Origin of the sequence: Orrella sp. 11846 (genome assembly GCF_048820935.1) — a bacterium.
Lineage (GTDB): Bacteria > Pseudomonadota > Gammaproteobacteria > Burkholderiales > Burkholderiaceae_B > Algicoccus.
This window is the reverse complement of record NZ_JBMERD010000016.1, coordinates 1-54,740: the sequence shown is the minus strand read 5'-3', so window position 1 is coordinate 54,740 and position 54,740 is coordinate 1. Positions and strand designations below refer to the sequence as shown.

Annotated in this window: 35 protein-coding genes and 1 tRNA gene; 9 read left to right on the top strand and 27 right to left on the bottom strand. The window is 49.2% G+C overall.

Annotated features, from left to right (window positions below):
* Positions 1–348 (top strand): purine/pyrimidine permease (locus ACOI06_RS12275; RefSeq protein WP_420662882.1); only part of this gene is annotated, 348 nt, incomplete at its 5' end.
* Positions 349–410: 62 nt separating this feature from the next.
* Here ACOI06_RS12275 and ACOI06_RS12270 read toward each other — a convergent pair.
* The 20 genes from ACOI06_RS12270 to ACOI06_RS12175 all read right to left on the bottom strand — a co-directional run bounded on the left by ACOI06_RS12270 (position 411) and on the right by ACOI06_RS12175 (position 22,093).
* On the bottom strand, positions 411–884 hold the full coding sequence (locus ACOI06_RS12270; RefSeq protein WP_420662881.1) for a hypothetical protein: 474 nt from the start codon (positions 882–884) through the stop codon (positions 411–413).
* A gap of 98 nt (positions 885–982) precedes the next feature.
* On the bottom strand, positions 983–1,195 hold the full coding sequence (locus tag ACOI06_RS12265; RefSeq protein ID WP_420662880.1) for a hypothetical protein: 213 nt from the start codon (positions 1,193–1,195) through the stop codon (positions 983–985).
* 183 nt (positions 1,196–1,378) lie between these two features.
* Complete coding sequence (locus ACOI06_RS12260) at positions 1,379–3,358, bottom strand: LapD/MoxY N-terminal periplasmic domain-containing protein (protein ID WP_420662879.1); 1,980 nt, start codon at positions 3,356–3,358, stop codon at positions 1,379–1,381.
* A 29-nt stretch (positions 3,359–3,387) separates the two neighbouring features.
* A complete protein-coding gene (locus ACOI06_RS12255; RefSeq protein WP_420662878.1) occupies positions 3,388–4,209 on the bottom strand; it encodes a transglutaminase-like cysteine peptidase in 822 nt (273 codons plus the stop codon).
* A gap of 29 nt (positions 4,210–4,238) precedes the next feature.
* Positions 4,239–4,865, bottom strand: a complete 627-nt coding sequence (locus ACOI06_RS12250) for a LuxR C-terminal-related transcriptional regulator (RefSeq protein ID WP_420662877.1) — start codon at positions 4,863–4,865, stop codon at positions 4,239–4,241.
* A gap of 18 nt (positions 4,866–4,883) precedes the next feature.
* A complete protein-coding gene (locus ACOI06_RS12245) occupies positions 4,884–6,245 on the bottom strand; it encodes an HlyD family type I secretion periplasmic adaptor subunit (RefSeq protein WP_420662876.1) in 1,362 nt (453 codons plus the stop codon).
* On the bottom strand, positions 6,245–8,410 hold the full coding sequence (locus ACOI06_RS12240) for a type I secretion system permease/ATPase (RefSeq protein WP_420662875.1): 2,166 nt from the start codon (positions 8,408–8,410) through the stop codon (positions 6,245–6,247). Before ACOI06_RS12240 ends, ACOI06_RS12245 begins: the two co-directional genes overlap by 1 nt.
* Entirely contained in the window at positions 8,407–8,634 is a 228-nt protein-coding gene (locus ACOI06_RS12235; protein ID WP_420662874.1) for a hypothetical protein, read from the bottom strand. The genes ACOI06_RS12240 and ACOI06_RS12235 overlap by 4 nt, the downstream gene beginning before the upstream one ends.
* Positions 8,635–8,664: 30 nt before the next feature.
* Positions 8,665–10,131 carry a TolC family outer membrane protein gene (locus ACOI06_RS12230; protein ID WP_420662873.1) on the bottom strand — a complete coding sequence of 489 codons (1,467 nt, stop codon included), beginning with the start codon at positions 10,129–10,131 and terminating at the stop codon, positions 8,665–8,667.
* Positions 10,132–10,950: 819 nt separating this feature from the next.
* Positions 10,951–11,027 (bottom strand) — tRNA-Val (locus tag ACOI06_RS12225).
* 70 nt (positions 11,028–11,097) lie between these two features.
* On the bottom strand, positions 11,098–11,781 hold the full coding sequence (locus ACOI06_RS12220; RefSeq protein ID WP_420662872.1) for a phosphoribosylanthranilate isomerase: 684 nt from the start codon (positions 11,779–11,781) through the stop codon (positions 11,098–11,100).
* Between the two features lie 35 nt (positions 11,782–11,816).
* A complete protein-coding gene (gene truA, locus ACOI06_RS12215) occupies positions 11,817–12,617 on the bottom strand; it encodes a tRNA pseudouridine(38-40) synthase TruA (protein WP_420662871.1) in 801 nt (266 codons plus the stop codon).
* Between the two features lie 23 nt (positions 12,618–12,640).
* Positions 12,641–14,434: a FimV family protein gene (locus ACOI06_RS12210; protein ID WP_420662870.1), complete on the bottom strand. Its 1,794-nt coding sequence runs from the start codon at positions 14,432–14,434 to the stop codon at positions 12,641–12,643.
* Between the two features lie 132 nt (positions 14,435–14,566).
* The gene (gene asd, locus ACOI06_RS12205; RefSeq protein ID WP_420662869.1) at positions 14,567–15,691 is read right to left on the bottom strand and encodes an aspartate-semialdehyde dehydrogenase; all 1,125 of its coding nucleotides are present in this window, start codon (positions 15,689–15,691) and stop codon (positions 14,567–14,569) included.
* 67 nt (positions 15,692–15,758) lie between these two features.
* Positions 15,759–16,832, bottom strand: a complete 1,074-nt coding sequence (gene leuB, locus ACOI06_RS12200) for a 3-isopropylmalate dehydrogenase (RefSeq protein WP_420662868.1) — start codon at positions 16,830–16,832, stop codon at positions 15,759–15,761.
* A complete protein-coding gene (gene leuD / locus ACOI06_RS12195) occupies positions 16,829–17,488 on the bottom strand; it encodes a 3-isopropylmalate dehydratase small subunit (RefSeq protein ID WP_420662867.1) in 660 nt (219 codons plus the stop codon). Before leuD ends, leuB begins: the two co-directional genes overlap by 4 nt.
* Positions 17,489–17,496: 8 nt before the next feature.
* On the bottom strand, positions 17,497–18,900 hold the full coding sequence (gene leuC, locus ACOI06_RS12190; protein WP_420662866.1) for a 3-isopropylmalate dehydratase large subunit: 1,404 nt from the start codon (positions 18,898–18,900) through the stop codon (positions 17,497–17,499).
* A gap of 634 nt (positions 18,901–19,534) precedes the next feature.
* A complete protein-coding gene (locus ACOI06_RS12185; RefSeq protein ID WP_420662865.1) occupies positions 19,535–19,774 on the bottom strand; it encodes a transposase in 240 nt (79 codons plus the stop codon).
* A 229-nt stretch (positions 19,775–20,003) separates the two neighbouring features.
* Positions 20,004–20,819, bottom strand: a complete 816-nt coding sequence (locus tag ACOI06_RS12180; protein WP_420662864.1) for an Abi family protein — start codon at positions 20,817–20,819, stop codon at positions 20,004–20,006.
* A 467-nt stretch (positions 20,820–21,286) separates the two neighbouring features.
* Entirely contained in the window at positions 21,287–22,093 is an 807-nt protein-coding gene (locus tag ACOI06_RS12175; protein WP_420662863.1) for a TOBE domain-containing protein, read from the bottom strand.
* Between the two features lie 143 nt (positions 22,094–22,236).
* Here ACOI06_RS12175 and modA point away from each other — a divergent pair, with 143 nt between their 5' ends.
* The 3 genes from modA (at position 22,237) to modC (ending at position 24,912) form a co-directional block, all read left to right on the top strand.
* Positions 22,237–23,007: a molybdate ABC transporter substrate-binding protein gene (gene modA / locus ACOI06_RS12170; protein WP_420662862.1), complete on the top strand. Its 771-nt coding sequence runs from the start codon at positions 22,237–22,239 to the stop codon at positions 23,005–23,007.
* A complete protein-coding gene (gene modB, locus ACOI06_RS12165) occupies positions 23,004–23,687 on the top strand; it encodes a molybdate ABC transporter permease subunit (RefSeq protein WP_420662861.1) in 684 nt (227 codons plus the stop codon). Before modA ends, modB begins: the two co-directional genes overlap by 4 nt.
* 106 nt (positions 23,688–23,793) lie before the next feature.
* Positions 23,794–24,912, top strand: a complete 1,119-nt coding sequence (modC, locus tag ACOI06_RS12160; protein ID WP_420662860.1) for a molybdenum ABC transporter ATP-binding protein — start codon at positions 23,794–23,796, stop codon at positions 24,910–24,912.
* A gap of 22 nt (positions 24,913–24,934) precedes the next feature.
* On the opposite strand, the gene aroC is transcribed toward modC, so the two are convergent.
* Positions 24,935–26,020, bottom strand: a complete 1,086-nt coding sequence (aroC, locus tag ACOI06_RS12155) for a chorismate synthase (protein WP_420662859.1) — start codon at positions 26,018–26,020, stop codon at positions 24,935–24,937.
* A gap of 184 nt (positions 26,021–26,204) precedes the next feature.
* Between aroC and ACOI06_RS12150 the strand changes: the two genes are divergently transcribed.
* The 3 genes from ACOI06_RS12150 to arsC all read left to right on the top strand — a co-directional run bounded on the left by ACOI06_RS12150 (position 26,205) and on the right by arsC (position 28,676).
* Positions 26,205–27,707 (top strand): MFS transporter, encoded by a 1,503-nt coding sequence (locus ACOI06_RS12150; protein ID WP_420662858.1) that lies wholly within the window; start codon positions 26,205–26,207, stop codon positions 27,705–27,707.
* Between the two features lie 21 nt (positions 27,708–27,728).
* The gene (locus tag ACOI06_RS12145) at positions 27,729–28,172 is read left to right on the top strand and encodes a type II toxin-antitoxin system HicB family antitoxin (protein ID WP_420662857.1); all 444 of its coding nucleotides are present in this window, start codon (positions 27,729–27,731) and stop codon (positions 28,170–28,172) included.
* Positions 28,173–28,313: 141 nt separating this feature from the next.
* Entirely contained in the window at positions 28,314–28,676 is a 363-nt protein-coding gene (gene arsC, locus ACOI06_RS12140; protein WP_420662856.1) for an arsenate reductase (glutaredoxin), read from the top strand.
* Positions 28,677–28,807: 131 nt separating this feature from the next.
* On the opposite strand, the gene ACOI06_RS12135 is transcribed toward arsC, so the two are convergent.
* Positions 28,808–29,707: a LysR family transcriptional regulator gene (locus ACOI06_RS12135; RefSeq protein ID WP_420662855.1), complete on the bottom strand. Its 900-nt coding sequence runs from the start codon at positions 29,705–29,707 to the stop codon at positions 28,808–28,810.
* A 135-nt stretch (positions 29,708–29,842) separates the two neighbouring features.
* Here ACOI06_RS12135 and metE point away from each other — a divergent pair, with 135 nt between their 5' ends.
* A complete protein-coding gene (gene metE / locus ACOI06_RS12130) occupies positions 29,843–32,143 on the top strand; it encodes a 5-methyltetrahydropteroyltriglutamate--homocysteine S-methyltransferase (protein WP_420662883.1) in 2,301 nt (766 codons plus the stop codon).
* Positions 32,144–32,177: 34 nt separating this feature from the next.
* Here the strand turns inward: metE and ACOI06_RS12125 are convergent, their stop codons facing one another.
* From ACOI06_RS12125 to recC, 4 genes are all read right to left on the bottom strand, one after another.
* Positions 32,178–32,981 carry a class I SAM-dependent methyltransferase gene (locus ACOI06_RS12125; RefSeq protein ID WP_420662854.1) on the bottom strand — a complete coding sequence of 268 codons (804 nt, stop codon included), beginning with the start codon at positions 32,979–32,981 and terminating at the stop codon, positions 32,178–32,180.
* Between the two features lie 222 nt (positions 32,982–33,203).
* Positions 33,204–35,267 (bottom strand): exodeoxyribonuclease V subunit alpha, encoded by a 2,064-nt coding sequence (recD, locus tag ACOI06_RS12120; RefSeq protein WP_420662853.1) that lies wholly within the window; start codon positions 35,265–35,267, stop codon positions 33,204–33,206.
* Entirely contained in the window at positions 35,260–38,724 is a 3,465-nt protein-coding gene (gene recB / locus ACOI06_RS12115; RefSeq protein WP_420662852.1) for an exodeoxyribonuclease V subunit beta, read from the bottom strand. Before recB ends, recD begins: the two co-directional genes overlap by 8 nt.
* On the bottom strand, positions 38,721–42,353 hold the full coding sequence (gene recC / locus ACOI06_RS12110; protein WP_420662851.1) for an exodeoxyribonuclease V subunit gamma: 3,633 nt from the start codon (positions 42,351–42,353) through the stop codon (positions 38,721–38,723). Before recC ends, recB begins: the two co-directional genes overlap by 4 nt.
* A gap of 219 nt (positions 42,354–42,572) precedes the next feature.
* Here recC and ACOI06_RS12105 point away from each other — a divergent pair, with 219 nt between their 5' ends.
* Positions 42,573–43,052 carry a ferritin-like domain-containing protein gene (locus ACOI06_RS12105; protein ID WP_420662850.1) on the top strand — a complete coding sequence of 160 codons (480 nt, stop codon included), beginning with the start codon at positions 42,573–42,575 and terminating at the stop codon, positions 43,050–43,052.
* A 262-nt stretch (positions 43,053–43,314) separates the two neighbouring features.
* On the opposite strand, the gene ACOI06_RS12100 is transcribed toward ACOI06_RS12105, so the two are convergent.
* Positions 43,315–54,570 carry a retention module-containing protein gene (locus ACOI06_RS12100; RefSeq protein WP_420662849.1) on the bottom strand — a complete coding sequence of 3,752 codons (11,256 nt, stop codon included), beginning with the start codon at positions 54,568–54,570 and terminating at the stop codon, positions 43,315–43,317.
* Positions 54,571–54,740 lie beyond the last annotated feature (170 nt).

The window sequence follows — 54,740 nt, the reverse complement described above, 5'->3', positions numbered from 1 at the left end:
CTAGGTGGTATTTTGTTTGTGTTCATGGGGCTGATCACCCCCATCGGGCACTTCTTTTCACTGCTGCCACTAAGCATCGGCTCGGCTGTGTTGTTTGCCCCTTATTTGCTGCTACTGAATTCTGCGTTGCGTTTTTTCCGGCAAATTAAGCTAGAGACATTGAATATCTATCGGGTGGCGATTCCATTGTTTGTTGGCATTGTGATCATGACACTGCCCGCCGAAGCCTTTCTGTCTATTCCAGATGTCATTCGTCCACTGGCCTCAAGTGGGTTACTCGTGGGGATCTTACTGGCTTTGCTTTTAGAAAATCTGATCGACTGGGATCGTTACGCAGAGCGCGCGTAATCAAAAAACCGTGACAAAGGGCGCGGTTTCTTCGCAATCAACCATGGTTTGAACCATTTTGATTATTTTGATTGGGCCTGCAGCATGGTTTCTAGAAGCGAACGTGCCACGCGGGCTTCATCAAAATATTGCTCATATTCCATGAGGCCTTCTTCCACCTCTGGATTCATCATGAGCTGTGCCGCAGCAGCGCCACCCAGCGATTCAAACGCGATTTCAACGGCGGCTTCACTCTCGTGCTCGACAACGGCTAATAACTCATGCGGACACGATTCTGTGGCCAGTCGCTCCATCATTTTTGCCATTTTTTGGCTGATGCGCGCACGATCTGCAGCGGTAAACGTTGAATAGGCGGCAATGGCTGGGTTTCGAGACAAACTCGCGTACATCCAGACCATCATGTCACGCTTGTCCCTTTCTGAAGTCGATTCGATGAGGCATTCGCTCAGCTTATCGGTGTACACACCAGACTGTGCCACACTAGACAGACTCAACGCACACAGTCCTAAAGCCGCAACCACTATACGTTTACGCATCATTGCCTCCGACCCAAAAGACAAGGCTGGGGCTTATTCTCACCACAGCCTATATTTGATGACTGAATGGTGATTCTGATGAATCAGAACCACACAATTTACTCTTCTTTATCCGCCAACGTCACGATGGCCTGTGCCCAGAGTACATATTTCAACTTTGCAAAATCACGAACCGTCTTGACGTTAAAAGCTGTTTTTAAATGCTCGGCATCATCTTCAGACAAGCCTTGTAATGCCCAGACAGGTGCATCGGCAATTTCTTTCAGAGTTTTATCTTCGAAAGCTTTAACAACAGCGTGGTTAATATTCATAAAACGTTCTCCTAAACAGTTTTGAAATAAAAATCACAATCATGTTGAAATAACCGCACAAAACTCTGATCACAACGCAACCAGAAAACCATTGCACAGTTACCACCAGACTATGATTAATTTATCATGCCAGTTGAGTAAAACGTCTAAAAAAACGCTGTTTACAAAAAAATGCTTAAAACATCACTCTCTCAGATAAACGCCACCCTGCTCTAACAAATTAAGCAGTGCAGTCGAAGGGACTGGTTCAGACAACACACGCACCTGAATACTTTGTGCCGTTTTAAGTAAAGCCGACAACAATTCGAGTCCACCCTGCGTGACTTGCGGCTCGCTCATAAAGCCACCCGCCACTTTCAGATAAGCCAACGGCAAGCCTTCCAAGTGCGCAATCACGTCCATATGCTGATTCACAGAACGTAAACCGATTCGCACACCTGCTTCGCGCAAGATGTCACTCATCAGGCCCACTTCAGATGGATAGGCCGATAACGCCCAGGCATCGAGTTCGACCACCAATCGTGACCATTCGGTTTGTGGATGCTCTGATAAAAACCCTCGAACCTTGTCCGCAAAATCATCTTCCAGCAGGGAAGGCACAGAGAAACGAATCACCAGCTGCCCTTGCTGATGACCCAGCCACTCACAGGCCAATTTGAGTGCTTTGAGGTCAAACGCCCCTGATAAACCCATGCGAACAGCCACGGGAAAAAACACAAACCCTGACAAAGGCGCTGCATCCGGATCATGCGGATTCAATAAGGTCAGGCTGGCATCATGTGTCTCAATAGGATCGCCCTGTATAGACACATAGGTTGTCAGCTGACACGACAGCTGAACAGAGTGATTGGAAAGCGCCTCCTCAAGACGTTGGCGCCATTTTGCGCCTGCCATCACCTGATCGTCATCATCAGCCGCTGCACTTTCAAGCAACAAGGTTTCGATTTCCCCATGGCCTGCACTTTCTGACTTCATAAGTGCATTATCCAGACGGGCAAACACTTCCGGCAACTCATTGCCCCGTTCATAATCGGTCATGGCAAACGCCCAGCGTGCCTGCAACCGTGGTGCCAGTTTGGCACTACGCGTCATCAACGCACGTCGCAATTCTTGCGCAAGCAACATCACATCCGGTCCGGATCCACCATTCATGAGTACGGCAAAGTCTGAGCCGTTCAAGCGACCAATCTCAACATTCAAGTCTTTAAAGCTATTGGCGACCTCTATCAGTAACTGGCCTGTTTCATACAACCATTGATCCACTTCTTGATGGGAAAGTGCCGCCGCAATCTGTCCCAAATCGCGCTGACGCGCCAAAAGAACAAAGCCCATATTTTGGTGTACGTCGGTGGTGTTTTTCTGATGATCCGCATCCGTACTTAAAGATCGGCGCAATTCGTTAATAAAGTAACGACGGTTGGGCAATTGCGTGACCGGATCTTGGTTAACTTCTATGGTCAAACTTTGGATACGAGCGGTGGCTTCCTGACGGCTTGCATACACACGCTCTCGGGCTTTCACGAGCACTTGTTCACGTGGTAGTAGATCAGCAATCACCGTCGAAGTCACAGGCGTGATTTCAGTACGACCTTCCACAATGGCATCGACTTGACGCGTAATTTCATGTCGCAAAGCGGTACGCATCCAGTGCACGGTGAACCACACAAAAATCGCCCATAAAACGCCTGTCAACAATCCCCACAACACAATACGCAATGTGGTTTGCCAGAGCGCTTCCCGGGCTTCGCTGTCGTCTGCAATCACAATCACCTTGCCAACCTGCATCCAGCCTGTCGAGACAGCGCGTTGAGCCAAAGGGGTTTCGAGTGGCAGCAATTGAGAGAACCAAGCAGGTGGACCGTCTTCACTCACAGCATGGCTTTCTCTGGAAACCAGAACCTGGCCCTTGGTATCGACCATTTCCACTTTTTTGAAACGACCTGAGTCAAACAGTGAGGCCACAAAGAGCGTATAGGTCTGAACATCCTGATCATCTGCACCTGCAATTGAAAGCGCCAGCGTAGTCGCAGCGTTTTCACTATCAGCGTGCAGCTGTTCATTCAGATATCCACGCACACCATAGGTGCTAAAGGCGACAGCAAATGTCAGAATTAACAGAATTGCAACGGTGACACTCGCCAAAAGTTGACGCAATAGAGTCATGGTTCAAATCCTCACAATGGGGGTGCTTATCACGGTTCAAATCCCTCTAGACGCATGCGACGCAGAAGGTCTCGCCAATGACCGATCCGGTTGACTGATTCTGAACCCGCAGAACCAGGCACATAAAGACCACCAGCGTTAAAACTAAACACTGGTTTTAAATCTTTACGTTTGCTTGCAGGCAAAATTCGTTTATTTAAATTATCTAAAATCAAGGGTTCTGCATCAGGTTCAGCGTAATAGCCCAACACCATATGCGCAATCCCTTTGGGCGTACTGCCCGGCAGCTGCGCACGAACATAAATAAATCTGAGTTTTTCTGGGTCAACGCCGAGATGAAGCAAAGAAAAATACTTGCCAATCACAAAATCTTCACAATCGCCTGCTGCTTTTGAGAGTGTTTCGATCGGTGTGGCCCAATAATCGACATCACCCCAAATATCGATATCTTCCGCACCCCGAACATGCTGATTCCAAAAACCATTGACCTCGCGCAGCTGATCAGCTTCTTTTTTATTCTGATGATTCGTGAGTGCGGTTAACCAGTTCTGCACCCGACGGGCTGCGTCTTGACCATATTCGGTCTGCGTGTATTGAACGATCGCAGGCGCTTCAAACTGCAGGGCCGCGACGTCAAGCGTCAGACTCAGAGCGCACAAAGCGATCAGAATCAATTTGACACAAAGACGTGCGAGATAGCGCGGTCGATTCATATTCGCTTTTAATCTGCCCAGCAACCCTGAAGGTTGATCATCAAGCCATGGCAGAACGTCGCTTGCAGACTGATGATCAATCCACAGAGTATGCCACCATATCCATGGTGACGGACGAACTCTGTTAGAAACCATCATGATCACGCTCGAGCAAAAAAGTGCGTCTTTTAACGAATACCGTGGACTCTCAAAGCGAGTGCCAAACGATCAGACACATTCAGCTTGGTAAAAACCGACGACAAATGCGCACGTACAGTCCGTTCCGTAATATGCAAAGCATCGGCAATGGCTTGATTGCTATGCCCCATTGCAGCACGTTCGGCCACAATTTTTTCTCTCGGACTCAATATCTCAGCCCAAGCACCTGCATCATCTTTGGGCACATGCGTGTCAATGCCTCGCAACAAACGAGCCAACAACGTCGGCCCCATCCAAACACTACCCTGCTGGACCGTCTGCAGGACCGTGCGCAATGCAATCGCTGGACTATACGCATGCACATAACCACGCGCCCCCGCACTGAGCACGGCTTTAGCCTGTTCATCTGTAGTCTGTGTTGTGGCGACAATGACTTTGAGTGGCTGAAACATTGTCGCAACTGCTGGGTCATCCCAAGCAGGCAAATCGGGTAAATCTGCATCGACCAACACCAGCGCATGTTCCTGCGCTTCCCATGCTTTTAAATCCTCGAAAGATTGACCACGAACTGCATGCCAATTTTTATTGTCAATCTTTTGCCAATGACGCCACAATGCATCATCGCGGGTCAACATCAGCACATCTGCCTTCAACATCCACAGAACTCCACTCAATTAACGCTCAGTAAAGGCGTTGGATTTAGCTCGCAACACCGGCTTGAGCAAATACTGCATCACCGTTCTTTTACCCGTCATAATGTGCGTTTCAGCAACCATACCAGGCAGAATAGGCAAACTATCATCGCGAACAAACGCATTGTCGGTACGCACTCTCACGAGATAAAAGGAATTTCCCTGTTCATCCGTAATGGTGTCTGCACCAATTTGTTCAACCACACCTTCGAGGCCGCCATAAATCGCAAAATCGTAAGCTGTAAATTTCACTTCAGCTTTCTGGCCGGGTCGTAAAAAACCAATGTCACGTGGGTGAATTTTGACTTCCAATAACAAAGTGTCATCTAACGGCACAATCTCAATAATGTCCTTACCCGGCTGAATCACGCCACCTAAGGTATTGGCCATGAGCGACTTCACGGTGCCATTGACCGGCGAACGAATCTCGGCCAAACGCACGCGGTCTGCCAAGCCAACATGCTCTTCACGCAAAGCCGACAAGCGCGATTTCACATCGGACAATTCAACGCGTGCCTGATTTCGCATGCTTAGACTCGATTCAACTAACTTGCTCTCAGCTTCAGCAATTGATGCGCGAATTCGCTCAAGCTGCGCGGCTGTTGATTTGGCTTCACCACACATACGCACTTTCTCACGACGCAAGCGAATCAAATCCACTTCAGACACCGCACCACTGCGCAGCAACGGCTCTGTCAGAGACAACTCTTGAGTTGTGAGCTCGCAGCTTTCAACCGCTTGTTCATGGGTCGCCTGTACTTCCAGCAATTCATTACGACGCTGTAACAACTGATCGGAAGCCTGATTAATCGTGGCCTGCATCTCTTCAGTTTTGGTTTCCCAAACGCGACGCTCTTGCGCAATCAACTCTGGGTTTTCTGCCAAAACTTCTTGCGGATCTTCAAACGCTTCATTGTTGGCCAGTGCTTTCAAACGCGCCGCTTTGGCTAGCAGTGCAAGACGCTCTGCTTTGTTTTCTCCAAGGGTTGAGAAAAACCGAGTGGGATCTACGCGCAAGAGAACTTGCCCTTTTTCGACGCGCTCACCCTCACGCACGAGAATCTCTTCCACAATCCCACCGTCCAGACTCTGAATGATCTGAACCTGACGTGACGGCACGACTTTGCCTTCACCTCGAACAACCTCATCAATGTACGCATAGGTCGCCCAAGCCACCAAAGCCACAATGGCGAACAAACTAATCCACAATAAAGAACGTGCCCCACGGGCCTGTTGCTCATCCAGTGTTTTATAGAGTTCATCCTTGTCGGCTTGTGTTTGACTGGATGTTTCACCAAACGACAGTGGATTTAAGCACCAAAAAGAACGCTGCCATTGAAACATTAGCCAGCCCTCCTTGCTCGTCCAATCCGACCTTCACGCAAGGCTTCGACCACTTGTGCTTTAGGTCCATCAGCCACAATACGACCACTGTCCATCACAATCAGACGGTCAACCAAATCAAGCAACGCGGTTCGGTGTGTGACCAGCACCATCGTTTTGTCTTTAGCTGCCTCTTTCAAACGGCGTTTTAAAGCTGCTTCGTTCTGGTTATCCATATTGCTACTGGGTTCATCCAGTAGAAAGATCGGTGGATTATTAATCAATGCACGCGCCACAGCCACTGTCTGGCGTTGTCCGCCTGACAACGAATCACCGCGTTCACCAATCAGCATGTCGAACCCGTCGGGATGGGTGGCCGCAAATTGATCAATACCAGCCGTACGGGCTGCTTGCAGCATTTGCTCATCGGTGGCAAACGGTGCGGCCATCAAAATATTCTGCTTTAACGTGCCATAAAACAAAACTGGATCTTGAGGCACATGTCCGATGGAGCGACGCAAATCTGCAGGGTCAATCTGCTGAATATCGATCCCATCGATCAACACAGCCCCTTTGGTTGGCGCATACAACCCTAAAATCAATTTTTCTAGAGTCGTTTTACCGGAACCGATACGTCCGATAATGCCGACCTTTTCACCGGCCTTAATGGTTAAGTTGACATCCGACAGGGAAGCTTGCTCCACATTGGGATAAGTAAAACTCACATCACGCAGTTCAATCGCCCCCTCAAAACGCGGACGTTGCACAAAGTTGCGCTCACGCGGTCTTTCAATGGGCATGTTCATATAGCCATCGATCGACTCGAGTGACGTTTGGGCGTGCTGAAGTTGCATCATCAGACCCGCAACCTGCCCCAATGGGGCCAAGCAACGCCCGGCAATCATGGATGAGGCAATAATCCCCCCCATCGACAACATGGCATCTTGAACCAAAAACGTCCCGATAATAATCACCCCAACCGTCACCAGTTGTTGAGCAGATTGCACAAACGACACAGTACTCGAGGATAGGAGCTTTGTTTTAGAGCCAATTTGCGCTAAAAATTCTGTCGACGACTCCCATTTACGCTGAATTGAGCTTTGCGCATTCAGTGTTTTAATGGTCTCTAATCCAGACAAAGCTTCAACCAAAGTGGCATTGCGCTGCGCACTGGCCTGAAACGTTTCGGCAATCAGTTTTTTCATGCGCGCTTGTGTCACAAACGACACCACCAAGATTGCCACAATCGCAACCAAAGGCGGAATTACCAGATACGGTGAAATCCAGCCCAACACGGCTAAAAACAACACTACAAACGGCAAGTCAACCAAAGTCGTCATGCTCGCTGAGGCAATAAAGTCACGCACCGATTCGAATGAACGCAGATTGGAGGCAAACGACCCAACCGAGACTGGGCGGCTTTCCATGCGCAAATCCAACACGCGCTCCATAATGCGTGCGGATAGCTTGATATCAATTTTTTTGCTCGCCATATCGACCACATAAGAGCGTACAGTCGTCAGGACAAGATTAAAAATAATGACAATGGCTATCCCCGTTGAGAGGACCCACAGGGTTTCAATCGCGTTATTTGGAACCACACGATCGTAGACGTTCATGGTGTAGAGCGGAATCACCAACGCGAACACGTTAATCAGCAAAGCGGCGATCAACGCATCTCGGTAAAGTCGTTTATTCTCAAAAACAACTTTCCAAAACCAGTGTTTTCCATCGTCTTGATCCGTATCTTTTGAGCGTTGCTCAAAACGGAACAAAGGTTTCACAAAATAAACCAGTCCGGTGTATAGACTTTCCAGTCTTTCTCGCTCGATTTCTTCTTGTGCACCCGTCTCAGGAAATTGCACCACGCATTTTTGTTCATCAACGGCAAAGAGCAAACAAGCACGCTGGTCATTCAAAATCAAAATCGCGGGCAAAAGCTCCACAGAAAGCGACCCGATCTTGCGCCGCTGCATACGCGCACTCATGTGCGCACGCTCAGCGGCTCTAGGCAGCAAAGAAAGCGTTAATGCATTGTTCACCAACGGCAGACCCGCCGAAAGCTGCTGCGCTGAACATGGATGACCATGAAAACGGGTCAACTCAACCAGACAAGACAGCAACGGATCGTCATGGACTAAATGTAGAGGTACATCATTGAGCGTCTCGGAATTCTTGTTACTCACAGCAGGCCTTCATCCTCTTCATCTTCGATCAAATCCAAAGCATCGCGAAGTCGTGTCCGTGCCTGCTTACGCTGCGAGAGCTTTTGCAGCGCATCGGCAGGCAAGTCCGTCAAACGTAACGTGCCGTTCGAAACAAGTACATCAATCAAATCTTCGAGGACTCGAATAAATTCAACGTCGAGTTCCTGAAAGCCTTGATTCTCATCTTCTCGATTGTCTGTCATGCACGCCTCTGCTGTGAGCTAATTCCGAACTCAGTTTTGAGTGATTGGTTCAGTCTGCATAATGATAGGTGGCTGCATATTGTCACGATACTGGACACGCACGGGTTTGAGGTTCGTCGTATCGGGCAAGGGTTGAGCACACACGTCAATTGCTTCTGACGGTAAATCCAACTCACGAAACTCAGAAGGTTTCTCTTCATAAGGCTGAGCAACTTTCAGGGCTGGCAACAACTCATGCGACAAGGTCAACCAATTCATCTGAACCTGCTTCAAATTATATTCTGCATCCACGAGCGTGCGACGCGCATCAAACAATTCGTTTTCAGTATCGAGTAAGTCGAGTAAAGAACGCTCACCGATCTGAAATTGCTGCGAATAAGCATGTCGCACGCTTGATGTCGAACGCTGGTGCTGGCGCAAAAATGGAATCTGCTCGTTTAAACGCGCCATGTTATTCCAGGCAACAGACAAATCTTGCTGCAGATTGCGACATGTGTAATCACGTACATCACGAGCAGCATAGGTTTGTGCGACCGTTTGCCTGACACGGGCTCTGTCGGAACCACCACGATACAAGTTCATCGACACAACCAACTCAACGTTCGAACTGTGTGCATCGCGATAAATATCATCGGGCTTGCCACGGTCTTTACCGGTTGCAGCGCGAAGCTCAGCGGTAGGTGAAAACTTACCGCGTGCGGAATCGACACCGGCATCAGCTGCTTGGAACAAAGCTTGTTTAGAGAGCAAGCCGGGATTATTACGCATGGAAGTTGAAAAGTTTTTCTGTCCACGCACAATTGATTTGGAGACATCACCCACAGGCAACAAAGTATCGGCAGGCATCAAACCGACAATACGACGGAAACGTTCGGTCACGTCATTCAGATTGCCATTGGCTGCCATCAGATTGGATTGTGCCAGTGATAAACGCCCCTGCGCTTGGGTCCTGTCTACACCTTTGCCCACACCAGATGCACTGCGCTCATTGAGCTGACCCAAAGTTCTCTGATGAACTCGGTAGTTATCTTCGGCGAGTTTAACTTGCTCACGGTAGCGCTGCACATCCAAATAAGCCATCGCCGCTTCGGACGCGACTTTATCCACGGTCGCTAATAAATCGAAATATTCCGCGAGCTTCTCAAAACCCAACTGCTTAACATCATTCCAAGTCGAGAAACCATCAAACAATAATTGCCTTAATTGCAAGCTATAACCATGACGTGACCAGTTTGATGAACCGGCATTCGGACCACTACCGCTGCCACGCCATTCTTGACCGACCCAGGCGCTGGCATTCACTTCAGGCAACAAAGCGCCACGACGAACTTTCTGACCTTCGAGTGCCGATTGAAAGTCATGAAACTGGGCTCGGATCTCAGGGTTAGACAAAACGGCTTGTTGAACCACTTCCGTTAAATTAGTTGTGGTTTGTGCGTGGGTCAATTGCGCTGCAGATACGGCCAGTAACGCAGACATTAAAAGTGTGTTTTTCATAACAACTGCAGACTCCAACTCAATACCAATATTTGGAATTTGTATGAGATTGATAAGTATCGATTTATCGCTCACAAAGCATCAGAACAAAGACAATTCTTGCAATCAAAATGACTTACTTCAGTTTTAGCGGCTTACACAAGTTTGTGACAACAGGAAAATTGAATTCTGTTTGATTCAAATCGCTTTTGATCTTATTAGAACGAACTTTGCAGACCAGATTTTACAAACCTTAAACTACATTTCATCTGACGCAACACTGGTTTTGATTTAGAGTCAAACAGGAATTGTCATTCAATTGGATCAAGGATTGCCTAAACGAACGCATCAAAATGTCAACATATCGGTTCAAACTGAACCAAAAATGCTGAACAAATCGACATAAACCACGAGTCATTAAACCGCCTATGGTCTCGTCGTTTTGATTGAAACGAACTGTTTGTTGAGATATTGCTCGTACGGATGAATTTGACCTAAGAGTCCAAATCCGTACAGAAGCTAACTTGCAGTGTTTTTTGATAATCGGCCGAGCCGAAAAAGAGAAGAAGTTTTTCATGTGGCATTACGCCTTACAGATTGAACACAATGCAACAACTTTGTGTTCGGCAGGTCGGAGCCGCCAGCTTCTGACTGGTGTTCTTGGAGCATAAACCTGCGTCTGAAAGACTTATAAAACCCGATAAGTCTGGCGACATTCTATCGAAAGATGTTCTACGTGTCCAGCTATTAAACCCACCTAAGCATAAACACAACACCATTATTCTTAGTAATAGTCCAATAAAAAATCCCTACGAAGTTTCCGTCGCAGGGATCTGTATTTGGTAGGCGGTATTGGAGTCGAACCAACGACCTCCACGATGTCAACGTGGCGCTCTAACCAACTGAGCTAACCGCCTGAAGAACATAACTATAACAAATCAAAATAAAGAATGCAAGCAGCCTTGAAACAACACATGCGTCGCAGCTTCAAAGTCGCATGGATGCTTGATGTACAGCACTTGCAAAGCGCTGCATTTTTTGAGCAGACTTCACACCAGGACTGTCTTCAATCCCACTACTAACGTCCACAGCCCAGGGCCGTAACTGTTCAATAAATCCACCCACTGTATCAGCCTGCAATCCACCCGACAAAATCAAAGGGCGTGCTTCTGGATTTTGCGCAACCTGCATGAGTAGGTTTTGATCAAACGCGTGACCACTACCACCATATGCCGGTGTAAAGCTATCAAACAACCAACCACTCGCTTTCGGGTATTGCAAACAAAACTGCTCAATTTCCGACCCAGTCTCCAAACCCGGTGCACCTACGCGAAACGCCTTCAGATAAGGCCAGTCGAATTGTTGGCACATTTGCGGCGACTCATCCCCGTGAAACTGTAAAAGTCCGGGATGCATCTGCTCGATAACTTCTTGCACAAACTCCGGCTCAGGTTCCACAAACAAGGCCACAGTCGTCACAAACGGTGGCAAATTCGCTGTGAGTTCACGCGCTTGTTGCGGCGAGACATAACGTCGACTTTTTGGATAAAATACAAAGCCCAACGCATCCGCACCGACCGCAATCGCTTGCGCCACATCTTCTTGACGCGTAAAACCACAGAACTTAAGACGCGTGACAGGTTGCCCGATTGTTTTTTGTGTCTGATCCAACGTAAAGTCTCCTAAAGACTAAATAACTTTCAGGATTACAGCGCTAATAAATCATCCGATTGCGCAGGCATTGCAATCAATTCCTGCGGATACGTCACACCGGTCAAATATAAACCAGCTGCTGAATAGGTCGGAGCTGCCAAAGTGCGATCACGGGCGTTCAAAATACGCTCAAAATCTGACAAACTGCGTCGTCCATGACCAACGTACACCAACTCGCCCACTAAGTTTCGGACCATGTGATGTAAAAACGCATTGGCCTCAAATTTCAGTGCGAGTAATTCGCCACGCCTGTGAATCTGAATTTGATACATCGTGCGTACCGGACTGGCGGCCTGGCACTCTGATGACCGGTAACTTGAAAAATCATGCTCACCCAACAACAGATTGGCAGCTTGTTGCATGACGGTTTCATCAAGCGGTCTAAAACACCAGCCAGCACGGGTCTGCCACAACGGGTGTCTATGCGCACGGTTCAGAATCAGGTAGGTATAACGACGACGTTGCGCAGAAAACCGCGCATGAAACTCTACTGACACAGGTTGCGCCCATTGCACCGCAATACTGTCAGGTAAGTATCGATTTAAACCACGTATCCATGCATATTCAGTGCGCTCAAACGGTGCATCCACATGCACAACTTGTGCTAAAGCGTGTACACCCGTATCCGTGCGTCCCGCGCAAATTGTGGGTAACGGCTGACCTGCAAACTGGTGCAAAGCATTTTCTAGCTGATCTTGTATGGTCTGCCCACCCGGCTGGGTTTGCCAGCCGCGCCAAGACGAACCATCATAAGCAACGCCCAACGCAACACGCTGCATTGGGCGACCATCCATTCTATCCGACACAGCCCCTTCTATCACGATGGTTTCTGGTCGGCCTTAGCTTGTGTATCAGGGTCTTGAGGCTCATCAAGATCTAGATTGATTTGACTCAACTTCTCTTCAAACGCTTTGGCCTGCGCCACATCTTGTTCTGGCTGAGCCTGACGGGCAGCTTTTGAGCGAGTCGCAGCTGCAAAAAGCAAAGCAAGTAACGCCAAAATTAAAGCGCCAGTCGCGAGCATGTTGTCAGAAACCCACTGACGAACCTGCTCAACCGGACTGTCTGAAGCAGATTGTTGTGCTGTCGTTGATGCATTTGAATCAGGCGCGGCGTCTGCCAAAGCCCGTCCAGATGTCCCCTCACTGGCTGGTTTTGCGCCATCAGCCTTTGATGGCTCTGAGGACGATGCAGAAGCAGATGCGGACGCACTATCCGCCGATGATGTGCCTGAAGATGTAGTCCCGGTCGATGAAGCATCTGCCAAAGCCTGTCCTGATGCATCACCTGTTTTTGCACCTTCGGCCCCGACTCCCTCAACGCCTGTCTGACCCGATGTTGAAGCAGAGGCAGAGGCAAAAGAAGAGGAAGGCGTATTCGTGGAAGAAGACGCATTGGAAGAAAGCGAGGCGTCAGCGGCACCTGACGAAGTCGAAGCACCCCCTGCTGAGGTACTTGCTGAAGCACCGACTGCACTTGAATCTCCCGCAGCGCTTAAATTGTTTGCTCCGGCTTGTGCCTGACCTTTTGTCGTTGAGGTCGTGGGATCTGCCAAACCAGCGGCGGCCAACGCACCTTTCAAAGCCGCAACGTTTCTCTCTAGTTCAGTGACTTGGTCGACCAGTTCCTGACGTTCCAGTGACGCACTGACAGCCTGATCTGCTTGCACATTGGCTTGATGGGCAGGACTCGACTGATCAGCAGAGGTCAAACGAACTTTGTCACGAACCGCGCCGGCTTCTTGAACTTGGCTTTCTGCTTCAACTGTCCCTGTGGTTGATTGGGCAACAGGCGCACGTTGATCTTGACTAGGGATAACCTGCGTACCGGTCGCCGTACGTCCTCGCCCACTCTGAAACGCTTTCAGATGGGCCTGGAATTGCGCTCGCGCAAATTGCCGATCAATTTGTTTGACGTCGTTTGCAGATGGGATGCTCAGTGAACTGCCGGCTTTGAGCAAGTTCATGTTGTTCGATAAAAAGGCTTTGGGGTTCAGCGTATACAGAGCCCACAATGTTTGATAAACATCGGCACCCGGTGTGCCATATTGGCGCGCAATATCAAACAAGGTATCGCCACGCATCACATTATGCACGTGACCGGATGTGCGAACACCCTGAGCTTGATCAAATCCTGGTGCAATCATGCTGGATTGAATTCGGCGACTGGTCGTTGCGCTTTGCAAATCCAAGAGCACATCAACCACATTCGAGCTTGGCGCACTCGGTGCACGCAATTCAATAAAACGCGTCTGACGGCCCTGACCCGGCACAATCTGTACTTGGATTGTATTTAAATCAGCCGGTGGTGTAAGGCCTGCCTGAGTCCACTGCGCAGCATCAGCAATTCGCACACTCAGGGCTGATGCATCTTCTGGACTTAAGTCACGGACCGGAATCATGACAAGCAAAGGCTCACCCGCTTGTGATGCCAAATGGGCGCGTCCTACTTCTAGCGCAGCTGCACTCGTGGACACCCCAAAAGCCAGCGCTAGGCTCAGTGACCATTTCAGTGTGCGCTTCACGGTCGTCTGTTTGAAGCCATGGGTTGTTTGTTTTAGGACTGCCTGTTTCTGTTTATTAAGCGCTTGCACCATATTGTGCTTATTCATACGACGACCACCAGAAATAAAGAAAAATTTGTCATTGATGACAAGGATGTTACAACACGGCTCGACACCCTTCACAACGAACAAGAGCGTGCTCTAAACACGCTCGCTCCTGTTCTATTGACAACGCGTGTTTTACAGACGTTGCAACAAAATACCCAACATGCGGCGCAATGGCTCAGCAGCACCCCAAAGCAACTGATCACCCACGGTGAAAGCACTCAGGTATTGCGGGCCCATGGCCAGTTTACGCAAACGACCCACTGGAATATCTAACGTGCCTGTGACAGCAACGGGAGTGAGTTCACGCATGGACGCTTCACGTTCATTCGGGATCACTTTGGCCCAATTCGTGCCTTGTGCAATCAATGCTTCGATCTCATCCAATGGCACATCACGGGTGAGCTTAATGGTCAAAGCCTGACTGTGGCTGCGCATAGCACCAATCCGTACGCACAAGCCATCAATGGGAATTGGCGCTAAACCCGCTGCGCAACGACCCAAGATTTTATTGGTTTCAACACCTGCCTTCCATTCTTCACGGGACATGCCGTTACCCAGATCAGAATCAATCCAAGGAATCAGGTTACCGGCCAGAGGCACTCCAAAGTGGTCTGCTGGCAAGCGATCACTTTGTTGAATATCCAACACGCCACGATCAATATCAAGAATGGCGCTCGCAGGATCTTTCAGCCCATCTAAAACTTCTTGATTAATCAGACCAAACTGAGTCAGAAGTTCACGCATGTGCTGCGCACCACCGCCGGAAGCGGCCTGATACGTCATGCTGGTCATCCACTCGACCAAACCGGCTTTAAAGAGACCTGCCAGACCCATCATCATGCAAGAGACGGTGCAGTTACCACCCACAAAGACGTTTTGACCTTTGTCGAGTGCGGCATCAATCACATCACGGTTCACCGGATCCAGCACGATCACACTGTCGTCATCCATGCGCAAGGTACTAGCCGCATCAATCCAGTAACCTTTCCAGCCCGAATCACGCAGTTTTGAATAAACCGCCGAGGTGTAGTCGCCACCCTGTGTGGTCACAATAATGGGCAGAGCACGCAATGCATCCAAATCATAAGCATCTTCTAGTGTGCCTGCGCCAGCCCACTCAGGTGCGCGACCACCCGCATTGCTTGTTGAAAAAAAGACTGGATTCAGTTTGGCAAAATCCTGTTCCTGCTGCATGCGTTGCATGAGCACAGAACCCACCATCCCGCGCCATCCTACAAATCCGACAGAGTGCTTCATTCCATTTCCCGATTAGTTGCGTGACAGACAGGTTGAGTTCCTATCTGTCGTGATAAAGAGACCTCTATCATAACGCCGCTAGAACCGCATCCCCCATTTCCTGTGTACCGACCTGTTGCATTCCTGCTTCAGCGATGTCGCCCGTGCGAATACCATCTGCGAGAACTTTTCTGACAGCATTCTCAATACGGACAGCTGCAGCCTCTTCATTCAAGGAGTAACGCAACAACATGGCAGCTGACAAAATGGTGGCCAGCGGATTGGCTTTGTTCTGACCTGCAATGTCGGGCGCAGAGCCGTGAATGGGCTCATACAAACCCTGTGAGGAGGCATTCAAGGATGCCGATGGCAACATACCAATTGAACCCGTCAACATCGCAGCCTCATCGGACAGAATGTCACCAAACAGGTTTCCGGTCACAATCACGTCAAATTCACGTGGCGCGCGCACCAATTGCATGGCCGCATTATCCACATACATGTGTGACAACTCGACATCTGGGTAATCTTTAGACACTTCGATCACCACATCACGCCACAATTGAGATGTTTCCAGCACGTTGGCTTTATCAACACTGCACAGCTTGCGATTGCGCTTTTGTGCAGCCTCAAAACCGAGCTTTGCGATACGACGAATCTCGCTTTCTGCATAACGCATGGTATCGAAACCTTCGCGCTCACCTTCAAACGGACCTTCACCTGCGGTGCGCAGACCACGTGGTTGACCAAAATAAATATCGCCTGTCAGTTCACGCAAAATCAGAATATCCAGTCCGGACACGATTTCAGGTTTGAGTGAGGACGCGTTCGCGAGTTCAGGAAACAACATGGCTGGACGCAAGTTAGCGAACAAGCTCAACTCTTTTCTGAGACCCAAGATGGCTTGCTCAGGACGCAACTCACGAGCCAATGAGTCATATTTCCAGTCACCGACAGCACCAAACAAAATGGCGCTGGATCGTTTCGCCAGATCCAATGTTTGCGCAGGCAGCGGATGACCATGCGCATCGTACGCTGCCCCACCGATAGGGGCCGTTTCCATGGTCAAAGGCAATCCCAGTGCTTCCAGGACACGGACAGCTTGTTGCGTAATCTCTGGACCAATCCCATCACCGGGTAAAACTGCAATCAAATGACTCATGAACGAACTCCAACGGGTTGCACATCTAACCAGGCATGCTTGGCAAGGCGCTCAGCCTCAAAAGCACGAATTTTGTCTGCATAGGCCAAGGTACGACCAATGTCGTCTAGGCCGTTCAACAGACTTTCCTTACGGAAGGCATCAATTTCAAAAGAAAACGCATCACCAGACGGTGTGCGCACCAGCTGCTCAGGCAAATCAATGGTGAGCTCATAGCCAATATTGGCATTCACCTCGTCAAAGAGACGGGCCACTTCAAACTCGCTCAAACGAATCGGCAACAAACCATTCTTAAAGCAGTTGTTAAAGAAAATATCGGCAAATGATGGTGCAATCACGGCTCTAAAACCAAATTGCAACAAAGCCCAAGGCGCATGCTCACGACTAGAGCCACATCCAAAGTTTTTACGCGCCAGTAAAACAGAGGCGCCCTGATAACGTGGCTGATTGAGCACAAAGTCAGGGTTCAATGGACGCTTGCTGTTGTCCATCCCGGGTTCACCGTGATCGAGGTAGCGCAGCTCATCGAACAAGTTTGGACCAAAGCCTGTGCGTTTAATGGATTTCAAAAACTGTTTCGGAATAATCAGGTCGGTGTCGACGTTCTCACGATCAAGTGGCGCCACCAAACCTTTATGAATGGTAAATGCTTGCATAATTAACCTCAGTTGATGGAACGAACATCGACAAAATGACCGGCAATTGCAGCGGCAGCCGCCATCGCAGGACTCACCAGATGTGTGCGTCCACCCTGTCCCTGACGTCCTTCAAAGTTTCGGTTGGACGTTGAAGCACAACGCTCACCCGGCTCTAGACGATCGGCGTTCATCGCCAAGCACATAGAGCAACCTGGCTCACGCCACTCAAAACCAGCTGCCAAGAAAATCTTGTCCAGACCTTCTTTTTCTGCTTGGGCTTTCACCAGACCAGAACCTGGCACCACCATGGCTTGAATCACGCTGTCGGCCACCCGCTTGCCTCGTGCAACCGCTGCAGCTTCACGCAAATCTTCAATACGCGAGTTAGTACAGGAACCAATAAAGACCTTATCAATGCGAATCGAGGTCAAGGGCATATTGGGTTCCAGACCCATATATTCCAAGGCACGCTCAATACCACTGCGACGAACCGGATCTTTCTCTTTCTCAGGATCAGGTACGCGGGCATCAATTGGCAGCACCATTTCGGGCGATGTCCCCCAGGTCACTTGGGGTTGAACATCGGCTGCATTGATTTCAACAACTGCATCAAAATGCGCACCTTCATCTGAAGTCAATGTACGCCAGTACTCGACTGCGGCATCCCAGGCTGCACCAATCGGTGCAAAAGGACGACCACGGAAATATTCAATCGTTTTATCGTCGACCGCCACCATGCCGGAGCGGGCACCCGCTTCAATCGCCATGTTGCAGACGGTCATACGACCTTCGACGGACAGATCACGAATTGTGCTACCGGCAAATTCGATGGCATAACCTGTGCCACCCGCCGTACCGATCACACCAATGATGTGTAGCACCAGATCTTTGGCCGTACAGCCTTCAGGCAATTGACCTTCAACCTTAATGAGCATGTTTTTGCTCTTTTTGGCCAACAGCGTTTGTGTAGCCAGAACGTGCTCAACTTCTGACGTTCCAATTCCATGCGCCAGCGCACCGAAAGCACCATGGGTACTGGTGTGCGAGTCACCACAGACCACTGTCATACCAGGCAGCGTTGCACCTTGTTCAGGCCCAATGACGTGCACAATCCCTTGGCGCAAATCATTCATTTTGAATTCGATAATGCCGTACTCTTCACAGTTCTTATCGAGTGTATCGACCTGAAGACGAGAAATCGGATCATCAATGCCATCTTCACGATTCACAGTGGGCACGTTATGGTCAGCAACCGCTAGGTTGGCACTGACTCGCCATGGCTTCCGATTAGCAAGCTCTAGACCCTCAAACGCCTGAGGACTCGTCACCTCGTGTAGGAGATGGCGATCGATATAAAGAATAGCGGTACCGTCTGGTTCCTCATGCACAACATGTGCATCCCAGAGTTTGTCATAAAGTGTTCGTTTCATTATTGCTCAACCGTGGATAAAGTGCTCAATGCTTGTGATTATCTGTACGTTTCAGACACCTCAAAGAGGTGAATCACAAAACTGTAACCGATTATGCCACAGCGCCTGCGTCAAACGCCGTGTACAAATGCCATGTATAAACGTCACACGCAACCATGCGTCGCTCTATCGTTAACTAATAGGTTAGGTCCCATCAGAGATGAGCTATCCGTAACCTGTTCTGCGGGTAGGCTTATTTGTTTGCGCAGTCTTCACACAAATTCCTAATAGATTGGATTGCAAGCAAAGAGCGTCGCAGTCATCAGACCCATGATTGAAGGTCGCAGACTCAATATATCGTTCTGAACCCACATTCAAAACCTACCCTCTTACTAATCTTCGTGGTTCACACAACCATCTGGAGTACTAGCTGTAGGTGGGACTGCCACTCATCGCTAAATGCGCTCGCATCGCCTCTTATTAATCGATTCTTAACGAAATTCATGGCATGCACAATAACTGAGCCATTCTTGACTTTTGCCATATTTAGACTTTCGATTAGAAATTGTCTTTCAATTAAGATCAATTATTTTTAATTCGACACTTTCGTCGCCTAAAAACTTTTCTGAAGCTTTGATGTTTTTATCAAAAAACATCAAAGCTCGCTGTAGAGCAAATCGACATCTTGAAATGGTTCAGTCTTGGGACCACGCTTCTGATCGAATACTGAGCTGGCTTGATCGACCAGAGCTTTCTTCCATTGCTCAACAACCGCGGGGTGTACGTTGTACTGCTGGCCGATCTCATTTAACGTATGTACCCCACGAATGGCCTCAAGACCAACCTTCGCTTTGAACTGTGCGCAGAACGTACGTCGCTGCTTCTTGACCGTCATATTTCCCTCCTCGGATACAGCTAAACTACTGTCCGAAAATCGGGAGCCACTACATTGGCCCAACTTTGCCCCAAGAATTTGGTCGTCAACCTTGCGCATATCCAAGGGTATGCAAACGTACTTTGCAGCGCTTCGCTAAGCCGCTATACCGCCTTTCCCTATGAAATTCTGGCCTTTTATCTCCGTCGCACAGTAGAGAATCGAATGGAAAACTTGGTGCCAATTACATTCATCCAGGTCGATGTCCCCAATCTATCGGGAAGCCTATTTCTGCCAGATCCACCCCTGGATATTTGCCAAACAGGGCTTTCAACTGTTTTGACCATTCCAGCGGTAGCCCGGTTTGTCGCAATAAGTAATTAATAACCGTTGCCACGGCATAGAACGATTTTGAATCGGAAAACCGAATACCTGCTTTGCGATAATCCTTGGGTGCAACACCAAGCGTTACACGGAGCAATTGCCCACTGTGAGCCACCATATTCCGTACAACTGTCAGGGTGTGAATCCACGATTCAAATACTTCAGTCGCATCCACGCTAAAGCGCCGACTGATTGCTTTGCGATCATCGGGATTCTTCAGAAACTGATAGGTTCTGGACCAAAGCCCAAAGGTCACGCACTCGCATACTAACCAACTGGGCGGAAGATATGGTTCGCTGTACCGCGAGAAATAATGCTTCACGAACGTCTTGTCGCGGGCTCGATCTACCTCACCCTCAATCTTCGCCACAAGCTCGGCTGCGCCCTGGCGCCGCCCTTGCCTGAACAAACTGCCATCCAGGAACCAATGCGGTGAATGCTTCAGACTCAGGTGGTTTGCCATCACGACCCGCACCGCGACTTCCATACGTTCGATGGCCATCATGGTGAGAGCGCGCAATTCTCTATCGAACTCGTAGCGACTGACAATCTGTTCGAACCGATAACCTGCGGGAAAGGTCTTCGTGACTGGATCGACCAGATGATGCCAGTACCCCTTGAGACGGTATCCACCCACGAAGCGCATGTAATTACGCGCTTGCTCGCGCTTGGCGTCATCCACCACTAATCCCTGCCGCTCCAGCTTCTGGAGAAGCTTCTCTGGTGACGATGCCGGCTTATTGAATGGAATGCAATTTATTGCCATATGCGTAATATAGACGCAAAAAACCCGCCTTTTGCACGTCTGCGTTAGCAGAACCTTACCCGAAGATAGGACGTGTGGCGGGTGTGTTGAGACAATTCTAAACCAACCACCTCTTCTCACGCAAACGACAGAAAGATCGACAGAAACTGGAGTCAAGCCGTTCGTGATATTGCCCCATTTTTCGTAGTCCTTAGCTCCAGAGGTTAAGCGACCATATGCGAACGCGCTCCTTTCCAACACGAATGCCTTATTGACGCAATGTATGCCACACTCTTGGCCAGCCATACTCACTTAGTCGATTACAAATCTGCCTTGTAGCGTAGAATTTGTCACTAAACTACCGATTCAACCACCACGCGATCAAAATTTAAATCCACAATTCGCTATGCCGCACGCGCCAGCACCACGGATTGGGGTGCAACCATTGCGCAAACCGACTGCCCTGTCGTCCATTGCGATGAACGACCAAATCCAATTAAACCTTGCCCAGATCCCAAGTGCAAACTCACCTCATCTTGACCTTGATCTTGTTTAGATTGCCAGGCAGCCACTTCGCCTCGAATGGCAACTGCATTCGGTCTGAACTCAGGGTTTGATTGAGCTTCTGCCATTTGCTCATCCGACACCACGTGCACAGCGGTGGCTTTACACAAGGCCCAGACTGACATTCCAGGTCGTAAATTAAACTGCTGTTGACTTTCTTTTGTGATGGTCGAACGCAGCTGTTGTTGTCCTGGCAAACGCAAACCCACTTGAATTAAGCCAGATTGCTCATGAATGGCTTCAACCTCACACAAAAGTCGATTGCGCATAGAGTGTTGCCAGCCCATGGACATGCTTTGTCCTGTTATCCCCTCTGATCCAAGATTCACAAAATCCATCAAAAACTGATCTCTAAGCGCTGCCCAGTGCGCATGCGCTTGCAACAAACGCTGACCCATTGGCGTCAGTTGTGCTCCTCCGCCGTCGCGTCCGCCTACATTGGCTTGCACCACGGCCACACCCAGCCTTTGTCGTAATTGATCAAGTGCTTGCCAGGCGGCTTTGTAACTCGTCCCCAATTCACGTGCCGCTTCAGAAATCGATCCGCAGCGCGCAACCGTTTGCAAGACCAGAAAACGCTGATCAGTCGCACTTTCTGACAAAACAGCCGACAACTGTGTCGTATTCAATACAGAAGAGTCTTTCATGATTTTCAAACCTTGTGACGTTCAAGCTTTGGATTTGAGCAAATTTAATAATTATGAAACAATACCGCTATTCTATATTGGAATAGCGGTATTTCAATGTGATGAATTAACAATCAACCAATTAAACGGGGAGACCTTGCATCATGACACGCTGGCTCAATTCAACATTGCTGCTCACACTGGGACTGATCTCTGCAAACGCACATGCGCAGTCTGAACCGCTTCAAGTTGCAGTCGCCGCCAATATGACGGCACCCATGCAAGCGTTAGCCCCACTCTTTGAAGCCAAGACCGGGCACAAGCTAGCCTTGTCATTTGGTTCAACCGGCAAGTTTTACGCACAGATTCAACATGGCGCACCTTTTGAGGTGTTGCTTGCAGCTGATCAAGCCACCCCAAAACGTCTTGCCCAAGAAAACCTCGCTAAAGCGGATACCGCTTTCACCTACGCGCTGGGTACACTGGTACTCTGGAGCGCTGATGCCAAACGCATCACACAAGGCGAAGAAATCTTAAATGAACCAGGCCAATTGCGCCTAGCCATCGCCGATCCCAAACTGGCACCCTACGGCAAAGCGGCTCAAGAAACACTGGAAGCTTTGAATCGCTGGGATCTTTGGCAAGGCCATATAGCCATGGGAGAAAACATCGGACAAACTTATCAATTTGCCGCCAGTGGCAACGCACAGTTAGGTTTTGTGGCGCTGTCCCAAGTCTGGGAAAACGGTCAGTTGCGTGAAGGTTCACTCTGGCGCGTGCCAACCGATCTTTACACACCGATTGCACAAGATGCCATCGTGCTCAACAAAGGCGCAGACAACCTGTCTGCTCAGGCATTTGTGACGTTTTTACAATCCGATGAAGCCACCAAAGTCTTAAAATCGTTTGGCTACCAAATCCCTAACAAACCATGACGATTGATGCAGCACTTTTGCAGGTGATTGGATTTACGCTCAAGCTTGCGTTCCTAACCACCTGCTGCTTACTTCTCCTAGCCACACCTCTTGCGTGGTGGCTCAGTCAAACTCGTTCACGTTGGCAAGCACCCATCAGTGCATTGGTTACGTTGCCACTGGTGCTACCGCCGACTGTACTTGGGTTTTATCTACTCATTCTGATGGGGCCACACGGTCCTGTCGGGCAGTTCACGACTTGGCTAGGGATTGGTCCACTGTCGTTTACCTTCACCGGACTACTCATTGGCTCGATCGTGTTTTCTATTCCGTTTGCAGTGCAACCCATTCAAAACGCCTTTGATGCCAGTGGACAGCGCCCTCTCGAAGTGGCTGCCACATTAGGCGCCAAACCACTGGATGCCTTTCTAACCGTGGCACTACCGCTTGCTCGACCCGGCTTAATGACAGCGGGGGTGCTGACCTTTGCCAATACGGTGGGTGAGTTTGGTGTAGTCCTTATGATCGGTGGCAATATCCCTGGTAAAACCCGTGTGATTTCCACAGAGATCTATCGCTATGTGGAAGCCATGGAATATGCACAAGCACACTGGCTCGCTGGCGGCATGGTGCTCTTCTCATTCGGTGTGCTCTTACTATTGGCACGGCTGCGTCAACACACGATTAGGATGTTTCGATAGTCGCAGTCAGTCATCAATTGTTTCGAGACCTTTGATCGCTTTCCATCGCTTTTGATCGGATTTTTATTTCGCTTCAATCGCGTATTTCTGTAAGGACAACAGCCTAATGCCAACCAAGGCCCTTCGTGTTCAAGTCAAACTTCAGCGAACACACTACACGCTTGATGTCGACCTCACTTTGCCTGCGCAAGGCATCACGGTGTTATTTGGTGCATCAGGTTGCGGTAAAACCAGTCTTTTGCGTTGTGTTGCTGGTTTAGAGAAACCGCAATCGGGGCTTATTGCGTTAGCCGGTCAGGCCTGGCAAGACACCGAGCAGCAGATTTTTGTACCAACCTGGCAACGCTCATTGGGTTACGTCTTTCAAGAAGCGAGCCTCTTTGCGCACCTGACTGTTCGTGACAATCTTCAATACGGTTTTGTGCGTGCTCAAAAACATCGTCAACTCACAGACGCCGCCATGACGCCTGATGCACTCATGACCCGTTTAGGGATTGATCATCTGGCCGATCGCTATGCCCATCAACTTTCAGGGGGTGAACGCCAACGCGCATCCATGGCTAGAGCGTTAGTCACTCAACCTAGTTTATTGTTACTTGATGAACCACTGGCGAGTCTAGATATTCGACGCCGCCATGACATTCTGGAATGGTTTCAACAATGGCGTGAAACACTCGATATTCCCATGTTGTATGTCACCCACTCGACTCAAGAGCTTGAAGCGCTAGCCGATCACGTTGTTGTTCTCGAGCAAGGCAAAGTCGTCGCTGAAGGTTCTTTGCAAACCGTCACCCAAAGTCGACAGACCAATTTATTACACGAATTGCGTGACACAACCTATCTGACTGCCACCGTTGATCCAGCAACGCTTAACACCAACAAACCGCTCAACACAACTGATTCATTGTTCCTTGCGCAAACGGAATTAGGCGTCATTCGTTTAAACCACTGGCCCAGTCAAAGAGCACAAACACGCCTCTGTGTGCGACCTTCACAAATCACACTCAGTCGCAAACCCCTGTCTAACATCTCTTGTGACAATGAATTGCAGGGTACGATCCAAACCATCGAAGCGCACCACAGCAATTCGCGCTTATACACCCTCACCCTGCTTTGCAATAACACACAGGTCCGTGCAGTGATTTCACGTGCGCAGTGCCAAACCCTCGGTTTTAAGTCTGAGCAGGCCGTGTTTGCCTATCTTCATGACACCGAGGTACTGTAAGCGAATCGGTTGCAAACCGCCTTTAAAGTACAGGGGGTCGTTCAGAGATTTGACCGTTCTGTGCGGTTTGACGCAGCAAATGATCCATGAGCACAATCGCGAGCAGAGCTTGGGCAATTGGTGTGGCACGGATACCGACGCATGGGTCATGGCGGCCTAATGTTTGGACCCGCACAGGCTCACCGGCTGTATCAATCGAATCGCGCTCAACCCGAATACTCGATGTCGGTTTAATGGCGATACGCACAGTTATGTCTTGACCTGTGGAGATTCCCCCCAAAATGCCGCCAGCATGATTGGTTCGAAACCCGTCTGGCGTGATTTCATCGCCATGCTCACTGCCTTTTTGCGTGATGCACTCAAACCCTGCGCCAATCTCAACGCCTTTAACGGCATTCAAGCCCATCATGGCATGTGCAATATCCGCATCGAGTCGGTCATAAATGGGTTCGCCCAAACCTGCTGGCACATTCTGAGCCACCACGTCAATGCGAGCCCCGATCGAATCACCTTCACGACGCAAGGCATCCATATAGGCTTCAAGTTCAGGAATCACTTTCGTATTAGCTGCAAAAAAAGGATTCTCTTCCACCACATCCCAAGACTCAAACGGAATCTCAATCGGACCCAATTGACTCATAAAACCACGAATCAAGACCCCATGGTGAGTTTGCAACCATTTCTTAGCAATGGCACCGGCTGCCACTGTCGGTGCTGTCAGGCGCGCTGAAGAACGTCCACCCCCACGCGGATCGCGCACGCCAAATTTCTTCCAATAGCCAAAGTCGGCATGCCCGGGTCGGAACTTCTCTGCGATGGCGGAATAATCTTTGCTACGCGCATCTTGGTTGCGTATGAGTAACGCAATCGGGGTTCCTGTGGTCACGCCTTCGTAAACACCAGACAGAATCTCGACCTGATCGGGCTCTTGACGTTGCGTCACATGGCGTGATGTTCCAGGGCGACGGCGATCCAGATCATGCTGAATATCTTCTGCAGACAACGGCAATCCGGGCGGGCAACCATCCACCACACAACCAATGGCGGGGCCATGGGACTCCCCGAAATTTGTGACCCGAAACAGACGACCCAGTGTATTTGCTGCCATATAATATCCTTCTATCCGCTGACCAGCCGACTTTTTATCGCTGACTCACCCACGCGGCCAGTATCAAAAACAGTCTGGATTATCGCACTGACGCGCCCTTAAAACGTGGCTCGCATTCCAAAAAGTCTGTTTTGATGCAATTAACCTGAAATTGATCTGAAATTTTGCTGGAAACGCTCCATCCATGTCACCTGTTTTTCAACGCTGGCTGATCCTAGCCATCGTCTCTGTCGCACTGTTTCTGATCGTAGTCGATGTCACAGTGCTCTATCTGGCACTGCCTGCCTTAACGCATGATTTACAAGCCAGCGCATCTCAAAAGCTCTGGATCGTCAATGCCTATGCTTTGGCCGTGGCTGCCCTGCTACCCTCAACGGGTACGTTAGGCGATCGTCTCGGACACAAACAACTGTTTGTCTACGGCATGATGGTCTTTGGTGTGGCCTCTTTGCTGGCCGCGTTTTCTCCAAGCGCAACTGTCCTAATTAGTTCGCGCGTCCTGTTGGGGCTGGGCGCAGCCATGATGATGCCATCAACGCTTGCCATCATTCGAATTGTGTTTGAAGATCCTCAGCAACGGGCGCTTGCCATCGGTATCTGGGCGTCTATCGCATCAGGTGGTGCAGCTGTTGGACCGATTGTTGGTGGATTTTTACTAGAGTATTTCTGGTGGGGTTCAGTCTTTCTCGTCAACGTTCCCATCATTCTCATTGCTTTACCGATTGCTTATCGCTTCATTCCAACCATTGCACGAAACCCGAACCGAGCCTTTGATGGGGTGGCCGCAATTGCTGTCATGATCGCACTCGTCACATTCACCTTAGGCATTAAAACACTCGGGAATTTTGCGCAAGAATGGCCATTGGGTATTTTGCTCTTGGTGATTTCTGTTCTGGCGGCCTGGGGCTTGCATGCGCGTCAGCGCCACACCGGGCAACCATTACTGGATTTTGCGCTTTTTCATCATCCGGTATTTCGGGCAGGTTGCGCCACAGCGGTTACTGCGACCGCCGTTTTACTGGGCATGGAGCTCGCCATCACACAGCGTTTTCAACTAGTTTATGAAATGAGTGCTTGGGAGGCGGGACTTTCGTTACTACCGATTCCTGTGTCTGCCTTTCTCGTGGGTCCAATCAGTGGTCATTATCTACATCGAATCGGTGTACACCGCACACTTTGGTTGTCTTTATTGATTGCAGGCGTGGGTTTTACGCTCTATGCACTCACGCTACACGCAACACTTGTTGTGCAGTTTGTTGGGTTTGTATTTATCGGAATCGGGATTGGTGCAGCCATGACAGCAGCTTCCAATGCGATGCTGCTGAACGCACCGCTAGAACTCAGTGGAATGGCTGCCTCCATTGAGGAAGTATCCTATGAAATGGGTGCTGCGCTAGGCGTGGCAGTCTTGGGCAGCCTGCTAATGGTGATCTACAACTTATCGTTTGACGTACCGGCAAGTCTGTCACTCAGTGCTGAACAAAGTGCCCAAATCGCTCATCACATCGACTCTGCGGTCGATGCACTGAAACACTTGACTGGAACTCAAGCACAAGCGTTGCGCCAGCAGATCAACCTAGCCTTTGATCAAGCCGTACTCTGGGTCACTTGGCTCAGTGCCGTAGCCTTATTTTTAATTTCAGCTTGGATTTATCGCTTACGTACAAAGAGCCAAAAGCTTCGATAAATCAGTAAGGAAAGTATTCAAATGCTTTATCCAATTTTCGTACACCAAGACGACAAAAGTGCTTACGGCGCTTCTTTCCCTGATATTCCTGGCTGTTTTACAGCAGCCGATAATATTCAAGACTTACCACGCTCAGCTCAGGAAGCAATAGAAACCCACTTCGGAGCAGACGACGATCCGATCCCTGAGCCTAGTTCTCCTTTTCAGTGGATCAATCATCCTGATTACCAAGACGGCGGGTTTTGGATGCTGGTTGATATAGACATTTCTCAGGTACGGTCTCGTGCAGTTCGATTAAATATCAGCCTCCCTGAAAATCAGGTCCAACGTATTGATGCCACAGCACGTCAGCGTGGGCAAAGTCGTTCTGCATTTCTCGCAACTGCAGCAGTCGATAAACCAAAGCCCGTTAATCAGCATCGCGTTCTAGAACTTGTAACTGACAAAGATGCTGAAACAAATTAAATCTGAGTTTTCTGCTTGAACATAACAAGTCAAAACCTCGATAACCCGGCACCAATCTAACGGCATTCAGTGACAGTTTAGGCGCTTGCGCCTATGATGCAACTTGTATTCCTAAACACAAGATCACAAAGGAAATCAAACATGAGTGACGTCGTTATTTACCACAACCCACAATGCAGCACCTCCAGAAAAACATTGGATCTGATTCGTGAGCAAGGTTTTGAACCAGAGGTGGTGCAGTATCTGAAGACCCCACCCAACCGTGAAACGTTGGTTGCGCTCATTCAAAAAATGAATGTGCCTGTGCGTGAAGTCCTGCGTGAAAGATGCGATCCTTATGTAGAGCTGGGTCTGGCCGATCCCAAATGGACTGATGATGAATTGATCGACTTTATGGTCGAACATCCCGTTCTGATTAACCGTCCAATCGTCATTACCGACCTAGGTGCTCGTTTGTGCCGCCCCATCGAAAGCGTGCTCGAGCTCTTGCCTAAATCGAAGTGAAACAAACCACAACAATTTACAAATGCGTTTAACAAACGCATCGAGTAATCACGCTCAATCATCATGATGAACAATCGCACTGTGATTGACATGGGGTCGATGGATTTTATCTCATCAGCCCCAGCAAACCTTTACTGAAGAATCATCCGATCTGAGGCCCGTGCCCCCTCAATAAAAGCCGACAAATAATCCACATCGTCATCAGATTCACGGATGCCTAAAAACAATTGCTTTTGTACACCCTGCTCACCCAATCGCACAGGGGCTATCGGTAATTTAGCGGCATATTCTTGTACCAGCCATTTGGGTAAAGCCGTGACACCTCGACCAGCAGCCACCATTTGCAACAAGATATCCGTGGTTTCAATGGTTTTAAACCGTGCCGGCATGATACCAGCAGGCTGTAAGAACAACGCAAAAATATCCAATCGATCTTGCTCAACCGGATAACAAATCAATGTTTGTGTCGCAAGATCTTCCGGCGCCACGTAAGACTTTTGCGCCAGCGGATGATCCAGCGCAGTCACGAGTACTTGTTCGTAATCAAACACCGGCTCAAACACGAGACTCGGTCTAGCCAGCGGATCTGGGGTCACCAACAAATCAATGTCGTGTGACAACAAGGCTGCCAATCCACCGAACTGAAACTTCTGCATCACGTCCACATCGACATCCGGCCAGGCTTGCAGATAAGGTGACACGATTTTCAATAACCACTGATAACACGGGTGGCACTCCATGCCGATGCGCAAGGTACCACGCTCACCCCGGGCATATTGCTCCAGGCGTGTCTGTGCCAGTTCTAGCTGGGGCAGCACCCGATTTGCCAGCGCCAGTAAATGTCGACCCGCTTGCGTTAAATGCAGTTGCCGCCCTTCACGCAACCAGATTTTTGCACCAGTGAGCGATTCCAGCTTGCGAATACTGTGACTCAGGGCTGACTGGGTGAGGAACAAACTCTGTGCAGCTTTCGTCAGTGACCCTTGTCGGTCCACTTCCCGAACGATCATCAAATGCATGCGTTCAATCATGTCTTAATCTCATGTATGAAGCTCATGTATGAATTTAACTCAACGATCTGTGAAAAAAGACCATTTTACTTCATGACTGTGCCTCTCTACCATGGAGTCCTTGAAATGACTCAACGATCACTGGAGCAATACAACATGGTCATCACGCACAACCTGGGCTATCCCCGAATCGGCAATCAACGTCAACTCAAATTTGCCCTTGAGTCTTACTGGTCTGGCAAATCGACCCTAGACGAACTCAAGAACACAGGTGCCGAGCTGCGCAAAGCGCACTGGCAACTTCAAAACCAACTCAACTGGGTCCCAGTCGGTGACTTTAGTTTTTACGATCAAGTGCTCGACATGAGTTTGACACTGGGTCATCTGCCCACCCGTGCACAAGGTTTTGAGGGGGATGCACTCGACAACACATTTCGGATTGCGCGTGGACGCACTGCCCCAACCACCAATGCTCAAGAAATCACAGCCGGTGAAATGACCAAGTGGTTTGATACCAACTATCACTACATCGTGCCCGAGTTTGATGCACAAACCCGCTTTAGCTTGAATGCCGAACGTTTACTCGCACAAGTCAAAGAAGCCCAACAACAAAACGTCGCAGTCAAACCCGTGATTATCGGACCTGTGACTTACCTGTTACTCGGTAAAAGCAAAGACGGCATTGATCGCTTAAGCTTGCTTGATCAATTACTCCCCGTTTACCAGACATTGCTCTCGACCTTAAGCGCTCAAGGTATCAGCTGGGTGCAGATTGATGAGCCTGCACTGGTCACAACATTAGATGACGAGTGGAAAGAAGCGTTTGAGCGCAGCTACGCCGCCTTGTCACGCTCGCCTGTCAAACTGCTCTTAACGACCTACTTTGGCACATTACTCGACAACCGTGAGCTCGTTACACGCTTGCCTGTCGCTGGTGTGCATCTGGACTTAACCTATGGGCATGATGATTTGGCTCCCTTAGTGGATGCTTTGTCTGCAGACACCGTCGTGTCACTGGGCGTCATTAACGGTCGCAACATCTGGAAAACAGATCTCAACGCCACACTAGACTGGCTTGAGCCCGTCGCCCAAAAACTTGGCTCACGCTTGTGGCTTGCACCCTCATGCTCACTCTTACATGTGCCAGCTGATCTTGGACAAGAAACGAATCTGGATCCCGAAGTTAAAACTTGGCTTGCCTTCGCACAACAAAAACTTGACGAGTTGCACACACTGGCCCAAGCCCTGAATCTGGGTCGGCAAGCGGTTGCTGGTGCGCTGGAAGATAACGCCCGCGCCATCGCTTCACGCAAGCAATCAACTCGCGTGCACAACCCAGCTGTCGAACAAGCCGTCCAAGCTTGCACAACTGAATTGGGTGCTCGCCAGAACGCATTTACTGAGCGTCACGCGGTGCAATCTGCCCAACTGACCCTGCCCGCTTTCCCAACCACCACCATCGGGTCGTTCCCGCAAACCCCTGAAATCCGTCAGGCTCGCTTGCAATTCAAAAAGGGCGAACTGGATGCCGAGGCTTATGAAGCGGCCATGAAAAAGGAAATTGCTTACGCCATCGAACAGCAAGAAGCCCTTGGACTCGATGTGCTGGTGCATGGCGAAGCTGAGCGCAACGACATGGTGGAATATTTCGGTGAACAACTCGATGGTTACGTCTTTAGTCAATACGGTTGGGTGCAATCCTATGGTTCACGCTGCGTCAAACCCCCCATCTTGTTTGGTGACATCGATCGTCCCAACGCCATGACCGTCCACTGGGCACAATATGCACAGTCACTCACCAACAAACCTGTCAAAGGCATGCTGACAGGTCCTGTGACCATGCTCAACTGGTCGTTTGTACGCGATGACTTGCCACGTTCCACAGTCTGCCTGCAACTGGCACTGGCCATTCGCAAAGAAGTTCAAGATCTAGAAGCGGCTGGTATCCAAATCATTCAGATCGACGAAGCGGCTTTGCGTGAAGGCTTGCCACTGCGCCAATCACAATGGGCTACCTATCTCGAATGGGCTGTGAATTGCTTCCGAATTGCGGCCAACGGTGTGCGTGATGACACGCAGATCCATACGCACATGTGCTATTCCGAGTTCAATGACATCATGCCCGCCATTGCTGCCATGGATGCTGACGTCATCACAATTGAGACATCACGTTCAGACATGGAATTGTTGCAAGCGTTTGATGACTTCCACTATCCAAACGATATCGGACCGGGTGTCTACGACATTCACTCGCCCAACATTCCGGATGAAGCACAGATCATTGCGCTCATGAAAAATGCCGCACAACGCATTGCACCAGAGCGTCTGTGGGTCAACCCAGACTGCGGTCTTAAAACCCGTCAATGGGCTGAAGTCCTACCCGCATTGAAAGCCATGGTCAGTGCAGCGCAAACTTTGCGCCAAGAGGCCACACAGGAAGCTGTTGAAACGGTATAAAACTCGTTAAAACCTTAAATCAGTATCAGAGAGTTCAAGCTCTCTGATACTGCAAGAAGCGGCCTTTAAAGGGTCGCGTTTTGCCATTTGTTTCGATGTCGTCTAATCGCTCATCATCCACCAGATGAAATCCGTACGTTTCCATGGACCGGTTGAGTGCAGTCCGATAGCCACGATTGGCATCCACTACCCACGCTTGGGCCTGCTGGTTAGCATGTCGATCAATAAAAGCCGCCACATCATCGGCCATGCCGCGCTCATAGAGCACGTCACTGGCAATCACTAGATCAAACCGTGCATCACTCAGAGGCTTAATCCCATCGGGGACAAATTGCTTGGACACATCCAAACCCCATTGTCCATGACGGTATCTTAGGCCACTTGGTAAATCATTTAAGTGCATGTTGGCAGACAGAAAACGTGAGGCCAACGGATGACAATCACTGGCCGTGACATTGGCACCCTGACTATGAGCCACCAAGCTAGCAAGCGCCAGACCACAACCGATTTCCAAGATGGTTTCTTTGTCACAAACCGGGCGTTGCGCCACACGGCTTGCGAGATGAATTGAACCTGGCCAAAGCATGCCAAACAAGGGCCACAACGCTTCACTAATCCCAAGCCGGGCCGCTTGCCCATCCGGATCCCAGTATTGCTGGCGATCCAGCAGTGTTTTTAAACGCACAGAACTTGCGCCAGGAATGGCGACATCTTTAAAACGAACTTGGTAGCCTCGATCAACGATTTCGTTTGCTTGTGTTGTTTGATCTGTTTGTATTGTTTGCAAACGATTCATCAGACTCGCGCTCGGAGTCGACTCAGAACTCATTTCGGACATGGTGCATCCACCTTTATCAGGTTTGCCTCACCACTGAAATGCCTGCACTCGACCCTCAAGCTGTCTAATGATCAGAAGGTTAAAAACGAGCCACAGACCGGTGAGAAACTGACTGACCCAAAATGGATCTGCAGACGTCACAGCCTGAACTCATTCTACACAAAACTATTCTTTAATCAAAATAATTCTGTTTATTTGCAAATATTTACGGCCAACCTTCCATCAATTCGATGTACCTAACTCACCTTGTTCGGCATAAGCCTGCGCCAGACGAATCCGCAAACCACTGTGACGCTGCACACGTTGGCGAATTGTTTGCACCACAATCTCGCGCGATCCAACCAACGTCAGTTGTTCACGAGCCCGTGTTACCCCCGTATACAGCAGCTCTTTGGTGAGCACCGGATTCGGTGTTTCGGGCATGACCAGTGCACAATGGGTGAACTCCGATCCTTGGGACTTATGCACCGTCATCGCAAACACGGTTTCAACGGCAGTCAGTCGACTTGGAGAAATTAAGCGCAAACCACTGGCTTGTCCACTGTCCGGAAAAATCACTCGCAAGGTTTTACGACCATCTGGCAAACGCACGGACACGGTGATGCCAATATCCCCGTTCATGAGTTGCAATGCATAGTCGTTACGCACGACCATCACAGGCCTGCCGTGATACCAAGTCTGCTCAGGCTCTTTCTGAAGAGTCCGGTTAAGCAGTACCTCCGTGCGCTGATTCAGTTCGACCACACCTTGTGGGCCCTCACGTACGGCGCACAGCAGCCTAAACGCATCGAACGACTTCAGTAACGCATGCCCCCAATCTTCAAACGCTGGACTGTGGGCTTGATCCGCATCGGTTGGTCGTTTTAAGACTTGTACAAATGACTGATAGCCCTGGCGAATGAGCGCATCAATCGCAGCTTGTGTTTCACTTTCTGATTCAGTGCCATCGAGCCAATGAACATCAGCCGGTGGCGCATCCAGTAAACTCAGAGCATCGTGCACACGCATCTCATTCATGGCACTGGCCAAGCGACCAATTCCTGAGTCCGCAGCAAAACGGTGTGAATGCTGCAACTTAACCACGCGCTGCTCCAGCGGATGGGTGCCACCTTGGGCATGTGCCACCAAACCGGTTTCATCGGTCAGTTCACGAAGCTGTTCAACCGTCTTGTCGCTATACAACACTTGATCGGCGTATTCACACAGCTCACCCAAGACCGCACCCGCTTCTACCGAAGCCAACTGATCCTTGTCACCCAATAAAATCAATCGAGTTTGCGGTGTCAGCGCTTGCATCAAGCTGTCCATCATGTCCAGATCGATCATTGAGGCTTCATCAACCACCACAATGTCGTATGCCAAGGGATTATCTTTGTTTCGCTTAAAAGCCCGAGTCTGGGGACGTGACCCTAAAAGTCTGTGTAGTGTGCGCACCTCACTGGGAATCGAGGCTCGAACGTCTTCTGGGACATTCAAACCTTGAATCTGATAAGCAATCGATTCAGATAAACGCGCTGCTGCTTTCCCCGTGGGTGCAGCCAACGCAATCGACAGCACTGACTGATGGGCTTGCAGAGATTGTTGTTGAAGCAATGCTAAAAGGCGCACCACGGTCGTGGTCTTACCCGTACCCGGTCCACCGGTAATGATGGTTAACGGTCCACACGCTGCCATGGCGCACGCCACTTTCTGCCAGTTCACTTCAGAAGACGGCTTCGCACCCGTTTCTGGAAAAAGTGCATGAATCGGGGCTCTTAAATCGGGTGTGACGTCTTCGGCGTATAGACGGCTTGCCAACGCTTGAGCCACACTTGATTCAGCCTGCCAGAGGCGATAGAAGTACAGTAAATCATCCACAAACACCAAAGGCTGCACCTGTTGATGTGGGTCTGTGGTCACAATGACATTGTCATGAAGGATCGTGCGCCACTGATCCAGTGAACGACTCAACCACCAATCTCGGGGAGTGAGTGTTTCTAAACTCGCGACGTCTGCCTCGACGCTATTCTCGTTTTCTTTTTCCTCATCATTCCTCCCTTCTTCTCCTTCTTCTTTCTCCACTTCTGGTGTCACCACCGGTGTAAAAGGCAGGTTGTGAATGACATTTTCTAATTCCAGGCAAATATGTCCACCTCTCAGATACCGACTGAGTAATGCCACCAAAGGAATGACGGGAGCGCTCGCCGGAACTTGTTTTTCTAGCATCGTGGCCAGTGCATAATCCATGGCATCAATCCAGCCTTGTGCTTGCCAAGTCCGGATCAGTTTGTGATTCGTCTCAACCATGGGTGTACTCCTGCGTTTCGTGCGCAAACAACGCATCTAACGCTTCAATCAATGCATACGGCAATTTATTCACATGCAAACCCTGAACCGGCCCATCAATGCCTCGTAAAAACATCCAAACCGCCCCACCCACATGTTGGTCGTAGTCATAATCAGCCAATCGGCTGCGCAGCAACCGATGTAAAGCCAAGGTATAGAGCGCATACTGCAGGTCGTAGCGGCGTGCGAGTATCTCTTTTTCAATTCGTTGTGCGGTATAGCCTTGCGCTTGATCGGCCAGATAGTTCGATTTGTAGTCAGCGACGTAATAGCGTCCCTGGCTCTCAAACACCAAGTCAATAAACCCTTTCATCTGCCCATTGATGATTTGTGTATTGATGGCGGGCCGATCTTCACCGGGCAAGACAAACTGTTTAATCAGGCGATCAAGCTCATGAGTATTGACCTCATGCACAGGTAAACGAAACTCCATTTCCGTCACGGATTGCGACAAATCATCCAGTCTGAACTCATCGCCACCCGGTAAATGAAATGTCATCGACAGCAGTGTTTGTAACCAGTCTTTTAGAAACTCAAACTGGTCTTCTAAGCCATCGCGCTCGCATTGCATCAGCAAGATTTCTAACGCATCTGACTGCGCCATTTGTCTAGAACGAGATCTCTCTAGAAGCTTTTCTAGAAGATCGTGCAGAAACGTTCCGTACTGCGCGCCACGTTTAAAGGCATGAATCCCTTCGAGCATTACAGTCGTTTCTGACGCTTCTGCTATCAGCAATTGCTCCACACTCTGACTGGTTTCAACCACACTGATGTCATCATCGACTGAGACTTGATCAGCCATACTTTCAGTCGCAAGTTCAGTGCTCATTGCAGAAGGCGGCAATGATGAGAACTGATAGCCTACAGAGGCAGCATGACTGGCAATTTGGCTATAAGAAGAAACCCACCAAGCTTTAAAATTCAGATTCGGTGCGGGTTCACACACCGCCTCAAAATCTAACTCAGGTGCTTGCCAACGCGCATGGGTACGCTCTGGTGAACTCAGGGCAAAGCCCAAGGTCTGTGCTCGGTTCTCTAGGGTAGTGTGAAGATCCGCACCGGTTAATCCCAGCAAATGACCGATGGGTGTGTCTTTAATCTGATCGTTCACGTTGTCGACACCGATCCAGCAAGCATAACGCGCCCGTGTCAGTGCCACATAAAAGAGACGCAAAGATTCTTGTATTTGCGTCAGTTCCAGCTGTGCTTCCAGATCAGCAGCATCAGTATCGAGTGATGCATCCGATTCAGACAGTTTTTGTTGAGCGATCAGTGCACGCCCTTGCGTCTTTTGAAGGACAGACAAATAGCCATTTTTTTGTGAATATTTATGAATTGAAGGAATACTCGCAAACGGTAAAAACACGAGCGGATATTCCAGACCTTTGGAACCATGGATGGTGACCAGTTTCACTAACGCCTGATCGCTTTCCAGACGCAACTCATAGTCGCTGCCATCCGGTAGATGCTCAGTGCTGCACCGTGCCTGAATCAGAAAGTCAATCAAACCTTGTTGACCGTTGAGCGCGCGCGAAGCCTGCTGCAAGCTTTCCGAGAGGTGCAACAAATTGGTCAGACTGCGTTCACCATGGGGTTCGCGCAACAGACGCTGTGGCACTTCATAGTCATGCATTAAACGACGCAACATCGGGAGCACACCTTGTCGCTGCCAAATCTCTCGATAGCCCCGAAACTGCACCACGATATCGTCCCAACGTTGCTCATCACCGCGCATTGCTTCAAGCTCTGACAGCGTGACGCACAACATTGGCGTCACCAAGGCTGCTTTAATGTCGTGCTCAGACTCTGCATGTAAACACGCTTGCAACCACCACACAATGTCACGGGCTTGGTCCGTCTCATAGATCGAGCGACGCTCAGACAAATACACCGAACGAATCCCACGGGCTTGAAGTTCAGACGCCATCAGCATGGCCTCTTCAGCACTACGTACTAAAACTGCAATATCGGATGGCACAATACGTTGCAGTCCTTCTTCATTGGCAAACCCAGTGTCAGGGTTATTCAAGAATGACACGATGGTATCTGCACACACAGCCGCCATGTCTTTTCTGTAGGCTTCTTTGCTGAGTTTTTTAGAGGCAGACTCGTCAGTACTTGGTGGGGTGTACCAAAGTGTCAGTGCCGGTGCAGGCATTTGATCGATCTGCCACTCATCACTGCGCCCGTGCGCATCGACCGATTCGTACGGTAACTTCCATTCACCCGAATTGGTTTCTTTCCCAAAATAAAACGTCCCTTCAGGTTGGTGTTGTTGCGCATACTCAAACAATGCATTGGCCTGGGCAACCATGGCATGGCTTGAGCGGAAGTTCTTTTGCAAAGTGTAATGACGCCCGGCTGTGTGTTGACGTGCGGCCAAGTAGGTATAAATATCGGCACCCCGAAAGCCATAAATCGCTTGCTTGGGATCCCCAATCAAGAATAATCCTGTGTCGGGATGGTTTTGTGAGACTTGGTAAATTCGGTCCACAATCCGATATTGAATGGGGTCGGTATCTTGAAACTCATCAATCATGGCCACCGGAAATTGTTCACGAATCAATCCCGCCAGCACTTCGCCCCGCTCCCCCTGCAAAGCCAGATCCAGATTAATCAAAATATCAGAAAAATCCATGATGCCGCGTTGTGCTTTGACGTTCGCTAAACGGTCACGTGTCCAGTGCGCTGCATGCCAAGCTAAAAATGCCAGGTCTTCGTGCTCAACCATGTCTTCAGCGGCACGCCCTGCCCAATAATCAGTCAGTGACACTGTGGCATCCAGTGGTTGCAATTCGAGCTCCAGGTTCAGCAACGCAGGATGAATCCGACTCAGCAACTTAGCCGGCGTATCCACATGTGCATGAAGCCAAGCTTTTTGTGTCACAGGCAAAGGATAAATCTGACTGCGCCAGTAATCTCGGGTGACTTCCTCAAACAACGGCTGCATTTCAGTTTCGATTGTCAAATTCACCAGACTACCGCTGGCAAATGAGTGTTCACGCAACATGCGCTGACACCAAGCATGAATCGTGAGAATCGCTGATTCATCCATCAATTGTGCAGCCTGGTCTAAACGAAAGGCTTGTGCATCCCAAGTCTCAGGGGCATAACTTAGGCGCAAGCTTTGTAAAAACTCATCGCCAGACGCATCAGTCTCTTGTCGAAAGTACGCCGCAGCTTCGACCAGTCGGGCGCGAATCCGATCGCGCAACTCTTGCGTGGCGGCATTGGTAAACGTAATGACCAGAATATCGGGTGGCAACAACGGTCTAGAAAACCCATTCTCCTCACCGTGCTGCAGCACCAAACGTACATAGAGTGCGGCAATCGTATAGGTTTTACCGGTTCCGGCACTGGCTTCAATCAAACGACTGCCCGACAATGGAAAGTCGAGAAACGATAAATGCTGACTCATTTCAACTCCCAAACTTTAGGGGCTTTGGCCGTTCTTCGGGGAGGTGGCGGCATATAGGTCTTCAGTAAACCAAATAGTGCTTGCGCCAATTCTTCAAACTCACCCGTTTCTAACATCGCCTCAAAACTCGGGTAGACACGAGTCAGTAGAATCTCATAATTCGACTCACCCCGACCATAACGTCCCCCTGTACCAAACGCTTCGCTAGAGCGTCTAGTTTTTGGACCTGCCTTATAGGGGTAATGCAATGCAATACCAGTTTTTGCGGTCACGGGTAAAGGCCGCGTTAAAGCTTGCTGATAGTATTTCAACCATGTCTGAAGCTGCGCTTGCGCTTCTTGAGGCTCAACCGGTAATACGCGCACAGAATAATCGGCGCCAAACAAATAGCTCGTGCATGCATAGCCAGAGGCACACACCACAATGTGTTCTACCCAAGGCTTGAGCATCGCACTGCTGCGCCAATGAGATGATTTCCATAAATCACCATTGACTAAATGCAGGGCGAGGTAATCACCGGCTTCATTCACAAATAAATGATCGATGCGATCATTGAAAGTAATGCCTTCATACTGCGCTTGTACCGTCAGCGCCGGGGCTTGCCCACGAACCAATGCCGTACGCGTCGGAAAAAAATTCTCCAATGCCTTCTGAAAATCACTCACAACCGTTTCAATCTGTAGCTGATCAAATCCGCAGAGCGCTAGTTCACCACTCAAACGCCACTGACGTGACACCTCTGTAAAAACTTTGGGTAACTCATCTTCAGACACGGTGCGTGCTGCTTGACTAAAGGCATCCCAAAGCCGGTATTTCTGTAAGAAATCCATGGCGAACGGTTCAACATCCATGAGATCAATACCCTGATCGGACAAGCTGGCTTTGTATCGAGCCTTAAAAAAGATATTGATCGGAACCTTTAAAAACCGCACAAGTTCATCACATTGCACCTCTGCGCTCATGGCTTCAAACGGTAAAGACAGTGAAGCTTGCGAACCCATCACTTCATCGCAGCCATCGTTATGAACGGGCAACCACTCATGGGCGTATGTAAACAGATCGGGGTGACGCGCATCAAAGTAAATCGGCGCAAAAGGTTGCAACCAGTGCTGGGTGACTAGTTGATCACAAATCTTGCCACTCCCCGACGCACCATCGGTCAAGGAACCATCGACTAACCCATCATCTGCCAATGCACCTTCAGCCATTGCCTGCCAGCCCTGATTGAGATGATCCATCAGCTGTCCAACCAGTACCGAAGGTGTGCGATCTGTATTGTCTTTCATAGAGCGACCTACCCAGCTGATATAAAGCTGCTCACGTGCAGATAGAATCGCTTCCAAAAACAGATACCGATCGTCATCGCGACGCGATCGATCACCCGGTACTCGTATCGCAGGTAACAAGTCAAAGTCGACGGGTGCGTCCGTGCGAGGGAAGTCACCATCATTCATCCCCAACAAACAAACCATTTTGAATGGAATACTGCGCATAGGTAAAAGCGTACAAAAGTTAATCTTGCCGCTTAAAAACCCGCGTCCTTCACGATCGTCATCGAGTTTTTCTAACCAAGCCTGACGTGCCACTTCCAGAGGAATGGCATCTTCAAGTTGAGCCAGCTCACATTCATCCAACCAAGCTTGTAGGGACGAATCAATGCGACGCTTCATGGCGAGCGCTGCAGGCGTTTGTGTCATCGCAAAAAACGCTTCTAACAGTTCTCTAAAACTCTCGCCCCACGCCTGAGGTGACCGATCCTCTACCATGGCAAGTCTGAAGTCATCCAACGTCTCCAGCAACATAAACAAAGCACCCGCACACGGCGCTTCAAGACCTGCGACTTCACCGTAAGCGCTCGTCTCTTCCCAGATATGGGGTGACCCCAACATATAGCCACTGAGCATGCGCTTAAGGGCAAACTCCCAAGTATTGGCTTCTAAATCAGGCGGCAACCCAAAGCTTTCGCGATGCTCAGCATTTAACCCCCAACGCGCACCCGCTTCTTGTGACCAGTGCGTTAACCGCGCCACATCCGCATCAGCAATTCCAAATCGCTCACGAATTTCAGGCACATCCAGCAACAACAAAATCTCCCCAAAACTCAGCCTACAAGTTGGCAACTCTAACAATTGCTCTAAAGCCAGTAACAACGGATCGTAGCCACGCGAGCCTAAATCAGTCAGCATAAAAGGCAGGTATTTGGGATCACCGGGTTCATACTGGCCAAACACCGCCTCAATATGGGGTGCATAACGGTCAATATTCGGAACCATCACAACCACATCGGCGGGTGTCCAATGTGGGTTTTGTGAAAAACGATAGAGCAACTGATCATGCAGCACTTCTACTTCACGTTGCACACTGTGCGCACTGTGAAACCGTACTGACCAGTCTGTCGACACATCGACTGGCGCCCACAGCTCACGAGTTTCATCCAGTGAACGTAAATTCAAAATATCGTTTTGTAACTGAGAGAGTAAAGTGTCAGCGGGCTCGTCATCAAACACTTCGGTCTTCAGAGGCGCTGTCATGTTACTGCGCGGCTGACTCTCAAAATACGCAGTCAGTCGTTCATGATCGTCATACACCGACAGCAACTGCATGTAATCTCGGCCCTGCTCACCCCAAGCCGCTAAAAGCGGCTGAAACTCCGTATGCAACTCGATATCACTCATCTGTTCATGAATACCGGCTTTGAGCGCATGACGGGCATGCAACAAACGATATTGACGCACATCGCCCCAATACATTTGGCATGGATTGTGTACGCACAGCACAATCTGCATGAAAGGCGACAAGGCTTCTAAGGCCTGCAAAGTCTGAGCAGGTAATGATGACAAGCCAAACACTATCACCCGACGTGGCAATCCACGAGGTCGGGTTTTAAAACTCGCCAAAGTCTCGATAAAACGGCGATGGATCTGACCACGATCACGCAAAGTGTGCTGCTCGGGTGAAGATGAAATTAATGACGAAGATGAAGAAGCAGAAGAAAGAGAAGAAGAAGAAGAAGAAGAAGAAGGGTTCTCAGGTTCAATGAGCATACGCCACAACGGGGCTTGCCAAGCCAGACTTTGCGCACGGACTTCAGTCATGCCCGCATCATCTAGACCTTGTAAAACGTCACGCCCTTGTGCCCAGTCTGCCAACCAGTCGCTGCGATAAATTTGATACTGGTCGTAAATATCAGCAATCAAGCAACTGAGTTGAAACAACTTGCGTTGATTCTCATCATCAGCCAAATACTGAAACAGCGGCACAAAACGTGCATCATCGCGTAGTGTGGGTAGACGCTTCATGAGCCGCCAGCGCAACACTTGTCGTGACAGCAGAGGGCTACTCGTCACTGCTTCAGTACCTAACACCGTGCGATAGCATTGCCATAAAAAGCTGGAGGGTAATAAACTTCGTAGACCGGCAACCACCCCTAGACGGTCATCTGCGCTCAACTGGGTTTTAAGCCACTCCGACATCCCTCGGCTCTGTGTAAGGATGATTTCTTCCTCTAAAGGATCCAGCGCAAAGCGCTGCATCATCATGGCAACCAACTCACACAATGACTCCATTCGATTGGAGTGCAACATCATGAAACCTGGCTCAATGGCATTGACCGATCGCACCTCTGACATGCGTCATCCTCAATAAAAATTGACCTTCGAACATCATACGATGGAACCTGCGGGACACCTTGCGCACTCAAGGTTCAAATCGCTAAACACCGCTTTCTAAAACAACATTACACGCATCATGCGACAACTACTGACTTTTTGTGTGAAATGGGTTAATCTAAACATGTATGCAATAGTTATCTTAAGCGTTAACCCTGATACCGAATGGAGAGCTCCCCCATGACCAGCTTGACTCAGCAAGACATTGATGTTCTGAACGAAGCTTTGAATGATGAATATTTTGCCTGGACCACTTATGGTCAGGTCATCGCAGACTTTGGTGAGCTGCGCCCGTTTGTGAATATTCGCGAAGCCGAAGGCCATCACATCGAAGCCTTGACCAACCTTTATAACCAGTACGGCGTAGCCGTCCCAGAGAACACTTGGGTTTCTAAAGCACCCCGTTACGAATCCATCTTGGAAGCGACGGAAGCAGCCGTAAAATCAGAGACAGACAATGCCGAGATGTATGCGCGCCTACTCAAATCCACACAAAATGCAGACATCATCCGTGTTCTAGAAAACCTGCAAGACGCCTCACAGTCGCGTCACCTGCCTGCCTTCAAGCGCTTTAGTCGCATTGAATCCGAGCGTCAGGAAATGGCTATGGCCACAGAGTCTGGCTGCTGCGGCGGTTGCGGTGGTACAGGTCACGATTAAGACCTAATAAACCAAAACACCCTCAAACCACGACCGATGCTGTGTCGTGGTTTTTTTACGTCCAACATAATCTGAACACGAAATTTCCTACTCACATCCCTCAAATCCCAACAAACAAAGCAAAACAAAACAAACCAACCACACAATAAAAAAGCCACAAAGAACAGAACCGAAATCCCATTCTTTGTGGCAATCGAAGTTTGTAGTGTCTCGCAACCAAACCACATGACGAGACGCTACATAACTTCAAGCAGGTGCTCGATTAGCCACCATTACCATCGTTATTGGTGCTCTTGCCATGCTCAATGAAATCTTGGATGAACTGAGCAACAGTATCTGCATCATAATCAGCCAGATTCACATTTTGCAGGACGATCTTCTGGTTCGCACCATCTGCGGCCAAGTTTCCATCTGTGTTGACATTGATCACAGTGTCTGCACCATTCTTCTCAACGGAGAGATAGTCTGTAATCAGCTTCTCTTCATCGCCTGTGAGCAGATCTGTCAGATCAATTTTATCTTCACCGTATGGATTATCGACACCACCCAATCCAAAGTCACGAATGATGTCTTCGGCAGGGTTTTCTGTCGTACCGGCATCTCCAGCTTCCCATTTAAATATGTCGTCACCCGCACCACCGACTAGGATGTCATCGCCTTTGCCACCGATGAGGATGTCATCGCCTTTGCCACCGATGAGGATGTCATCACCTTCACCGCCTAACAGTATATTGGCATTGTCATTGCCAACAAGCATGTCGTCACCATCGGTGCCGCCCGCGATCGGGTGATCAAACATCGTGATATCAAACGATTTATCCACTGCAGTAGATGCATCGGCATCACCATCAACCGTCCAAGCACTGACCTGTGCAGGGCCTGTGATTTGATCCGAAGTTTGAATCACACCTAGGTCGTTCACAACGTCTTGACTCAGGCCGTTGATGACATAATTACCATCATCATCGATCGAGACCGTGAATGATGTATTTACACCGCCGTGTGAGTAAGACACGGTGTAGCCGCCATCCACATCGAACTCAATCTTGTCTGGTTGCTCACCATTCAAGACAAAGAGTGCGTTTTCTCCGAGACCTGTAAACTTCAGACTGACAGTTTCCATGTTCTCATCGTCATATCCAGCAACAGACGCATCATCGCGGTCAATCAATGCAATGTTCAGATTAAAGTTAATAACACCATTGGCATCGTTAAATGCTTTCTGCGGTTCGAAGCTTTGAATCCCATCAGAAACCGGTTTGACTTTCAGGTTGAAAGTTGCAGTTTGCTCGGTTGTGCTCCAGGTTTCATTACCCTGCTCTCCAGATAAAACGGACAATTTCAGGTCATTGAGTGTGCCACTCCAGTATTCAGGTGGCAAGATCGAGATATTGCCTGGCAAGGTATTACCTGTTACTGGAATCAACCATGTGTTCGTTCCATCAGTTTGAACACCCGCGTTACTAGCCAACTGACCATCGACAAACACGAGGAATCCATTCGGAATGCCTTCGAGTTTAGCGGCGATCACACTTTCTGAACCGTCCGTATCAAAAAGACCTTGTCCAGTCACATCCAGTTCAATGTGTTGACTTTCAAGACCTGTCTGTGTCCAGACACCACTATCTGGATCTTTTTCACCAACCATGATCTCGTAGCCGTTATTGACTGCTTCGATCTTACCTGTCGCATTGGATTGATTCATGACCCAGTTGTCAGCACCTGCTTCCTGACTGGAGACCCAAGCATTCACGGTGATCTCACCAGAGGTGTATTGCTTGTCGACATGGGGCTTGTACAACACGTTGACCTTATCGGCCCCATCTGGCGCTGGAATTACATAGTATGTTCCCGCAGCTAGACCATCAATAGGATTATCTGGTCCAACTTCCACAGTGCTGAGCGCCGTACCGTCTGGGTGCAGTAATGAGCCGCCTGTCAATTTACTCGACTCACTGAGCTGCAGATAGACGAATCCATCAAAAGTGGAATCTGTATCCACACCTTCAGTCAGTCCAATCGTAATGGCAACATTACGACCTTCTTGTGCCGAATCTGGGGTATCCAACCCGTCGACGCCTGCAGCACTAAAGCCAATTTCAACAACTGCCCCATCGGTCACAGGCTTCAGAGACACGAACGAGTTATCAGGGACAGGTGTCACACCTTGCGAACCATTCTCCAAGTAGGTCGTCACGGTCACATCGAGAGGCATACCGCCCTTGTTATCGTTCAGATTCTCGGGCGGAATCACGGTCAAATTATCCAAGAACTCATCGAGCTGAGCTTGGTTTCCTTTACCACTAATCACCCAGACCTCTTCACCACCGACAGTGGTAGATTTGATCTCATTGTTAGGATTGGTCGGATCACCTTTAAAGATTTGTGCACCTGCAGGCAACTTCACAATCACTGAATAAGAGGAATTCAGATTTGAATTTGCAACCCCATGATTTTGAATCGTGACACCTAACACATCGGATAATTTAAATCCTGTGTCTTCCGTACCTTTATAGTCTTTAACAACAACCTCAGTGCTCACTACGTCAGTCGAACCAGAACCACCACCTGGAACCTGAGAATCAATGATCAAGCCTTTGGTTGCGGACTCAGTGTTGTCTGCACCTTCATCGCGAGTCACCGTTGTCACTGTCAGAGAGCCGTATTCACCATTGGATAACAAGCTACCCGACTTGAAGTGCAACTGACCATTAATATCTCCCGTAAAGCTCGAATCAGCAGATTTCGGAATGGTAACCAACCAGCGACCGCCACCCAGATAGGCAACATTGTCAATCGTCGTGCCGCCCACTGTCACGCCAGTCACGATCATGCCCTGAGGCACACCGCCAACTACGACTTGCGTCAGCTGTTCACTGCCATCAAGGTCAGCTTGATTATTTGCATTGGCATCGGCTGGTTTTGTGACAGTGAAGGCCACATCGAAGTCACCATGATGATCCACTTCCTGTTTGACAAAATCAGACAACTCGACCTTATCCGTGACAGGTTTGACATGAACCGTATGAACCGTATGCTCATCATCGATGATCGTTGTGCCGACCAGACCACTCGCATCACTTGCATGGTCCGTGATTTCATACTTCACTTCAAAATCAAAACCACCGCCAGTGTTATGAGCGAAGTTTGGATCCGCTTTGAGGTAGACGTTTGTAATATGCGGGTCGGTGAGCTTGTAGTATTCAACACCATCGATCTCTACGGGTGCAAATCCGGCCGCTGACAATAGCGTGCCTGTGTTGCCCAGATAGAGCGCATAATCGTCCCCAGAAGCTTGATCCACTCTGATGTAGACCGCTGTCAACGACTCATTCTCATCCCCATGATTGTTGGCAATCTTGAAGTTGATCTGACCATATTGATCTTCTTGAACCGTTGACGTCGTCACCACAGAAGATTCTGGTGTCGGCATGATGACTGCATTGAATTCAAACGAGCTACCCGTCTTGGAATCACCATCGTTTTCTGTGGTGACCGCAGTGATCGTACCTGGCACCTTACCACTGTAGTGCTCGGGCACATGCAGCTCAACCTTGCTCAGAACGTCATTCAGCACATCAGAAAAATTCGCCATGTCTGCAGGATTCTGAACACTGATCACCCACTCACGACCCTCACCACTTCCACCCATAAAGATGACGCCATCACCTTTAAGGTCAAAACCTTTTGGTAACCCTGTGATCTTGAATGACAGACTTTCAGATCGATCGCTGTCATGCAGTGTCACCGTATTAATCAGCTCATTGAGTTTGATCGACTCTGAGCCTGTTCCATCATGACCATCCAGATAGCCTTCTTCAAAAACAACAGGCGTGCCCACTGTTCCGTTGAAGTCAAAGATGGCTTCATCGGCAACACCTTTCACTTTGACCGGCAATGACGTGACTGCTGACCAGTCTGAAGTATCTGTGTGCGTCTTTCCATTAATAGTTACAGAGTCAACCGTTTGCGCCTGAACATTCAGCGCAAAATCAACGTTGCTATTGAGTGGCGGTTGAATTTGCAATGACGTGCCATTCGTAAACCCGTCAATAGTGACCTCACCATTTGCTGCAACAACCAGTTCATCGCCGTTATAGAAAACCTTCGAGCCTTCTGGAATATCAGAAAGTTTGAGATTAAAGGTCTCAGACGGATCCAGACTACTAAGATTTACATTGAGCGCAATCTTCGAGTCTTCCAGACCGCTAGCTGGTTTGACAAGCAGTGAATTGATACCATCAGCAACGGGTTTAACCAGAATATTGGTGAGCCAAGACTGGCCAGAAATCGCTGTATCAGTCGTATCATCGTCCAGATCCTTGTCTGTATCCACGGTCTTTGCCTGAATGCGAATATCAAACAAACCAGAGACATGCTCAGGCGCCATGAATTTCACGGTATCTAGTGCATAAACTGGAATCTCAACGGGGGTTTTCCCATCGAACTCGACAGTAATTTCCTGACCATTGTCCGTATAACTGAACTTAGCACCTTTCGCGGTTTCAACAGGCACACCATCCTTCAAGATGGGTGTTAACAATGCATACGTTTTTTCAGTTCCTTCGTCGGCAGCAGTCGTCCCTGCATCCGCCCACCAGTCTGGATCACCATCGACGTTGCTCCAATCATCAGTCAGTTTAAAACCACCGACACTCAGCGCAAACCATCCATCTTCTAACCCACCTTCAATTCCATCATAATTTTTACCCTTGGTCATCGTCAAATCATCACCAACTTCGCCAACTAGGAAGTGGGTATTATCTTCACTCTGCGCCTCTGAAATCGCACCATCAATCTTTTCAGCGACAGGTGTGACTGTCACAACCAAAGCAATATCCTGAGTTATTTCAGAATCTAAAAGACCGGTGGCTGAGTCTTTCGTCGTTGCCGTTACAGTCAGCGTCAAGTCTTTACTGCTATGAGCAGGCGGCATGAGGTTGTAATCTTTCAACAATGCTGCAAGTCTTGCAGGTGTGTCGATTACACCACTCACGTCAACAACAAACTTGCCGTCTGGTGTGACCTCCACAGGCTCTTGAACGCCATCGACTGTCCGCGTCAACACCCAGTCGTTGGGGATTCCGCTAATCACCATCGATGTGATCGTTTCACTGCGATCCGTGTCACCATTAAACTTGATACCGGCAAAGACATTTGTGATGAGCGTATCTTCGACACCTTCCGCACCTTTAGTCACCTTAATTCCATCCGCATCAGGTTTCACGTTCAGGTCCAGAGTGACAACAGCCTCTTTAACTTCGGCCACATGCGATGGATTATCCGCATCTTGATCCTGAGCACCAAGGGTCACTTTGATGTTATTGATGGTGCCGCTATAGTTACTGGGCGCTTTGATCTCAATTTTCGGGAAGCTATCGATGCCACCGGTTTGCCCAGCCGAACCACTCTTAGCATCAATAGTGATTTGACCACTGGCATCTATCGTATGGACAGTACCATCGACCTTAACTTTAGTACCTTGTGGTACTCCTTCAATCGTGATCCAGCGTTTTTCACTGGTATCCAAATCTTGGAATCCAGCTTCGAGCTGAGCAGTCAAGTTGAAATACTTGTCTTCCGTCGCATCAAAGCTACTACCCGGTTTAAGGTTTAGTGTCACATCATCCGTCACCGCAAGGACAGTCACTGCTGTGACGGTGCTAGATTGCGCGCCCGCGACACCGGACAACGGCACACCATCATTATTGACCTCATAGCTAGTCGCTGTAACGGTCACACTAAAGTTGGTTGAATCATGTTCTGGTGGTGTGACGGACAATGCCTCAAATTGGGCTTTAGTCAGTTCAATCACACCAGATTCACTGGCCGCATCTTTGATATGTCCATGATCTGCATGATCAGTGATCACCACTTTCAAGGGTGTGCCATCAGATACCGTATTTCCACCAGGCAGACCGTGGATGATCGCACCACTCGGAATACCAGAAATCGTAATGACACCCAAAAGCTCCGGATTATCACCAGGCTCGGAGTCATTCAAATCCTTGTTATCCACAACCAGAGGTGCTTTGAGCCCCAATGCAATCTCAGTATCTTCCTTGACTGTCAGTGCTGCCGGCGCAACCATTGTCGGTGCATCTGCGACCGGGTTGATCTCAAAGGTCAGCGTCGCATTATCAGTCAGAGATTCCTCTCCGTCATCTGTTCCTTTTTCTTGAACCGTGTAAACGATTGAAGGCACGAGACCCGAATAATGCTCTTTAGGTTGGAATGAGTACTCGCCGTTTTGCTTAATGATCAACGTTCCGATACTTTCTGCCGAATCCAGCGTCGTGCCAGTTGCGGTCAACAATACTTCCAGACCATCTGGTCCAGCAGGAATGGCGAATTCAGTACCGTCGATCTCAACCTTAATAACGGTCAGATCACCTTCTGGGTTCTTGTCATTCGTGAGCACATTGCCTTCTGCAGGACCAGAATCTTCGTTGAACACATGATTGTCATTTTCAGCTGTTGGTGCGTCATTCGTACCTTGAATGTTAATCGTGACATTCTGCGTGACATTCGCACCGTATTCGTCCGTAATCTGAACGTTAAAAATCTCCTGAACTTTATCCTTGTTTCCAAGCGCATCCGTTTCAGGACGACTCTGATCTAACTCATAACGCCAATTGCCATCGGTCGAATCCAGATACAGCTTACCGTAGGTGCCGTTAATGATCCATTCGTCACCCACCTTACCTTCATTCGCCTGAGTCCCGGCAGTATTCACCGTCCAAGTCAGAGTATGGTCGTTATCGACATCATGACCACCGACACGACCAGTCGCTTCGTTGTTACCTGGTACGCCGTGTCCTTCTTCACGAACATCTCCGCTGTGATCACCATCTTCATCTTTTGTGGTCACTGTCGGCGCATCATTCGTACCCTGAATCTCAAACTTCACCGTTTTGGTGACAAAGTCACCATCCTTATCTGTCAAGGTGTATTGGACCGACACCGAAACCTTCTGATCTGGATTCAATGCCTGTACGGCTGCAGAAGAATTAGTAAGCTCAAATTTCCAGTTACCTAAGGCATCCAGTGTCAAAATACCGTAATCAGACAAGTCACCAACAGGCACGCTCGATTGCACACCACCCTTGTCTGTATCAAGAGTCGCAGTTGGCGTTCCCCACACCAGAGCATCAACATCAGCACCAAGGTCCGCACCATAGCTTACAGATGTCTCCGACCAAACATTGCCGGAAACCTCGTAAATCGCGTCCTCCTTGACATGGCCACCGTCATAATCGACGGCCACGGGTACATCGTCCACGATCTTGATATCAAAATTGCCTGTGTGGTCATCACCATCGCGGTCTTTAGCGACCACTGTGAACGATTCGGTCACATCTGTTCCAGTCACATTCGGAGCCAATTCCAATGTGTACTGATAATTAACCGTGATCGTGCCATCAGCCGCTTGACTGTAACCATTGAGGATCATCGAACCATACTGAGTTGGAACGGTCTGGGGATTCGCAACCAAATCTTCGAGCGCAGCTTTTGTGAGCACCAGAGTTTTCTCATCGCCCGCACGATCCTTGTAGCTCAGCGTCACCGCTGTATCGTCATCCAGACCGTCTAGCGCTCTGATGGTGAATGTAGAATTCACCAGCAAATCGTTCACATTTGGTTTATTACCATCCGCCAAACCACTCTCAAACACCACATGGTCATTTGTTTTACCGTCTGCTGTGTTTTGTGTCGTATTGGACGGTGTTGTCACAGTCACACCATCATCCGCACCATTAATTGTGATGATGAGCGTTGCCGTCGATTTGTCGCCATCGGCGTCTTCAATCGTGTAGGTGAAGTTCTCAAATAGCTTCTCACCTTCAATCAAACCCTGTACCGCCAAATTGCTATTGTTCAGCTGATAGGTATAGGTACCATCGTCATTGATTGTGAGCGTACCGTAATTACCTGGCAAGCCTGCGCCAACAACACCGGCAATATCTGTCGTGCCGTTAAACACAATGTTAGACACAGTGACACCATCCGCACCTGCGATATCCGCCACTCCACCCTGCGCATCACCCAAGATCACGTTACCAACGGCTGTGCTGACAGACGTAATTTCATCACCTTCTGTGACTTGATTCGTATCCGCTTTGGCAGTCGGTGCATCGTCCACAATCTTGATACCGAAATTACTCGAGTTGACACTGGTATCGCGATCTTTAGCCGCCACCGTAAATGATTCAGTCACATCATCGCCCGACACTTTTGGAGCCACTTGCAGTGTGTACTGATAGCCAACCGTGATCGTGCCATTTGCAGCTTGGTTATAACCATTGAGAATCATCGAGCCATACTGCGTTTCGATCGCTTGAGGATTTGCGACCAAATCTTCGAGCTCAGCTTTTGTGAGCACCAGTGTCTGAGGATCACCAGTACGATCCTTGTAGCTCAGCGTCACCGCTTCATCCGCATGCAGACCATCCAAGGCTTCAATCGTGAACGCAGAATTCACCAGCAGATCGTTCGAATTTGGACTACTACCATCAGCCAAACCACTCTCAAACACCACGTGGTCAGTGGTCGTACCGTCTGCCGTATCTTTCGTTATATCGGAAGGCGTGACCACTGTGACACCATCATCAGTGCCATTGACCGTAATCTCCAGCTCAGCCGTAGCTACATCGCCATCGGCATCTTTAATCGTGTACTTAAAGACTTCAACAGGCGCATCGCCAGCATTCAAACCTTGCACCTTCAGGCTCGCATTATCGAGCTCATAAGTATATGATCCATCGGCTTTAATCGTTAACTTACCGTACTCACCTTGAATGACCGTGTCGATACCATCCACCACAGGCTTGCTTTCTGCGCCAAACGTAATGTTGGTCAGTACAGCTCCATCAGCACCTACGGTATCGGCCACATCTGTTGCCGCACCACCCGTCATGACGTTACCAGCGGCTGTCAGTGTGTCATCTTCTTTGACTGCATTCGCATCGTCACGTGCTGTCGGCGCATCGTCCATGATCTTGATGCCAAGATTTTGATTCGCGCTACTGCCATCGCGATCCTTCACCGTCACATTAATCGAGTCAATGGTATCTGTGCCTGGCACCGTTGGAGCCACTTCCAGCTTATATCCGTAATTGATCGTGATCGTGCCATCAACAAGGTTCTGGCTGTAGCCATTGAGCACCAATGAACCATACTGCGTCTCAATCGTTTTCGGCGTACCCGACAAGGCTTCCACGTTGTCCTTGCTCAGCACCAATGACTGAGGATTGCCTGCACGATCGACATAATTTAAAGTGACAGCATCGGTCGTAGCCAAACCATCCAGCGCTTTGAGCGTAAAAGCCGACTCAACCACCAAATCATCTGGGCTCGGTTGACTGCCCGTAGCCAAGGCACTTTCGAACACCACATGATCAGTCTTATCACCATCCAGCACTGTCGTGGTCACATCCGTCGGAATCTCAACTGTGACGCCATCATCAGTGCCATTGACCGTAATCTTCAGCTCAGCCGTGGCCACATCACCGTCACCGTCTTTAATCGTGTACTTAAAGATTTCAACAGGCGCGTCACCTGCGTTCAGAGCTTGAACTTTCAGAATCGTGTTGTCGAGTTCATAGGTGTATGAACCATCAGCTTTAATCGTTAACGTGCCATAGTCGCCCTGAATAACCGTGTCTGTACCGCTCACCACGGGCTCACTCACTGCGCCAAACTCAATATTGGTCAGGACAAAACCGTCAGCACCCACTTTATCGGCTACATCGCCCGCTGCAAGACCGGTAATCACGTTACCGACAGCTGTCAGCGTGTCATCCTCTTTAACTTCATTAAAATCGTCAAATGCTTCGGGCACATCATCCTGAATCGTCACATGAATGACCGAGTTAACTGCAGCACCCTGATTATCTGTCACAGTGACACCGACATTAAAACCAAGTAGGTTCTGGCCATCGGCATTTTCGTGATCCACTGGCGCATTCAAAGTCACCGTGTAATTTCCAGCATCGTCAATCGTCACTGTGATAACGTCGACACCACCTGCTTTACCCACCAGTGTTTTGCCACCAGTCGCATCCCAAATGATAGGCACGCCTTGTGACTTCAAGGTCTCTGACGGCTCACTGAGCGTGACTGTGTGTGTATCACTATCATCCAGATCACTAAAGTCAATCTTTCCAGGGAAAGTGCTGCTCACACCACCGAACAAGTCAGCTTCTTTCACAATCGCATAACCCGCAGCACTGTCAGGCGCACCGGGATCAACCACATCGGGGTCTGTTGGTTTATCCACAACATCAATTTCAGGTGCATCGTTGCTACCTGTCACTGTGACTACGAGTTTCGCAGTATCAAAACCACCTTCACCATCACTGATTTGGTAAGTGATGGTGACAGTCGTTTCTTCTCCGACAGCCAGATAATCAAAATCTGTGCCAGGATTAAATTCGTAACGACCGTCTGGGAAAATCGTAAAACTACCACCACCTTTACCCGGATCATTATTCGTTCCGGTAATGGTTGCGCCTGTACTTGGCACAGAAGTCCAAGCACCAGGATTATCTGGATCGAGAGAGGGACTGATATTGACCACTGTAATGGTGTCACCATCGGGGTCATAGTCAACACCCTTAAACACACCACCATCATCGTAACCATCCATAAGATTACCGGTCACAACGGTATTTTCTTCTGTGGTAGCTTCGTCATCGGTTACAACTGGAGGTGGGTTCAGGGTTGTCCAGGTAAAGCCCAAATCCACGCTGGCACCATGAATATCGGTTGCCGTGATAGTCACTTGATAGACACCATCACTACCTGGACCACCTTGGCTGGCTGACTTATCGATCAGACCACTAATCACACCGGTCACAGGATCAATGATCAGACCGGGTGGCAAACCAGTGGCACTAAAGGTCATGACATCGCCATCACGATCCATGAAGTACTTACCGACATCTAAACCAACGATGGCATCGCTGTCGTTGTTCAGTTGATCCATTAGTGATGCAATCAGATCGTTCAGTTCTGGCACAGAATTGGGCAGTCCAATATCGCCCAAACGATATTCTTCTGGTCTGACCAGACCTGGACGTGGATACTCCAACCCCATCGGAATGGTTGTTTCAATAATGCTGGCTACGCGAATAAAATTACTACCATCATTGCCACTCGCAGCGGCAGCAGCATTAACCGCAGCGGTTGGATCCAGATCATCAAACGGGTCACCGCCACTACTCAAAGCAGCGATAATCGCGGCAGCTTCAGGATCGGCTGGATCATCCACGGCATTCACATCCACGGGTGGACGTGAATCAAACATCTCGCCACTCAAAGCCAAGGTTCTGCCACCACCAATCTCAATGGCTGGCATGGCTTCAGGCTGAAGCTGTAAACTAGCTCCTTCAGCTGTGACGACTTCTGCGCCTGCAGGCAGTACATCACCTTCACGAATTGGTTTGAGCGAACCGTCTTGGGTACGTACCCATGCTTGACCATTCAATGATGAAACTACTGTTGTTTGCTCAGCCATGATATTCCTCAGCAGATCTAAAATCTGACGCATTTACACTTAAGATGATTGAAGAATAACGAAGCCATTAGAAACTGCCTATTGGCCGTGACGACAGTTATTCTAGGCAAATGAATAAGTTGGCGTCTTTTTTTGATATAAGGAACCTCTGAACTACTCGTGTTTTTGAC

Coding starts and splice junctions, on each gene's coding strand:
- ACOI06_RS12270 (WP_420662881.1), bottom strand. CDS start 884: ATGCGTAAACGTATAGTGGTTGCGGCTTTAGGACTGTGTGCGTTGAGT.
- ACOI06_RS12265 (WP_420662880.1), bottom strand. CDS start 1,195: ATGAATATTAACCACGCTGTTGTTAAAGCTTTCGAAGATAAAACTCTG.
- ACOI06_RS12260 (WP_420662879.1), bottom strand. CDS start 3,358: ATGACTCTATTGCGTCAACTTTTGGCGAGTGTCACCGTTGCAATTCTG.
- ACOI06_RS12255 (WP_420662878.1), bottom strand. CDS start 4,209: ATGATGGTTTCTAACAGAGTTCGTCCGTCACCATGGATATGGTGGCAT.
- ACOI06_RS12250 (WP_420662877.1), bottom strand. CDS start 4,865: ATGTTGAAGGCAGATGTGCTGATGTTGACCCGCGATGATGCATTGTGG.
- ACOI06_RS12245 (WP_420662876.1), bottom strand. CDS start 6,245: ATGTTTCAATGGCAGCGTTCTTTTTGGTGCTTAAATCCACTGTCGTTT.
- ACOI06_RS12235 (WP_420662874.1), bottom strand. CDS start 8,634: ATGACAGACAATCGAGAAGATGAGAATCAAGGCTTTCAGGAACTCGAC.
- ACOI06_RS12230 (WP_420662873.1), bottom strand. CDS start 10,131: ATGAAAAACACACTTTTAATGTCTGCGTTACTGGCCGTATCTGCAGCG.
- truA (WP_420662871.1), bottom strand. CDS start 12,617: ATGGATGGTCGCCCAATGCAGCGTGTTGCGTTGGGCGTTGCTTATGAT.
- ACOI06_RS12210 (WP_420662870.1), bottom strand. CDS start 14,434: ATGAATAAGCACAATATGGTGCAAGCGCTTAATAAACAGAAACAGGCA.
- asd (WP_420662869.1), bottom strand. CDS start 15,691: ATGAAGCACTCTGTCGGATTTGTAGGATGGCGCGGGATGGTGGGTTCT.
- leuB (WP_420662868.1), bottom strand. CDS start 16,832: ATGAGTCATTTGATTGCAGTTTTACCCGGTGATGGGATTGGTCCAGAG.
- leuD (WP_420662867.1), bottom strand. CDS start 17,488: ATGCAAGCATTTACCATTCATAAAGGTTTGGTGGCGCCACTTGATCGT.
- leuC (WP_420662866.1), bottom strand. CDS start 18,900: ATGAAACGAACACTTTATGACAAACTCTGGGATGCACATGTTGTGCAT.
- ACOI06_RS12185 (WP_420662865.1), bottom strand. CDS start 19,774: ATGACGGTCAAGAAGCAGCGACGTACGTTCTGCGCACAGTTCAAAGCG.
- ACOI06_RS12175 (WP_420662863.1), bottom strand. CDS start 22,093: ATGAAAGACTCTTCTGTATTGAATACGACACAGTTGTCGGCTGTTTTG.
- modA (WP_420662862.1), top strand. CDS start 22,237: ATGACACGCTGGCTCAATTCAACATTGCTGCTCACACTGGGACTGATC.
- modB (WP_420662861.1), top strand. CDS start 23,004: ATGACGATTGATGCAGCACTTTTGCAGGTGATTGGATTTACGCTCAAG.
- modC (WP_420662860.1), top strand. CDS start 23,794: ATGCCAACCAAGGCCCTTCGTGTTCAAGTCAAACTTCAGCGAACACAC.
- aroC (WP_420662859.1), bottom strand. CDS start 26,020: ATGGCAGCAAATACACTGGGTCGTCTGTTTCGGGTCACAAATTTCGGG.
- ACOI06_RS12150 (WP_420662858.1), top strand. CDS start 26,205: ATGTCACCTGTTTTTCAACGCTGGCTGATCCTAGCCATCGTCTCTGTC.
- ACOI06_RS12145 (WP_420662857.1), top strand. CDS start 27,729: ATGCTTTATCCAATTTTCGTACACCAAGACGACAAAAGTGCTTACGGC.
- arsC (WP_420662856.1), top strand. CDS start 28,314: ATGAGTGACGTCGTTATTTACCACAACCCACAATGCAGCACCTCCAGA.
- ACOI06_RS12135 (WP_420662855.1), bottom strand. CDS start 29,707: ATGATTGAACGCATGCATTTGATGATCGTTCGGGAAGTGGACCGACAA.
- metE (WP_420662883.1), top strand. CDS start 29,843: ATGGTCATCACGCACAACCTGGGCTATCCCCGAATCGGCAATCAACGT.
- ACOI06_RS12125 (WP_420662854.1), bottom strand. CDS start 32,981: ATGTCCGAAATGAGTTCTGAGTCGACTCCGAGCGCGAGTCTGATGAAT.
- recD (WP_420662853.1), bottom strand. CDS start 35,267: ATGGTTGAGACGAATCACAAACTGATCCGGACTTGGCAAGCACAAGGC.
- recB (WP_420662852.1), bottom strand. CDS start 38,724: ATGAGTCAGCATTTATCGTTTCTCGACTTTCCATTGTCGGGCAGTCGT.
- recC (WP_420662851.1), bottom strand. CDS start 42,353: ATGTCAGAGGTGCGATCGGTCAATGCCATTGAGCCAGGTTTCATGATG.
- ACOI06_RS12105 (WP_420662850.1), top strand. CDS start 42,573: ATGACCAGCTTGACTCAGCAAGACATTGATGTTCTGAACGAAGCTTTG.
- ACOI06_RS12100 (WP_420662849.1), bottom strand. CDS start 54,570: ATGGCTGAGCAAACAACAGTAGTTTCATCATTGAATGGTCAAGCATGG.